Here is a 56647-nt window from a genome sequence, read left to right on the forward strand (position 1 = left end):
CCTCGTAGAAGACGGCGCGTTTGAACCACTCGGGGTCGCGGTCCTTCGCGGGAGTGTCCTCGAAGGTGTCCTGGACGGGCTCATTGACGATCATGACGTGGCCCCCACCCCGACCAGCACGTGCGCGCCGCCCGGGCCAAGACGCACATAGTTGGCCCTGCCCCAGTGATAGGTCTCGCCGGTGAGCTCGTCGCGCACCGGCACGATCTCGTGCCAGTGGAGGCCGAGTTCCGGCATGTCCAACGAGACCGTGGCCTCCTGGGGCTGATGAGGGTCGAGGTTGGCGACCACCAGAACCAAGTCCTGGCCATCGCGCTTGCTGTAGGCGATGAGCGCGTCGTTGTCGGTCCGGTGGAAACGGAGGTTCCTCAGCGAGTGCAGGGCGCGGTGGCGTCGCCGTATCCCGTTGAGCGTGGTGACGAGGGGCGCGATGGAACGGCCGGTACGCTCGGCCGACTCCCAGTCGCGCGGGCGCAGTTCGTACTTCTCCGAGTGCAAGTACTCCTCGCTGCACGCGCCGACCGCGGTGTTCTCGCACAGCTCGTACCCGGCGTAGATGCCCCAGCTCGGCGAGAGGGTCGCCGCAAGCACCGCCCGCACCTCGAACGCCGGGCGACCGCCCTCCTGGAGATATCCGGGAAGGATGTCCGGTGTGTTCGCGAACAGGTTGGGGCGCAGATAGGCGGCGCTCTCGACGCTGAGATCGGTCAGGCAATCGGTCAGTTCCTGCTTGGTGTTCCGCCAGGTGAAGTACGTGTAGGACTGCTGGAAACCGGCCTGGGCCAGGGCCCGCATGACCGCGGGGCGGGTGAAGGCCTCGGCGAGGAAGATGACGTCCGGGTCGGCGCCATTGATCCGGGCGATCACCTCCTCCCAGAAGACGACGGGTTTGGTGTGCGGGTTGTCGACGCGGAAGATACGCACGCCGTGGTCCATCCAGAACCGCAGCAGACGTACGGTCTCGGCGACCAGACCCGGCAGGTCGCGGTCGAACGCCAGCGGATAGATGTCCTGGTACTTCTTCGGCGGGTTCTCCGCGTACGCGATCGTGCCGTCGGCGCGGTGCGCGAACCACTCCGGATGCTTCTCCACCCAGGGATGGTCCGGAGAGCACTGCAACGCGAAGTCCAGCGCGACTTCGAGACCCAGATCGGCGGCCCGGCGTACGAAGGCGTCGAAGTCGTCGAGCGTGCCGAGGTCGGGATGGACCGCGTCGTGCCCGCCCTCTGGGGAGCCGATCGCCCAGGGCACGCCCACGTCGTGCGGGCCGGGAGAAAGGGAATTGTCCGGCCCCTTGCGGAAAGTGGCCCCGATGGGGTGGATGGGCGGCAGATACACGACGTCGAAGCCCATCTCCGCGATCGCGGGCAGCCGCTCGGCCGCCGTCCGGAAGGTCCCCGAGACCGGCGGAGCACCCTCGCGGACGACGGCACCCTCGGAGCGCGGGAAGAACTCGTACCAGGACCCGAAGAGCGCCCGCTGCCGCTCCACCAGCAGCGGCAATGCGTGCGAGCGAGTGACGCGCTCACGCAGCGGGTGCCGCGAGAGCGCTTCGTCCATCCGTGGAGCGAGCGTGGCCTCCAGGCGCGCCTCGGGCGACCTCAGCTCGTCCCGCAAAGTCTCCGCGGCGTCAAGGAGTGCCTGACGCTCCTCGCCGTCCGGCACTCCGCCCGCGGCCCGCTCGTACAACAGCGCGCCCTCTTCGAGCGTCACTTCGGCGTCGATGCCGGCCGGGACCTTGATCTTCGCGGAGCGACGCCATCCGGCCACCGGATCCGCCCAGGCTTCCACGGCGTACGTCCAGTGCCCCTCGGCGTCCGGTGTCACAACCGCGCCCCAGCGGTCGGTGCCCGGGGCCAGTTCGCGCATGGGGGCACACCACCGGGCCCGGCCGTCCGGGCCGATCAGCACGACCTCGGCACCGACCGGATCATCGCCCTCGCCGAAAACGGTGGCCGTCACCTGGAAGGCCTCCCCCGGGACCGCCTTCGCGGGACGGCGGCCGCAGTCGACCATCGGGGTGACATCCAGGATGGGCAGGGTGCAGGAGACAGGAGTCTCTTCCGGAGCTTGGCTCGTCGACGGGTCCGGAGCCACGCCCGTCGACGGATCCGGACCCGGGCTCTTCAACGGAGCAGAGGCCATCGACGCGGCGGGGCTCGTCCGCGGAGCTCGGGTCATCGCTCTCTCCTTTGCCACGCCCCGGTGCACGGGGCACGGGCCGTGGCCACGTGTGGCCGGTGGCCATGGACTGATGGCCGCCTGTTGCCGACGTGACGGCCGCAGGCCCAGGTAGCGCTCGGCGGCCTCTGCGGCGAGCCGCGCCGTGCGCTCTCCCATCAGGACGCACAGCGTGTAAGCGGTGTTCTCGAAGTGCTTTCGCACACCGAGGTCGGCGGGACCGGCCAGCAACAGCCGTTCCCAGGACCGGTACTGGTTCAGGTGCCGCGCGACCTCGGCTTTGTCAGGCAGCAGCATCACGCTGGTCACCTTCTCGGGCTCCCGGAGTGCCTCGCGGCGCATTTCCTGACCCATAGTGCACGCACGTGTGCGCAGCGTCCTGTTGGATCTTCAACGACCGGCACGATCTGCTCGTGTTGCACGAATGCAGCAGTACTCCCACTCTGAAATGACTCAGAAGCGATCAACTCCCACGCTTCGTGTTCGGGGCGGCGGCTCGAAGAGCCGACCGGTCGGAAGCTTCGGCTGAGAGGAGTCAAGAGCGATGAAGACCGCAGTCCCCCGCTACTACCACCTCGAGGTGGAGATCAGCCCCCAGACGGTCGAGCAGGTCAGGCGCATTCTTGCCGCGCACCTCCGGCACTGGGGCCTGGGGGTTCTCGTCGAAGCCGTGAGCCACTGCGCGGGCGTGCTGCTGCAGGCGATCGAGACGCATGCGACGGACAAGCACACCGTCGTCGAGATGTGGTGGAACGGACAGCACCTCATCACCGCCGTGTCCGACAACGAACGCGACCTTCCGCATCCGCACTACGGGCCGAAGGGTTACCTGGCGCAGATCGCCGCGCTGAGCGACGGCTGGGGCAACTGCCCGGCGACCAACGGCAAGATCATCTGGTTCTCGCACCGTGCCCGGTCCGCCGACGGCGCCCCGCTGGCTCCCGCTCCGCCCGCGCCGACGCTGCGCACGGGGCGCCGGGCGCCGCGCGAGCTGCCCGTCGCCGCACTCGCGGCCCCGGCGGAGGGGGAACCCGCGCAGGCCGAGCCCGAGCTCGTGCCCGTGGCCGCCGGGGAAGCCGCGGACCTCCCGCGTCGATGGGCGCTGCGCGCCTGACACACCGACGACCACGCTCATCCATACGGAGGCAGCGCGTGCGCACCTGGATCGGACGCCCCTTCCCGCTCGGCGCGACCTACGACGGCGAAGGCACGAACTTCGCCCTGTTCAGCGAGGTCGCCGACCGTGTCGACATCGTCCTCATCCACGAAGACGGCACGCACGACAGCGTCCCCATCACGGAGGTCGACGGCTTCGTCTGGCACTGCTACCTGCCGGGTGTCGGCCCGGGACAGCGCTACGGATACCGGGTGCACGGCCCCTGGGACCCCGCCGCCGGCCATCGGTGCAACCCCGCCAAGCTGCTCCTCGACCCCTACGCCAGGGCGTTCGAGGGGCAGGTGGACAACGACGCGGCACTCTACGAGCACGCGGCGCGGGGTCCCGAACCCGCCGACAGCGCCGCACACACGATGCTCTCGATGGTGACCGACCCCTCCTTCCCCTGGGAGGGCGATGTGCTGCCGAGGCGCCCCTACGCCCAGACCGTGATCTACGAGGCCCATGTGCGAGGTCTGACCCGCCGGCACCCCGGGGTCCCCGAGGAACTGCGGGGCACCTACGCGGGGTTGGCGACCGAGCCCGTGATCGACCACCTCCTCTCGCTGGGGGTGACCGCCGTCGAACTGATGCCGGTGCACCAGTACGTGCAGGACGGCTTTCTGCGCGACCGCGGCCTGTCCAACTACTGGGGGTACACCTCCATCGGCTTCTTCGCGCCCCACAACGCCTACGCGGCGCACAGCTCGCGCGGCGAGCAGGTCACCGAGTTCAAGTCGATGGTCAAGAAGCTGCACACGGCCGGGCTCGAGGTGATTCTGGACGTGGTCTACAACCACACCGCGGAGGGCAACGAGAACGGCCCGACCCTCGCCTTCCGCGGCATCGACAACGCCTCGTACTACCGCCTGGCGGAAGGCGATCCAGCGCACTACTTCGACACCACGGGCACGGGCAACAGCCTGCTGATGCGGCACCCCAACGTCCTGCAACTGGTCATGGACTCGCTGCGCTACTGGGTCACCGAGATGCACGTGGACGGGTTCCGTTTCGATCTGGCGGCCACGCTCGCCCGGCAGTTCCACGACGTGGACCGGCTGTCCGCGTTCTTCGACCTGGTCCAGCAGGACCCGGTGGTCGGACGCGTCAAACTCATCGCCGAACCCTGGGACGTCGGCGAGGGCGGCTACCAGGTCGGCAACTTCCCGCCTCTCTGGTCGGAGTGGAACGGCAAGTACCGTGACGCGGTACGGGACTTCTGGCGCGGCGAGGACAACTCGCTCGCCGAGTTCGCCTCCCGGCTGACCGGGTCCTCCGACCTCTACCAGCACGATCGTCGCCGCCCGCGCGCAAGCGTCAACTTCGTCACCGCGCATGACGGCTTCACGCTGCGTGATCTGGTCTCGTACGACGACAAGCACAACGAGGGCAACGGCGAGAACAACCGGGACGGCGAGAAAGCGAACCGCTCGTGGAACTGCGGCGTCGAGGGGCCGACGGCCGATGAGGGTGTCCTGGAACTCCGTGCGCGCCAGCAGCGCAACTTCCTCGCCACGCTCCTGCTGTCGCAGGGGATTCCGATGATCGCCCACGGCGACGAGGTGGGCCGCAGCCAACTGGGCAACAACAACGCCTACTGCCAGGACAGCGAGATCTCCTGGGTCGACTGGGATCTCGACGAGGACCAGCGTGATCTGCTCGACTTCACCCGGCGGGCGATCGCGCTGCGGGCGGCGCACCCGGTGCTGCGAAGACGCCGCTTCTTCCGTGGTGACACGGCGACCCGTGCGGGCCAACCGCTCCCGGACCTGGTGTGGTTGAGGCCCGACGCACACGAGATGACGCGGCAGGACTGGCAGCGGCCCGACGCCCACGCCATCGGCGTCTTCCTCAACGGTGACGCGATCACAGAACCCGACGCGTGCGGCAGACCTGTGGTGGACACGTCCTTCCTGTTGCTCCTGAACAGCTACCGGGAGCCGATCGTCTTCCATCTGCCGGACACCGCCTACGGCGAACGCTGGACCACACGGATCGACACCTCGGACCCGCGAGGCCATTCGGACGAGACCGAACACAAGGCGGACACCGAAATCGCCGTAGGAGCGCACAGCTTGCTGCTGCTGTCCCGGTCCGTCGGGGCGCCTCGGCCATCCGCGCACAACCAGGTCAGGGATTCCCGGTGAACCGTTCCACCGCCGACCGCCTCCTCTGGGGGGCGTACAGCGGTTGTGCCTGCCCCGGGGAGGGCGGATTCTGTAGGGAATGAACGGGGCTGGTGTGGCGCGATGACTGCATGGAACGCGGAGCAGAGCTCCGACTTTCGTGGTCCCCTCGACGTCACCAGGGCGGCCACGGCGGTCGTCGACGCCCAGGACACGGTCATCGGATGGAGCCCCGCGGCGGAGCGGCTCCTCGGTTACGAGCCGCAGGAGATCCTCGGCCGGCCCCTGGCCACTCTCCTGCCACCCGGCACATCAGCTTCCGTTCTCCCGCCCCCTCCCCGCTTCCGGGGAAACGAGATCCGCGTCGCGCGGCACCGTGACGGGCGTGAGCTGATCGTCGCCACCGCGGTGTGCCCCTTGGCGGGCGCCGACACGACGGTGCGCGTACTCGTCGCGACGGAGCTGCAGGTTCTCCGGATGTGGGAAGCCCGGCAGTCCCTGCTGCACGGACTGGCCACCCAGTCCCCCGTAGGCCTGGCCATCTACGACACCGACCTGCGCCTGACCTGGTGCAACGCTGCGTACGAACGAGAGATGGGCCAGCCGCTCGCCGAGTACCGGGGCTCTCGGCCCGAGGAGCTGTACTCCGAGGGAAGATTCGTGACCCGGGGGCATCCGCCCACTCTCGACGGGGTCATGCGTCACGTACTGGACACCGGAGAACCCTTTCTGGACCTGCACTTCGAGGGCAAGCCGCCCAGCGACCCGGAAACGGACCACCTCTGGTCCTGCGCCTACTACCGGCTCCAGGACGCCGACGGACACGTCTTCGGAGTGTGCGAGGACGCATTCGACATCTCCGATCGCTACAAGGCCCAGCGTCGGCTTGCCCTGCTCGTCGAGGCGGGGCGCGGAGTCGGAACCGCCCTCGATGTGCTGGTCACCGCCGAGAAGATCACCGAGGTGGCGGTACCGGAGTTCGCCGGCACGGTCACGGTCGACCTTGCGAGGGCGGTACTGGAGGGCGAGGTGCCGGCCACCAGCAGCTCGGCGGCGATGTCTCTGGTGCGGGTCGCCCGCTGCTCGGCCGAAGACGCGGGCCAGGAGGAGCCGGGGCTGCAGCCTCCTGCCCCTCCGCCCGTGAACCGCTCGCCCGTGGAGTACCCGTCCGGTTCGCCGCAGGACCGCAGCCTCTCATCGGGCGGGCTCGTGCTCGACGAAGCGGTCCTGGTCGTGCCGCTGCGGGCCGGGAACAGCACGCTGGGACTCGTCACCTTCATGCGCGGCACCGGGGCCACCTTCGACAGCGGCGAAGTGGCACTCGCCGACGAGCTGGTCGCCCGTACGGCCGTGTCCATCGACAACGCCCGCCGCTTCACCCGTGAGCGCACCGCATCGCTGGCCCTCCAGCGCCAGTTGCTGCCGCAACACGTGCCGGAGCAGTCAGCGGTCGACCTGGCCTACCGCTACCTGCCCACGGACGACGTGACGGGGGTCGGCGGTGACTGGTTCGATGTCATCCCGCTGTCCGGAACCCGGGTCGGACTCGTGGTCGGGGACGTGGTCGGCCACGGTCTGCAGGCGGCCGCCACCATGGGGCGGCTGCGGACGACCGTGCGCGCGTTCGCCCAGATGGACCTGGATCCCGTCGAGCTGCTTTCGCGGCTCGACGATCTGGTGGCGCAGTCGGCGGAGGAGCAGCGGGCCGAGCTGGGCATGCCCGACAGCACGTACGCCGATGTGACCACGGGGGCGACCTGTCTCTACGCGGTCTACGACCCGGTGTCGCGGCGCTGTGTCATGGCCAGGGCCGGGCATCTGCCGCCTGCGGTCGTCGCCCCGGACGGCCGGGTGTCCTTCCCGGACCTGCCGGCAGGTCCGCCGCTGGGCCTCGGTGGCCTGCCGTTCGAGTCGATGGAGATCGAGCTGCCGGTGGGCAGCCTGCTCGCGCTCTTCACCGACGGCCTGGTCGAGGCCCGGAACCGCGACATCGATCATGGGCTCGACACCCTGGGACGTGTACTGGGCGACCGGCACGCGTCGCTCGAAGAGCTGTGTGACCGGGCCGTGGCGGAACTCCTGCCGGGCGGCTCGACGGCCGACGACACCGCGCTGCTGCTCGTCCGTACCCGCGAACTCGACCCTTCGCAGGTCACCGAGTGGGAGCTGCCCGCGGAACCGGTCGCCGCGGGCCAGGCCCGGGACCTGGCCACCCAGCAGCTGCACCACTGGGGCCTCGAGGAGCTGTCGTTCGCGACCGAGCTCGTCGTCAGCGAGCTGGTGACCAACGCGGTCAGGTACGCCGAAGGGCCGATCCAAGTACGCCTCATCAGGGACCGCACCCTCCTGTGCGAGGTCGCGGACAGGGGCCACACCTCACCGCACCTGCGTCACAGCGGCGAGGACGACGAAGGCGGCCGCGGCCTGTTCATCGTCGCCCAACTCGTCCAGAGGTGGGGAACGCGCTACACCCGCTCCGGCAAGACCATCTGGACCGAGCAGGCCTTTCCTGCGACGGGCCCGTCGCCGCCCTGACGCGGCCTTGGCCGCGCGGGCGTCAGTCGATGCCGAAGTGCCGGGAGACCCCGTCGATCGTGAAGCGTGCGCGCAGTTTGCAGGCGGAGTTCTGGTTGGCGAAGAACCCCGTCCGCCAGAGCGCCTGACCTCGCGGCACGGCCTTGGTCCAGGTGACGGGCACGACCCACTCCCTGCGGTCCTCTGCGCCCGCGCCGTCCGCCGCGCCCGCTCCATCCACCGCGTCGGCGTCGTCGTCGCGATAGCTGCCCCGCAGCGGCAGGTCGGTCATCCGCCGGCTCTCACCGTCGACGTCGAGCACGGCTTCTTCGAACGGCAGCGGCTCGCCGGAGACGGTACCGACGCCCACGTATCCGGACTTGGGGATGTGGGTGAACACCCGCGCCTGGAGCGGCAGAGCACGCAGGGTGCGCGAGAACCACTCCCCGCCTCCCGCCGAGACAAATCCGTACCGCAGTGCGTCCTCCCAGCTCCGGCCGCGGGAGTCGTGATCGCCGGGGTCGTGGTCGCCGAAGGACACGTACCAGTCCGTCCCGTTCCACTGCTCCCGTTTCCCGCGGTCCTTCGGACCGGCGCTCGCCGACGAGGGCTCGATGTCCTCTCTGAGCCACGTCCGCGCCAGATAGGACCGGCCTTCGTCTTCGAAGTAGCGGAAGAACAGCACATTGATCGGCACCTCGTAGCCGGACGCCAGGTAGGTGATGATCCGTTCCGTCGCCGGGTCGATCTCGCTCGCCACGACCGTCAGCGTGTGGGCGCCGTTGAGTGCCTCCGGTGTGCTGCCGCCGAACCGGCGGGCGAATGCCTCGTCCAGTTCGGCGGGCAGCCCGCGGCCTGCCGCGAACGTCGTGTAGATGTCGCGTACCTGCTCGTTGGTGAGGTGCTGGATCCAGGAGCCGTAGTCGAGGACCTGCGCGACCACGTCCCTGGGCGTGCGGTCGCGCTTCAGTTCCAGGACGTGCAGGCCGCCCTCGGCGTCCAGGCCCAGGAGGTCGATGAACTTGCCGTGGTCAGTAGGCACTTGACGGCCTATCAGGAGAAGCGGTCTGCCCAGGATGTCCGGATCGGCCTCGATCAGCTCCTCCAGCCTCGACTCCAGCGGCATCTGCGGCGCCGCGACCCGCACCGGTTTGCCGTCCACCCGCCACAGCCCGAACTCCAGCGACATGTCCCTTCCCCCCTCTTCCAGTTCCAGGCCGACCTCACACGAGCCTGCCGGCTGGAGTCAACCAGAACGTCGCTAATCTTCCGCTCGCAGCGCGGCGATCATCCATTCGAACGCCGACCAGCTTCCCGCGCATGCGCCCTGGCCACATCGCGCACCGTCACCTGCCTGTCCAGCACCGCGCGTACCGCACGGAAAGCCCGGTACGCCGGGCAAGTTCGCCGATGGTCAGCAGCGAGGACGGCTTGGAGGCCTTCATCACGACACCGACGCCGGTGGTCACGTCGATGAACGGCGTCGAGACGACTGGGCAGCGCCCGATGGAGTTCGTGACCGAGGCCGACGTCGTACTGATCGGCAGTGGCGTGAAGACGCGGGACGTGGTTGCCGACGACCGGCTGATCTCCAGGCTGCCGCTGGACCCTTCGCGACGGCGGGCGGCTGCCTGGCCTCCCAGTATCTCGCCACGTGGGTGATCGCCCGAACGCTCGGCGATGACGCCGCGCGCGACGTCGTCGGCTACGTGGCTCCGGTCGGCGAGAACGAGGAGACGGTCGAACGCGCGATGCGTGCGGTCCGCGCCGGGGAGTTCGCGGTACGCCGCCTCAGCTCGCGCGGCGCGTGAGCGCGCGGCGTGCCACCTTGGCGAGCATGGCCGGACGGAACAGCAGCGTGGGCGGTGCCGTCATGTTCAGCACTCGTACGAACCGTGCCCATACGCCCGGGTCGTGTACTGCGAGGGCGAAGACGTGCTTGTTGTACCAGTGGGCGAAGCGTGCGGAGAGCGGTTGCCCGGCGGGTGCCCACATGAGGTCTGAGCTGGTGGCCATGGTCCAGGGGACCTGGATGACGCGGGCAGCGGCGCGCTGGTAGGCGCGGCTGAGGCCGTCGAGTCCGGACGCGTCGGCCCGGCGGCGGCGCAGCAGTCGGCCGAGCAGCTCCGCTTCGAGGGCGGCGACCGTGAGCCCTTGTCCGTACACCGGGTTGAACACGCAGAGCGAGTCGCCGACCGCGATCAGGCGTTCGGGCCAGCGGGCGTTCTTGTGGTGCAGGCGCCACTCGTTGCCGGGGTTGGTGTACCTGTGGATCTCTCCTTGCCGGGTGCCGCGCTTGATCTGTTCGGCGAGGCGGGGGTTGCCGAGGCTCTGGGCGAAGTCGAGGTAGCCCTCGTCGTCGGTGGGCGGCACGTGCTCGTCGACGCCGAGCAGCGAGCACATCCAGCGATGGTGCTCCACGGCAAGCACCACTCCGCCGCGCTGAACGCCGGGCGCGAAGGCCATCTGGTAGGCGACGTCGAAGTCCTGCCGGTCCTGCGGCGGGCGTTCGTAGCAGGCGGAGGTGTAGGTGATCTTCGCTTTGATGACGGTCTTGGCGGACGCCGGGAGCTGCGCGTCGGTGAGCCACCGGTCGAGGGACGTGGAGCGACCCGAGGCGTCAACGACCAAGTCCGCCGCGACTTCGGTGGTGTCGTCGGCGTCGTCGGTGCGGTATCGGACCCGGTCCAGGCGGCCGGGGGCACTGGCCGTCACCGTCTCGCAGCGGGTCGCCGGGAGCACTCGGACCGCCGGGAGCGCCAACACCCTTTGCCGCAGCCGCCGTTCGAGCTCGTCGCGGGTGAAGGTCTGGATGGGTACGCCCACCGGGTCGGTCGGCGCATAGCCGGTCGGCAGCAGGAAGCTGATCCGCTCGCCGTAGTCGAGGACGGGCGCACCCAGTTCCGCGAGCTCCGCCCGCAGCCCCGGAAAGAGGACCTCCAGCGCGTCGCCGCCCCGGGCGAGCAGTGCGTGCGCGTGGAAACCCTGCGGGACGTGGGGGTGCACCCCCGTGTCAGGCCGCACCGGGTCGCGCTCCAGGACGAGCACCTCGCTGAAGTGATCGGCCAGGACGCGAGCGGTCACGAGCCCGGCGTACCCGCCACCGACGACGACGGCACGCTCCCAGCGGTTGCCGGGCGACGAGCTGTGCTGGTTCTTGGTCATGACCGGTCCCGTTCCTCTCAGCCGCACTAATCGCAGTTTCGCCCCAGCGGTACCCCGCCCCGGAGGAGCCGTGTCGCGTTTCCGACGCCGTGACGCAGGGCGGCCCCGGCGCATACGGACGATGGCGGCGGTGTGCGGGCGCCTCGATGGCCCACGACGGCCTGGATGTACGGCACTTCGACGACCCCTCGACCGGTCGGCCCCGCATCGCGCAAGCCGTCCACCGCTCGCCGGAACGCGCCGCCGATCGGGGCTGAAAGCCGCCGGTACCTGCGCAAACATCGCGCGGGCTCGATCATCGTATCGAGTTAATGTCGGCGACTTTCCTTGCTCAGGGCCGCCAAGCGGCCGTTAGTGTTCCTCTGGATCTGGCCGGATTCCCGTTCGTATACCCCCTTTTCGCTCCTATTGCTCGGTGACGTCCGCATACGTGCGCCACCGCACCTGACCAAGGAGAGCTCGCCCGATGACTGTTGACTCGAGCCCGGAAGCGCAAGTGGAGCTGCCGCGGCAATCCAGCCTGGGCACGGCGGCCGCCCGCAACCTCGCCACCACGACCAAGTCCGCGCCGCAGATGCAGGAGATCACCTCCCGCTGGCTGCTGCGGATGCTCCCCTGGGTGGAGACCAAGGGCGGTGCCTACAGGGTGAACCGCCGGCTGACCTACACCGTCGGCGACGGCACCGTGGAGTTCGTCCAGGACGGCTCCGACGTACGGGTGATCCCCCGTGAACTCGGTGAACTGGCCCTGCTGCGCGGCTTCGACGACGAGGAGGTGCTGACCGCCATCGCCGATCGGTGCGTCCAGCGCGACTTCCGGATCGGCGAGACACTGGTCGAGCGAGGGACGCCCGCGGATCAACTGCATCTGATCGCCCACGGCCGCATCAGCCAGACCTCCATCGGCCCGTACGGCGACGAGGTCGCCCTGGACGTACTCGCCGACGGCGACCCGTTCGGGGAGAACGCCCTGCTCGACGAGGACGCCCGGTGGGAGCAGACCGCCACCGCCGAGACCTCGGGCACCCTGCTGACCCTGTCACGCGCCGACTTCGCGTCCGTCGTGGCCACGGCGCCGAGCCTCCGGGACCATCTCGCGGAGTTCGCATCGCTCTCCCGCCGTCGGCAGAACCATCGCGGCGAGGCCGAGATCGCGATGTCGGCCGGCCACACCGGCGAGCATGAGCTGCCGGGCGCGTTCGCCGACTACGAACTGAAGCCGCGCGAGTACGAACTCTCGGTCGCCCAGACCATTCTGCGGATCCACACGAGGGTCGCCGACCTCTACAACGGGCCGATGAACCAGACCGAGGAGCAACTCAGGCTCACTATCGAGGCGTTGCGCGAGCGCCAGGAGCACGAGCTCGTCAACAACCGGGAGTTCGGCCTGCTCCACAACGCCGCCTTCAAGCAGCGCATCCAGACGCACTCGGGGCCGCCGACACCGGACGACATGGACGAGCTGCTCTGCCGCCGTCGCGGGTCGAAGTTCTTCCTCGCACACCCCAAGACGATCGCCGCGATCGGGCGTGAGTTCAACGCGCGCGGGCTCTATCCGGACCATGTCGACCTCGGCGGCCAACAGGTCCCGGCCTGGCGCGGGGTCCCGATCCTGCCCTGCAACAAGATCCCGATCACCAAGGAGAAGACCAGCTCGATCCTCTGTATGCGTACCGGCGAGGAGAACCAGGGCGTCATCGGACTGCATCAGACCGGTCTGCCGGACGAGTACGAACCGGGTCTTTCGGTCCGCTTCATGGGCGTCGACGAGAAGGCCATCACGTCCTACCTCGTCAGCACCTACTACTCCGCCGCCATCCTCGTGCCGGACGCGGTCGGCGTGATGGAGAACGTGCAGATCGCCCGCTGGCCCAGGTAGCGGCCCCGGCCCGCGAGGCCGCCCACCCCACGAAGGAGCCATGGATGCACGTACTCGCCGACGCCGCGACCCGCGCCCGCGACATCACGGCCGCCACCGGCGGCCCGCCTCCCCGCGATGCCCCTGCAGCCGCGGCGCCTGCCCCGAGCGCCGGACTGGAGCGGATCCTGCGCGGCCCCAGCGGCCTGGGCACGGCGGGGCTGCGGCTGATGCTGCGGGAGGAGCCGCCGACACCTCCGGAACCGCCGACGGCTTCGGAACCGGTGGCTCCGGCGGAAGGCACGCCGATCCCGGGGCTCTACTTCCACCCGGTGCCCGAGCCCGACCCGGTGCGGGTCGAGGAGGTCAGCCGCAGGATCAAGTCCTGGGCGCTCGACGAGGTTTCCCTGTATCCCGATGACTGGGAGGAGCAGTTCGACGGCTTCTCCGTGGGCCGCTACATGGTCGCCTGCCATCCGGACGCGCCCACCGTAGACCACCTGATGATCGCCACTCGCCTGATGGTGGCCGAGAACGCGGTGGACGACTGCTACTGCGAGGACCACGGAGGCTCGCCCGTCGGTCTCGGCGAACGTCTTCTGCTCGCGCACACCGCCCTGGATCCCCTGTACACGACGCAGGAGTACCAGCCGCAGTGGGCGAAGTCGCTCCACGCGGACGCGCCCCGGCGTGCCTACAGCTCCGCCATGGAGTACTTCGTCCAGGCGGGCAGCCCCGCGCAGGCCGACCGGTTCCGGCACGACATGGCACGGCTGCACCTGGGCTACCTCGCCGAGGCCGCCTGGGCCCAGCTGGACCACGTACCCGAGGTGTGGGAGTACCTGGCGATGCGCCAGTTCAACAACTTCCGCCCCTGCCCCACCATCACCGACACCGTCGGCGGCTACGAACTGCCGACGGACCTGCACGCACAGCCCGCCATGCAGAAGGTCATCGCTCTCGCGGGGAACGCGACGACCATCGTGAACGACCTGTACTCGTACACCAAGGAACTCGACGCGCCGGGCGTGCACTTGAACCTGCCGGTCGTGATCGCCGAACGCGAGGGCCTCTCCGACCAGGACGCCTATCTGAAGGCGGTCGAGGTCCACAACGACCTCATGCACGAATTCGAGACCGAAGCCGCGGCCCTGGCCGCCGCCTGCCCCGTCCCGACGGTGCAGCGCTTCCTGCGGGGCGTGGCCGCCTGGCTCGACGGCAACCACTACTGGCATCAGACCAACACCTACCGCTACAGCCTGCCCGACTTCTGGTAAGAGAAGTTCCGGCAAGAGAAATGGACTCATCTGTGACCAGCACCGAACTCACCGCCACCTCCACCGGCACCCCTCTGCGCATCCCCGGCCCGGCGACGCCCTACCAGGGGGACATCGCCCGCTACTGGGACGGGGAGGCCAGGCCCGTGAATCTGCGTCTCGGCGATGTCGACGGTCTGTACCACCACCACTACGGCATCGGCGATGTCGACTACGCCGCGCTCGGTGACGCCGAGGACAGCGAGAGCGAGAAGAAGCTGATCGCCGAGCTCCACCGACTGGAGTCGGCGCAGGCCGAGTTCCTCCTCGGGCACCTCGGCGACATCGGGAGTGACGACACCCTGGTGGACGCCGGCTGTGGCCGCGGCGGCTCGATGGTGATGGCGCACCAGCGCTTCGGCTGCAAGGTCGAAGGGGTCACGTTGTCGGCCAAGCAGGCCGACTTCGCCAACAGGCGTGCGCGCGAGCTCCGCATCCAGGACCACGTACGCGCCCGCGTCTGCAACATGCTCAACACGCCCTTCGAGACCGGGCAGGCCGCGGCCTCGTGGAACAACGAGTCGACCATGTACGTCGACCTGCACGACCTCTTCGCCGAACACTCCCGCATCCTCGAGGTCGGTGGCCGCTATGTGACCATCACCGGCTGCTGGAACCCCCGCTACGGCCAGCCCTCCAAGTGGGTCTCCCAGATCAACGCGCACTTCGAGTGCAACATCCACTCGCGCCGCGAGTACTTGCGCGCCATGGCCGACAACCGCCTCGTCCCACAGGCCGTCGTCGATCTCACCCCCGACACCCTGCCGTACTGGGAGCTGCGGGCCACGTCCTCTCTGGTCACGGGAATCGAGGACGCGTTCATCAACTCGTACAAGGACGGGTCCTTCCAGTACCTCCTCATCGCGGCCGACCGTGTCTGACATCGGCTGATCGGTAGGGCCCGTTCCCGACGGAACGGGCCCTACCCCCATGTCACTTCCAGCCGTACGCGTACGCGGCGACCCAGGTGATCTCCAGTTGCGCGCTGCTGCCGGGCGCCGCTCCCGGCCCTTCAAGGGCGCTCTCGTTCTGCAGGACCCAGGACAGCGGGTCGTCGGGCACGCCCCGGGTGTCGTGTCCCGTCTCGCGTCCGTCGACGAAGAAACGGACGTGTCCGGGGGTCCATTCGGTCGACACCGTGTGCCACTCGGTCCAGTCGTCGGCGCCTCGGAAGGAGCCCTGCTCGCCACCGCCGCAGGGATGGTGGAAGGCGGTGAGGGAACCCGTCCAGTTGCCCTCGGGGTGGTCCATCTCGCAGCCCCCGCCGTAGTGCAGCCAGGCCGACTTGTATCCGGGGGCCGGGTCGGTGACCTTGATGCGGGCGCTGTACTTGCCGTACTTCATCTGCATGACGGCACGCGGTACGACCGCAGCGGCGTGCACGGGCCCTCCGTCGGCGGGCCGCCACATCCGGATGCGCATGCGGCCGTCGCCGTTCTCCGCAGGGCCCACGCTCACGGTGTCCTCCGGGTGGTAGACACCGACGACGTCGCGGTCGCGGTCGTTCGCCGTGTCCCGCCAACCGGTCGGGTACGCCCACCAGTTGTCGCGGTAGGAGCCCTTGAGGCCGCCGCAGTACGCGGCGGAGGTGTCGGCGTGATGGTCGCAGTCGCGGAACGAGCCGAGCGGCACCCGGTCGCCGTTGAAGTCCTCGGCGAGGACCTGCCAGAACGGCCCGCAGTCACCACTGGGCAGCTCGGTGCCTGAGGTGCCGGCGCAGGCGTCGGCCGAGCGTGGTGCTCCCCCTGCGCTCGGGATGGACAGCAGGGCGGCGAGCAGGGCGGCGCCGATCGCCGCGAGCACGACCGGCCTTCCTCGTCTCGCCGCCGCGTGTGATCCCATCGCGATGCCCTTCCTGGAAAGGGGTCATCCTCGCGGAGCGCGCGACGTCCCGCCATACCCATGCGTCGCCGTGGAAGAACTCACCTCCCGGCCCAGCGCCGCAGGGTGGCCGTGGCGTCGGCGGAGTCCTTCTCGGAAAGCGACGCGATGCGCGCCCGGTGGTTGGTGTCCGGTGCGACGTAGAGGTGTACGTCGCGGCTGCCCTGCCCGAGCCGGAAGCACTCGGCGGTCGCCACGTCGTTCTCGCCGTAGACGAAGAGGAGTCGGCTCCCGTCGTGCCGGGTGCTGTACTGCGGATAGCCGAGCTGGGTGCCCAGTTGGTAGAAGTACGGCGTCAGGGGCTTGAGCGTGGTGTCCGTGAGGTTCGCGAGGCCGGCTGTCGAGCCAGGTGTACAGCTCCCGCGTCGAGGCTGTGGGCTCGGGGACGTCGGTGCACTTGGCGTCGCCGTACTGCCAGTACATCGGTGCGGCCCGCAGCACGGCGAGTTCGTACGCCTTGTCGGCGCTGCCGATGATCCCGAACGTGTGCCCTGCCTCGGCCGCCCACGTCGTGTAGCGGGCCACCATCTCGTCCCGCCGCAGCAACACCTCGCGCTGCACGGCCTTCAGCCTGGCGCGGCAGTCCACGTCCCGGGGGTAGAAGCGCCGGTGGTAGACCGATGCCATGCCGCCCTTGCTGCCGCCCGTCGATATCCACCGGCCGTCGTAGAGCGGCTGGAGCACCTTGATCAGACGGTGGTAGTCGGCGGCGGCCTGCCGGATGTCCAGCTTCGACCAGTCGACAGGCTTCGGCCTGGACGCGTCGAAGTACCGCTGCTCGGTGACGATTTCGTTGCCGTCGACGAGCTCGACCAGGGCCATGCGGAGGCGGGTGCGGTGAACGTTTCTCATGCCGCGAGTCAAGCCGTCGGGGTGGCCTCGCGGGCCCCTGGCCGGGTGAGCGGCCTCCCCCGTGCGGGGGGGTGACTACGGGCGGCGCGGCCTCGGCATGAGAAAGGGCCGACCCGGCGCCGGGTCGGCCCTTCTGGTGGTTCCTCTCGGCGGGGCCGGTCAGTCCGTGCCGGACTCCATCGCGGCACGGTCCAGCATCGCGTCGTCCTCGGAGACCTCGCCGCGCGATGCAATGGCTTCCGCGCCGCCCTCCGGCATGGCGCCGATCAGGCCGGTCGCGGCCGCCTGGGCGGCACCGATGGCGGGGCTGCCGGTGCCGATCAGGCCGAGGCCCGCGTACTGCTCCAGCTTGGCGCGCGAGTCGGCGATGTCGAGGTTGCGCATGGTGAGCTGGCCGATCCGGTCCACCGGGCCGAACGCGGAGTCCTCGGTGCGCTCCATCGACAGCTTGTCCGGGTGGTAGCTGAACGCCGGGCCCGTGGTGTCGAGGATCGAGTAGTCCTCGCCGCGCCGCAGCCGCAGCGTGACCTCGCCGGTGACGGCCGTGCCGACCCAGCGCTGGATCGACTCGCGCACCATCAGCGCCTGCGGGTCGAGCCAGCGGCCCTCGTACATGAGACGGCCGAGGCGCCGGCCCTCGTTGTGGTACTGGGCGAGGGTGTCCTCGTTGTGGATCGCGTTGACCAGGCGCTCGTACGCGGCGTGCAGCAGGGCCATGCCGGGCGCCTCGTAGATGCCGCGGCTCTTGGCCTCGATGATCCGGTTCTCGATCTGGTCCGACATGCCCATGCCGTGGCGGCCGCCGATGGCGTTGGCCTCCATCACCAGGTCGACGGCGGAGGCAAACTCCTTGCCGTTGATCGTCACCGGACGGCCCTGCTCGAAGCCGATGGTGACGTCCTCGGTGGCGATCTCGACCGACGGGTCCCAGAACTTCACGCCCATGATCGGCTCGACGGTCTCGACGCCCGTGTCGAGGTGCTCGAGGATCTTGGCCTCGTGTGTGGCACCCCAGATGTTGGCGTCCGTGGAGTACGCCTTCTCCGTGCTGTCCCGGTAAGGCAGGTCGTGGGCGACCAGCCACTCCGACATCTCCTTGCGGCCGCCGAGCTCGGCCACGAAGCCGGCGTCGAGCCAGGGCTTGTAGATCCGCAGGTTCGGGTTGGCGAGGAGGCCATAGCGGTAGAACCGCTCGATGTCGTTGCCCTTGTACGTCGAGCCGTCGCCCCAGATCTGCACGTTGTCCTCGAGCATCGCCCGGACCAGGAGCGTGCCCGTGACGGCGCGGCCGAGCGGCGTCGTGTTGAAGTACGCACGGCCACCCGAGCGGATGTGGAACGCCCCGCAGGTGAGCGCGGCAAGGCCCTCCTCGACCAGCGCCGCGCGGCAGTCGACGAGGCGAGTGATCTCGGCACCGTAGGCCTTGGCACGACCGGGCACGGAGTCGATGTCGGGCTCGTCGTACTGGCCGATGTTCGCGGTGTAGGTGCACGGGACGGCGCCCTTGTCGCGCATCCACGCGACCGCGACCGAGGTGTCGAGGCCGCCCGAGAAGGCGATGCCGACGCGCTCGCCGGCGGGAAGGGAGGTGAGGACCTTAGACATGGGAAGAGTATGCATCATCGCGCATGGTCATGCAAAGCGGATGTCCTGCCCCGCTTCAGGGCACCATGTGCGGGCACCGCACCCCACTGGGCGGGAAGGCGGTCTCCGTCTCGTCCTCTATGGCGGCGAAGAAGCGCCGCCCTTCCGACGACTGCCGCGAAGTGGACCAGGAGTAGTCCGCGCAGCCGGCCAGGGCCGTGTGCAGCGCGTGGCGGCCGAGGCCCTGGCCCTGCCAGTGCGCGGCGACGGCGATGTTGCCGATGTATCCGAGCCGGCACGGATGGCAGATCTGGTAGTCGAGGCGGCCCACCGACCGGTCGGCGAGGTCCACCATGGCGACGGCCCTGCGGCCCGCGGGCAGGGGCCCCGCGACGCGCTCGAAGCGGGCGGCGGACGCTTTGGCCGGGCGGCTCACGAAGTTCTCGCAGTTCTCGCGGGACGTCTCGTCGACCGCAGCGTGTCACTCAAGATGCCTCCCGCAGACAACGCTGTCGCAGAACATTGCCCGCACCCTAGCGGCCCGACGGTCAGGCGGCGTAACCCTTCGGCGGGATCAAGGTGGCGAGCCGGCCGAAGGAGAGCCAGTAGATCTGGGTCCGGCAGAAGAACGAGGGCTGCAGGATGAGACCACGGCCGTCCAGGCGCAGCTGATGGTCCACGGGGTAGTCGACCCCCAACACCGGTGGATTCCAGCGGAGTTGAGGGCCGAGACCGCCCGGCAGGCCGTCCGTGCCGCCTTCGAGGAGACTGTGCAAACGCTCCCCCAGTCTCCGCAGGGCCTCGCCGTCGCCGTCGGCCAACGGCTCCGTCAAGGCCGGGAGTTGTCACAGTCGCTGTGGGTGGGGGTGAGGAAGTCCGGCGAGTTCCCGTACGGCGGCAGCAGGGGCGGCAGCAGTCGGCAGCTGTCCGAGAGAGGCGACCCGCACCCGCGCCAGGTCCTCGGACGTGAAGTACACCCGCAGCACGACCTGCCCCCTCTCCCGTGCCCGAGGCGGCTACTTCGGCGCGTCGAAGTTCCACACGGCGCCGAGCCCCGGGCCGACGACCAGGGTCGACCGGCCGATCCGCTCCTCGTGCCGGGACCCCACGGGCCCGTTGAGCGCGAACGTGACCTGCCGCAGGCCCGCCTGATCGCGCGGCGCGGCGTCGAGCCGGATCGTGACGCCGCCCCGCGTCGCGACGGCGCCTTCGCCCGCCTCACGGACGGCGAACCCGCCGGCTCGCAGCAGCGGCACCGTGTTGTCCACGTCGCGCGCGGATGCGGCGAGTCGGACCGAGGTGACGTCACGCATCTCATGGTCGCGATAGTCGTCGGGCAGATAGCGCTCGCGGCCCACGTCACCGGGGTAGTCGGGCGGTTCGGTCTTGCTGCGCGGGTCGGCGAAGTACTCCTGCCGGTACTCCATCCCCCAGGCCCCGAAGGAGTCGTACCGGTCCGTGGTCAGCACCGCGTCGTACCACGGCACCGGGACGCCGTCGCCGAAGTCACGCGTCTGCTGGAACTCGATCGGCTCGGTCACCCCAAGGTCCCGCAGCCGCTCGATGACCGTCGCCCCGTCGCCCGCCCGTTCGGTCGAAACGCCCATCCCCGCGGAGCCGAGGGCGCCGTCCTGGCCCGGCAGATCACCGACGCCGAACAGTTCGAGGTAGGTCTCGCGGCCCATCAGATAGCGCCCGGTCCAGGTCCGCCCGTCGGATCCGGTGGTCGTCCGGACCTGGAAGTCGGCGAAGTCCCGCAGATAGGCGGAGTGCTCGACGGCATCAGCGGTCTCCCGGTCGAACACTCCGTAGGCGTGGTTGTAGAAGAGCAACTGCCGCCCGGACGACGGCTTGCCCTCCTCGGCCCGCGCCGTGCTCGTGCCGCCCCCGACCGTTCCGACGAAGGCGGCGGCGAGGGCCACGGCAAAGACCATGACGGTCCGCAGCATTCGGTGAAGGGGCATGCGCTGAAGGAGCATGCGGGCGATCGTAGGGCGGACGCGGTCGCGGTCGCCGTCGATTCGATGGGGACGTCGCAAAACTGACGCCTGCCGGTCACCTTGCCCCTGTGCAGGGCCGCGCACCCGCCAAACCCTGTGCCCTTCATGCGATTACGTGTACGACGAGGCGGCCGAGGTCAGCGCGTCCAGGTGCCGGGAGACCGGACCGCAGCTGATCAGCCCGCTGCCTGCACCGGCCAGTTCGGCGGATGCCGGCTCCAGCTGCGTGCGGGCGCGGCGCATCACCGCGTGGTCGCCCACGAGGACGGCGGCCCGTGCCACGACGCACCAGAGCGCCTCGAACAGCAGGTCGCGCGGAGGTGCGGCGATGTGCCGGAGCGCGGTACGGGCGCCCGCATCGTCGCCGCGGGACGCGAGCAGGAGCGGGCGCACCCAGGGTTCGTAGGGGCCCCAGTCGAGCTCCCGGTCCATCGCGCCGATCTCGGACGTCGCGTCGTGGCGGACGTACAGACTCAGCCGGGCCAGCGGCAGCAGGCCGGCCCGCAGCCCCGGCATCCCCGCGCCTTCCAGGGTCGCGGCGGCCGCTTCGTACGCGGACTCCGCCGTCGGCAGCGGCTCTGTCAGGGACGTGCGCAGCGCCCGGTACCACGTCGTGAAGACGGCGACGAGGGGCAGTTCGTGCCGCTCGGCGAGCCGGTCCGCCGCCTCCGCGTGCCGGTCGGCCCCGGCGAAGTCGGCGAGCGCCGAGCGTGCCTGAAGGCGGATGAGGTGGCCGAGCACCTCGTAGGTCACGAGGTTGTTGTGTGCGGACAGGGACACCACCTCGGCGCCGATCGCATCGCGCCGTGCGGCGAGGCCCGCCCGCTGGAACGTCTGCATGAACACGCCGTTCAACGCGAAGGCGAGCAGTGACGCGTCGTTGAGGTCCCGTGCGATCCGCTCCGCCTGCCGGGCGGCCTGAAGGGCACGCGCGTGGGTGCCCGACGCGCTCTGCTCGCCGGGGAGCGTGCCGCGGGACTCGACGGCGATCGTGGCGAGCAGCCGTCCGCGTACCGCTTCGTGCCGCTCGGCCGGAAGGAGCCGCAGGGTGCGTTCGGCGGCACCCACCAGCCATGCGGCTTGTTCGGGGTCGTCCGACCGCGTCCAGATCGCGGGCACGTCGTAGATGCCGATGACGCGCGCCGTCAGTTCCGGGTCGCCCAGTTGCTCCGCGGCGGCCACGGCGGCGACCCGGTGACGCCGTGCGGCCTCGAGGCCGCCGCCTCCGGTCACCGCCAGGTCGCGCATCAGGCCGGCCGTGGACTCCAGGCGGTTCCGGGCCCGCAAGGGCACCGTGTTCTCGTACGCCGCTGCCGCCGAGGCCCACACCTGGGCCGCCGTCCCGCCGGGGCCCGGGTCCAGATGGTCCTCCTGGCGCAGCATGTCCGCTTCGAGGCGGCGCAGCCGCGGTCCTGGGTCCACGCCGAGGTGTTCGCCGAGCAGCTGCCGTGCGCGGCGGACCACGGACAGCGCGTCGGCCTGGCGTCCTGACCGGTACAGGGCCGTCGCGAGCAGGTGCCAGGCTTCTTCGCGCCACGGGTGGTCGGCGACATGGGCGTCGAGGTCCGGCACGGCCTCGGCGGCCGCGCCAAGGGCGATCTTGGCATCGGCGCGGCGCTCGACGGCGTGCAGGCGCAGTTCGGTGAGCCGGGAGCGCTCCGCGCGGGCCCACGGCTCGTCCGCGAAGTCGGCGTAGGCGGGACCGCGCCAGGTCGCGAGGGCGTCGGTGAGCCGGGCCACGAGCCGCGCCTGCGGGAGGTCGGCGCCGGACCCGACGTCCCTCTCGAACCGCCAGGCGTCGACGTCGTCGGGGGCGGCCCGCAGCGCGTAGCCCGGTCCCTCGGTGACGAGCAGGCGGGCCGGCGCCCGGGGCGGCCGGTCCGGCTCGATCGAGCGGCGCAGACCGGCGACGAACGTCCTGATCGTGCCGACCGCGTCCGCAGGGGGCTCCTCCCACAGGTCTTCCACCAGGCGTGCGACCGGGACGACGCGCCGGCGGGCCACGATGAGCCGCGCGAGGACCGCCCGGTGCCGGGGCCCTTTGAGCGGGACGGCGACACCGTCCTCGTCCCAGGCAGCGACGGGGCCGAGCACCCCGAAGTCCACGTGCACGTCGCCGCCCGCCCTTCCGTCCCTCGACCTTGGCCGCCCCGCCCCGCCGGCCTCAACGTACAGCGCGTTCATCGGCTGCTCATCGAGGCCCCGCAGGCTTGACGCATCGCGTGACCGGGACGCATCCGGGACACCGACCTGCGAGAACCCTCCCCATCGAAATGAGCGCAGCCATGGAACCCACCATCGACGGATTCGACCGCCACCGCGTGCCGGTGGCCGACGGCGTCACCCTCACCGCGGCCGTCGGCGGCTCGGGCCCGCCGGTCGTCCTGCTGCACGGCTTCCCCCAGACGCACCTGATGTGGCGCCATGTCGCCGCCGACCTCGCCGCCGACCACACCGTCGTCTGCCCCGACCTGCGCGGCTACGGCGACAGCGACAAGCCCGTGGAGGAGAGCCCCGACACCTACTCCAAGCGGACCATGGCAGGCGACATCGTCGCCCTGGCCAAGGCGCTGGGGCACGACCGCTTCGCGCTTGCCGGTCACGACCGGGGAGCACTGGTGGCCTTCCGTGCGGGTCTCGACCATCCGGACGCGATCACCCATCTGGCCTGCCTCGACGTACTGCCCACCCTCGACATGTGGGAGGCCCTGAACGGCACGGCCGCGGCCGTCGGCTTTCACCTGTACCTCATGGCCCAGCCGCCCGGACTGCCCGAGCAGATGATCGCCGCCGGCGCGGACGAGTTCTTCGGTCATTTCCTCGACGTGTGGGCCAAGGACCCTGAGGCCGTCCCGGGCGAGATCCGCGCCGCCTATCTGCGGGCCTGCCGCGAGGCCGTGCCCTCCATCGTCGCGGACTACCGCGCTTCCGCGGGCATCGACGTCGACCACGACCGTGCCGACCGCGCGGCGGGCACCCGGCTGACCATGCCCGTCACGGTCCTCCAGCAGGACTGGGGCGCCGCACTCGGCTTCGAGGCGGCCGCGCTGTGGGGAGCGTGGGCGGCCGACCTGCGCCACTCCACCGTCTCGTGCGGTCACTTCATGGCGGAGGAAGCTCCCGCCGACATCGCCAAGGCGCTGCGGGACCTGCTGGCGCGGTGACCGTCCGCTGCCTTCTCGCGGTGTGTGTCAGCTCGTCCGCTTCAATCCGCTCGCCAAGCCATCCTCATCCCACTCGACCTCCAGGATCCGCTCGACGGCGTCACGGTTGATGGGCCCGAACACATGGGGAAACAGGGTGCCTTGGGGGACACCGGGCGGCGGGGCGGGGGCCGCGGCCTCGCGTTCCACGCGGGCGGTGAGACGGTCCTCGTCGAGGCACAGCACCAGCAACGGCCTCGGCGCGGTGCGGTAGAAGGCGTTGACGACGGCCAGAGTTGTCGCGTCGTCAGGGGAGCAGTGGACGAACCCTTCCTCCGCGAGCGATGCGGGTGCGTACGGGCGGTCGGGCAGGGCGCTCCAGTCGCTGAGCGGCACGGCGTGGTAGATCATGCGCCGGTTATACAGGAGCGGTCATGACAAGGCAGTCCCTGGATGGGTCCGCCGACGACCGTCCTCATCCCCGCCCCGCCTCCGCCACGGACGTGGCCGCACGGACGAGTGCCGCCACGTCCGTCGAGCGGGACTGCTGCGGCCAGGCGATGGCGAGGACCGCGGGCGGTGCGTCCGTGACCGGCCGGTAGACGACGCCCGGCCGTGGGTAGCGGTCGGCCACGGAGGTGGGGAACAAGGGGGTGACGTCGCCGAGGCCGACAAGCGTGAGGAGTTGGGCCAGGTCGTGGCCCAGGCCGCGGGTCTCGTCGATGAAGCGGTGCACATCGCCGGGGCGCAGGCCGAGATCGGCGAGGGCCACCCGGTCCTTGCCGGCGAGGGGGTGCGTGGCGGCGAGGGCCACGACACGCGGTTCGGCGACCAGCGTCTCGCTGTCCAGGCCGGTGCGGTCGAAGGGCTCGTGCACCAGGGCCACATCGGCTTCGCCCTGGCGCAGGAGCCGCGGCTGTTCGTGCCAGGCGCACAACCGGACGGCGACGGGCACGGCCGCAGGATCGGACGCGTGCCGCGCCAGGATCGGCTCCAGGAGTCCCGCGTCCCCGTCGGCCTTGACGGCCAGGACCAGCTTCGGTTCCGGGAAGGCCGCGCGCTGGGCCCGCCGAGCGGCGGCCTGCAGGGCATCGAGGGCGATCCTCGCCTCGGTGAGCAGCACCGTTCCGGCCGGGGTCAGCGTCACGCTGTGGGTGGTCCGCTCGAAGAGGGTGACGCCAAGGTCCGCCTCCAAGCGGCGGATCGCGCGGGACAGGGGCGGCGGGGAGATGCCGAGGCGCTCTGCGGCGCGGGCGAAGTTGAGCTCCTCGGCGACGGCGACGAAATAGCTCAGCGGGCGGGACTCCACTCGCTCCCCCTCCGGTCGGTATTGCCCTGAGGGTAACAAGCGGGAGCGGATCGATCCTTCAGTTCGGGCGCGCGACGCAGCAGGCTCGACGACATCGGGGGGAAGCACCGCACCGGAGCCCCCTTACGTACCAACTCGAAGCACCTACTGAAGCACGTACCCGATGCGCCAACTTGCTGCGCCACTTTGGGAGTTATCCATGATCGTAGTCACCACCCCGACCGGGCAGATCGGCCGACAGGTCCTCGACCGTCTCCTCGACGCCCCCGACGGCGCCCCGCGGATCCGGGTGATCGCCCGCGACCCTGCCCGTCTCTCCGAGCGGGCGCGCGAACGCGTAGACGTCGTACGGGGATCGCATGCCGACCCCTCGGTCCTGAAGGAGGCATGCGCGGGCGCCGACCGCCTGTTCTGGCTCGTGCCTCCGACGCCTCAGGCCGCCAGCGTCGAGGGCCATTTCCGCGACTTCACCGAGCCGCTGCGCGAGGTGATCGGGCACGAGGGTGTCGCGCATGTCGTCGGTGTCTCGACCCTGGGCCGGGGCGTGGCGAAGAACGCCGGGCAGATCTCGGCGTCGCTCGCCGCGGACGAGGCGATCGCGGCCATGGGCGCGCACTACCGGGCGCTGTGCCCGCCGTTCCTGATGGAGAATCTGCTGGGCCAGGCCTCGTCGATCCGCGACACGGGAACGCTCCGCCTTGCGCTGGCGCGGGACCGCGTCCTGCGCACCTGCGCCACCCGCGACATCGCCGCCACGGCGGCCCGGCTGCTGCTCGACACCGCCTGGGCCGGGCAGGCCGACGTCCCTCTGGTCGGACCCGACGACTTGTCCCCCGAGGCCCTGGCACAGGTCGTCTCCGAGGTCATCGGCCGCCCGGTGCGCGCGCAGCAGACCACCGGCGCCGACTACAAGGCGGCGATGGTGGGCTTCGGGGCGAGCGAGGCCTGGGCGCAGGGCCTTGCCGACATGACGGATTCCCTGAACGACCAGGGCTACTACGGGGCCTCCGCGCCGAGCACGCCCGAGACGGCGCCCACGACCTTCCGTCAGTGGTGCGAGGACGTACTCAAGCCGGCAGTCGTCGATTGACCTTCCCCTCGGGGGCGATGGAGTCCTGCCCCGCCGTCGGTCAGCTCCGGGAGCTTGTTCGGGATGCCGATGTCCGACAGGAGGTTGTCGGCCGTCCCGCCGTCGTTGAAGACCGCCCGCCACACCAGGGCGATGGACATCGAGGCGCCGAGCAGTGAGGGAGCGGAGCGTAGAAGGCGGAACGGTAGAAGCCCTTGCCGCGCTTCATCGACTTCAGGGCCAGTGCGACGCCCAGCGCGAGTGCCAGTTGCAGCGGCACGGTGATGACGACGTACATCAGCACCTCGACTCCGGGATGTTCCTTCTCGAACAGCGCGACGGCTTCCTGGGTCCGCCGCGGCCGGTGAGCAGCGCGCTGAGCGTGAGCACCGCGACCGTCACGCAGGACCACTTTGTCCTGTTTCCGGGCATGCCGATGACGCCTCTCCTCTCTGGTTCCTGACGGGCGCTTCTGGTGACGGGGGCGGTTACTCGCCGTGGTACGGGAGCGTGGTGCCCGGCAGTTCGTACTCGTCGCGGCGGCCGCACATGCCGTATCCGCCGCGCCGCGAGGGAGCGGTGTCGTACGAGCCCGCTCCTGCGAGGTAGTCGGCGCTGCCCGCCTCCAGAGCGTCGAGCTGCGCGCCGGTGCGCTCGGCCGTGGCCAGCGCGCCCGCCCGCCACAGCTCCCGCCAGCGGGGCACCTTGTCCCGGACCAGGCGGGCCGCGGCCTGCTGGAACTCCAGGTAGGGGCCGTTGTCCTCGGCCCTGAGCGCATCGCGCAGCGGCAGATACCCCTCGACGGCCAGGTCGCGGCGTTTGCGTGCGGCGGCCTCCGCCTCCGGTCCCGTCTTGACGGGGAGCCGTGCCGCCGCGGCGTACCGTTCGGGGTCGGCGAGCACGTCGGGCGGGAAGGTGAAGACCGCGTCCCCGGCCTCGGGCAGGCCGCTGTTCTGCATCAGCACGGTGATCCGCAGATCCCCGCCCTGCACCATGCGGTGCACGGTGCCCGGCGTGAACCAGGCGATCGAGCCCGCCTCCAGGGGGACGTCGCGGTAGCCGTCGGGGCTGAGGGTCTGGACGGCGCCGCGGCCGCCGGTGACGACATAGGCCTCCGTGCACACCAGGTGCAGATGGGGGCTGCCGCCGCAGACGCCGTCGGCGGCCTCCCAGTCATAGGCGCTGAGGTGCGAGAGGCCGACGGCTCCGGGCAGCGGGTGCGGGAGGCTCACCATGGCAGTCCTTTCAGGTGCGTTGCGACGCGGTCGCGGTCCCAGGCGCCGTCCGCGACCACGACGCGGTAGCGGTAGGCGAAGGACGCGCCGGGGGCCAGCTCGAACTCCTCGAAGAATGCCCAGGAGAAGGCGACGGTGGGGATGGGTTCGGAGCGTACGAACCAATGCGATGCATGGACGGCGTCGACGTTCTCGGGAGCGTGCGCGAAGACGAGCGTGGAGTGCGCGTCGACGTCGTCGTGCTCGGCGGTGAAGGCGAGCCAGGGGCCCTGGGTGCCCATCAGCTCGCCCGCGCCCCGCGCGTCGCCGGGGCCGAAGACCGACCCGCCGGTGAAGTCGCGCGGTCCGCGCCACTGCAGGCCCGTGTATCCGGCCATCTCACGGCCGGCCGTGGTCGGCGAGCCGAAGTGCAGTGGTTCTCCTCGGGTGTTGGTCAGCCGGATCGACCAGTCGACCGCGTACGAGCCTGCTTCCTCGTCGACCGAGTGGACGGTGATGGCGCGCTGTTCCCTGGCCCATTCCCGGCCGCCGTTCTCGATCCAGGTGAGGTCCTCGGCAAGGCTTAGCCAGTCCTGCTCGACGTCGAGGACGGAGAAGCCGTCGTGCCGCATGGATCCGACCCGGTCCGGCAGCGCCAGGTAACCCTCGCCGTGGACATAGCAGTTGCCGCCCCAGAAGTTCTGCCCCGACAGATGGCTCGCGGTCATCTGGAGGCCCTTGTGCCAGCGGTGGTCGTTCGGCCGGTAGCCGGAGACCTGGTGCCCGGCGAGGGTGCGCAGGGGGTGGATGTAGGGCTTGCGGGCCTCGAAGGCGTCCGGGTCCGGCGCGTAGACGTAGCTGAGCAGTTCGACGCCGCAGGACCTGACCGTGATCCGCTCTCCGTGGGTGTGGGTGACCTGAATCGTCATCGCCGGGGGCTCCAGTCGGGGTGGCTGCCGTGCATGGCCGGGTAGTAGGGGTCGTCGGCGGCGATCTCGCCCGCGCGCACCGGCCGTCTGGTGAACGCCGACTTGTAGAGCGCGGCGGCGAATTCGAGGGTGCGGCGGGCGTCCGGGCCGCTGCCCGGCGGCCGTACGCCCCGCTCGTACGCGTCGAGGAGCGCACCCAGTTGGGCGGCGTGCGAGCTCGGCACATCGGCTGCGGGAGTGCGCCAGGCGGTAGCCCGCACGGCGTCCGCGTGCGGGGCCGGGGTGTAGACCCAGTCGTCGTTGGAGTACCCGTACAAATGGGTGAGTTCGACCGTCGCGTCGGCGCAGTCGACGCGGATGCGGCTGACCTCGTCCGGGGAGAGGACGCTGTTGACGACGGTGGCGAGCGCGCCGCTCTCGAACCGCACCAGGGCGGTCGAGACGTCCTCGCTCTCGGTGTCGTGGACCAGGCGGGCCGCCATGGCGCGTATCTCGGTCCAGTCGCCGAGGAGATGAAGGAGCAGGTCGAACTGGTGGATTCCGTGCCCCATGGTGGGGCCGCCGCCCTCGCTCTCCCAGCGGCCGCGCCACGGCACCGCGTAGTAGTCGCTGTCGCGGTGCCAGGTGGTCTGGCAGTGCGCGACCCGTGGTACGCCGAGCTCGCCGCTCGCGATCAACTGGCGGGCGTGGACGGCGCCCGAGCCGTAGCGGTGCTGGAAGACCACCGACGCGTACGTTCCCGATGCCTCCTCGGCGGCGGCGATCTTGTCGTACTCGGCGAGCGAGAGGCACAGCGGCTTCTCGCACAGCACCCAGGCGCCCGCCTTCAGGGAAGCCACGGTCTGCGCCCGGTGCAGCGACGGCGGCGTGCCGATCAGGACCAGGTCCGGGCGTACGCCGTCGAGCATCGCGCCGAGATCCGCGTACCCCTCGACGTCCATGCCCGACTCGCGGGCCCGGGTGCGGAACGCGTCGAGCCGGGCGGGGTCGACATCGACCGCAGCTCTCAGCTCGATCCGGTCGGAATGGGCCCGCAGGGCAGGCAGATGACTGCCGGTGACAATGCCGCCGGTACCGACGACGGCGGCCCGCAGGCGAGTGGGGGTGGAGGACATGGGTCTCCTCGTACGGCGGTGGACGGCGGTGGACGGCGGTGCACGGGGGCAGAAAGCGCTTGCTCCGATGGCGACCCTAGGCACGACGCGATTGTCAGGACAAGCCCCCCGGCGGCAAGAAATGAAACGAATCAAAACACTCGCCGGCCCCTACCCGGACCGGATCGACCTTGCCAGCTTCTCTGCGACGTCAACGCGCACCGCATGGCCGTCCACAACGACTGGATCGCGGCCGACCACCCCCGCCGCCCGCCCGTACCGGCGTACGCCGCCGAGGACTTCGAGGAGATGCTGCGCCGCGAACGGATCGACCTCGTCGTCTGCACCGTCGACCACCTCCACGATCACTACATCGTCCGCGCCCTCGAAGCGGGCTGCGACGTGGTCACGGAGAAGCCGATGACCACGAGCGCCGACCGCGCCCGCCGCATCCTCGACGCCGGGCACGGCCTGATGGTGCACATGGCCACCCACCACTTCGACCTGGTCAACTGGTGGCTCGGCACGGATCCCCACCGCCAGCGACGCGACCACTCGCCCGGTGCTTGCCGCACCACGGCGCCCGCGCCGGCGGGGGCAACCGCCCCGGGCGCCAAGGAGCCCGTGACGCCCGGTTCCGCCATCGACCCGCTTCCCCGCATACCAACCACCAACGGTGGCGCCGCATACCTGCTGCCCTGCGCATTCCCTGTCGCATGCGGCAGGGACTCAGGATCACGAGCGAGCGCTAAGGGCCTTGGGCTGTTGGGAGACCCTGACGTCCTCGTTCAGGCACGGTGGACGTGTCTGGGGCGTCCCTTCTGGCCGGCGCTGCGGCCTCGCGGCGGACCGGACCGGCGCGAGGCCGAACATCAAGCTAAGTCGGTGTCCCCCTGGCCCGCCCCGGTTCACACCGCCGCTCGTCGGCCAGCGCGTACAGCAGCTCGTAGGCGGTGCCGATCATCCGGCAGGTGCGGCCACGCCGGGTCGCCAGTGCGACAAGGCCGGTGTGCGTCGCCGGGTGGTAGCCGAGGAATGCTTGCTGCCCGAGCGTCGCTCCCACGTGGAAGATCAACGGGCCGCGCGGAGCGGGATGGTGATACCACGTCAGGGTGTGGGTGTGGCGGTGCCGCCAGCCGCGGCGCAGCAGCGGGATCTGGACGTCATGCAGCGGCCCGGACAGCGGTGTGTGCTCGGGGGCGAGGTGCGCTTCGAGGTAGCTGAGCAGATCGCCGGGGGTGGAACGGACCGCGCCGGCGGCGACGAAGGCGCCCATAGCGGTGCTGCCCACCGGCGTCACCCCGTTCGTACGGTGCCCGACGGCGTCGGTACCGGTGGCCCCGGGGCCCAGGGTGGTTTCGGCGAGCCCGAGCGGGTGCAGCACGTGGTTCCTGAGCAGGGCGGGGTAGCCGGCGCCCGCAGCGTGGGACATGGCCGGGCCGAGCAGCGCAAGACCGAAGTTGGAGTACCGCCAGCGGGTGCCCGGCTGGTACCGGGGCCGGGTGCGGGCGAAGGTGCGCAGCAGCCGCTCGGTGTCGTAGGCGGCGTACCCGTCATCGTACGGACGCAGCAGCGCACCGGCGACCAAGTCGGTGGGGATCCGGGGCAGCCCCGAGGTGTGGGTGGCCAGATGCCGCAGGGTGATCTGTCGCGAGTGCGGATGCGGCAGCGGCGGCAGGTCCGGCAGATGGGCGGCGAGCGGATCGTCCAGGGCGAGCACGCCGGCCCTGGCCAGCTCGGCCAGCAGCAGCACGGTGAAGGTCTTGGACACCGAGCCCAGTTCGTAGCGCAGCGCATGGCGCGGTGTCGGCGGCGACAGCGCGGACCCCCCGGTGAGCACGGTACGCACGCCGCGCCGGGTGACGGCGACCACGATGTCCGGGGCATCGATATGGGCGACCGCGTCCGCGAGGCGGTCGGCGAGCGCGGCGCCGTGTTCCGAGGTCATCAGGGAGCGGACATCGCCCGGGAGGTGGCCATCGCGGAGGCGAACGTGGCGACCAGGGTGGGGTGGTGGACCAGGTCGAAGACGCGCGCCGGATCGCCCTGCGGCATTCCGCCCTGGATGGGCATCGCACCGGAGTCCGTCTGCGCGGCGGCGTAGCGCTCCCACAGCCCCGCGTCCAGTGTGGACCGCGGCAGACAGGCGTCGACGACGAGGAGTTCACCCAGCAGATCCCAGTGTTCCAGCTCCGCCCAGTCATCCATCCAAGCCGGCAGATAGCACGTGAGGTAGTCGGCGATCCCAGGCGGGATCTGCTCCGGGAACTCGCCCCAGTTGGTGAGGTGGAAGACGCTGTGCGTGATGTCGTAGCCGATGGGCAGCTGCACCGTCCACGGCTCGGGCAACTGCCCCAGCCAGGTGCGGGCGACCGCCTCGTCGAAATCGGCACTGGGTACCAGGCCCAGCCTGCGCTCCGCGTTGAGGACACCGAGCCGCCGGTTGGGCATCATCTCCAGCGCCGTCCAGGTGAGGGTGCGTCGGCCGGCCCGCACCGCGGTCTCAAGACCCGGATGGTGGTGGCCCAGCTCGTGGAAGGTCGCATAGATCTCCAGCGGTACGGGCGACACCGGCTCGTCGTACTGGAGCCGGGCCAGCACATTGCCGCCGTCGAGCAGCTCCCTCCAGGCGAAGTCCAGCAACTTCCCGGCGCGGACCTGCTGCCGGGAGCCGGCCACCCCCTCCCGGAACAGCACCCGCATATTGAGTGCCAGCTCACCGACGGGCTTGAGCCGTTCGACGAGGGCGGCGTTGTCGACGAAGTCGTCGGGGGTCAGCCTGAAGTACTCACGGTGGTCGTCGAGCCAGGCCAGGGCCCGGTCGCCGACCCCGTGCAGCAGGGCGGGGGACGCGGCCATCACGGTCACAGGGCACTCTCGCTTTCGCAGGAGCCCGCCCGGCCACCTGCGCTCCTGGCGTCGTCGGAGGCGATTCGGGCGAGGGCGGCGGCAAACGCGGTCACCAGGGTGGAGTGGTAGCAGGCCGTGAAGAGCGCGCCAGGGTCGCCCGAGGCCGGTGCCGCGCCCCTCTGGGGCACGCTGCCGTCGGCCGCCTGCACGTCCGCAAGCCGCTGCCAGGCCGCCGGATCGTACGGGGCCTTCGGCAGACAGGCCGTCACGGCCAGCAGCTCGCCCGCCAGGTCCCACAGCTGCTCGTCCAGCCAGTTCTCAAGCCAGGCGGGGAGCCACAGCCGTAGATAGCCGGCGAGTTCGGGGGACAGTCGCTGCCGGTTGCGCCCCCAGTCGGTGAGGTGGAAGACGTCATGGGTCACCCCGTAGGCCGCCTTGCGATCCAGCGCCCAGGGCTCCGCCAGCCGGCCGAGACCGGTCAGCGCCAGTACGGCGGAGAAGTCGGCGTGCTGCCGCAGCCCGATCCGCCGCTCCGCGTTGAGCACGCCGAGCGTACGGGTATGGTCCTCGCGCGCCACCCGCCAGCCGCACAGCCGGGTGGTCGTCCGCAGCAGGCCGTCGACCTCGGCGTGGCGCAGCCCCGCCCGGGCGAAGACCCCGTAGAGCTCCACCGGATAGGTGGCGAACGGCTCTGCGCGGATCAGGTCGGCGAACAGCTCGCCGTCCCCGGTCTCGTTCCAGGCGAACGCGAACAGTCCGCGGGCGGTCAGCCGGATCTCGTCCAGCGGATGCAACACCCCGATCAGTTGGGTCAGTTCGGCGAGTTCGCCGAGCGGTTTGAGGGTCAGGTTGGGGTCGGCACTGGTCGTCACGTCCGGGGGCAGGCGGAAGGACTCGCGCTCCCTGTCCAGCCATCCCAGGCTGCCGCGGGCCAGGTGGTCCAGCAGCCCGAGGTCGCTGTGACCGGCGGTCACAAGCCCCGCCCGTGGAAACGCTGGGCGGCCACGACATGCAGCGTCACCTGCGGGTCGCCGCCGCCCATCTGGCGGACGAACGCAAGCCCGCTGTCCAGCCCCAGAGTCAGCGGTACGTCGGGCAGCCGGGCCAGCCAGCGGCCCAGGCCGGCCGCCTGCAGCCAGTCCCGGCGGCGGACCGCTCGGACAAAACCGCGCGAAAGGTCGTCGGTACGGGCGGCCAAGTGCTCGGCGAGACCGGGCGCAAGGCCCGGAAGCGCGAGTGCGGCGAGCTGTGACACCCGGTGCGACAGCTTCGGCCAGGCAACGCTCTCGGCCCAGCCGGTCTCGGCCTCGGGCACGGACGGCCACTGCCGTCCTCCTCCGGGCAGGAACGCCTGGGCGGCCTCTACCAGGCCCCGGTAGGTCCACACCGAGACCTCCGAGGCGTCGGCCCTCGGCGGAAAGGCCGCGAGAGCCTGCCGAACCACCGCTTCGTCGTCCGCACCGAAGGGCACCGCCAGGTGCTCCATGGCGTACGGCGCGAGCGCATCGGCACCGAGCACCCGGACCGCGGCCGGGGTCAGCGGGTCCCCCTGCCGCAGGATGCCGGACAACGCATAAGGGTCGCCCTCACCGCGCAGGGCGAGGGCGACCCCGGTTGCGGCATCGGCGATCACAGCGCTCAGCGGGACTGGTCCCTGCACCTGTTCAGCCAACGCCTTTCCCTTCAACGAGGGTCGGCCTTGGGCCTGGGCGCCGGCGGCGAGATCAGGAGCAGCCCAGCCAGCAGCAGCCCGCCTCCACACTCGCGGGTATCGCGGTAGGCGCCGTCCGGCTCAGCGGGTTGCAGCAGTTCGTCGACCTCGGCAGCCAGAGCCGCCGTCTCGACCTGCGCAGTGCGATCCGTAGCCATACGATCGACTCCCTTTGTCGATGGGATACACGATCCGCATCGGGGTGATCCCAAACAGACGAAGCTCCTTGCCGTTGCGCGGAGTGTCAACACCCTTTGCAGAGCAAAGGAGCTTGGATGGTCGTTTTCATCGTGGCACTCTCGATCGCCCCACGCGAGTTGGAGAACTGATGGTCGCCCGAAGTGGCGAAACGGGCGGCTCGTGATGGGGACGTCGGTGCGCAGAGGGCGAGTGAGGAATTCGCCGGCTCCGGAGCATGGGTGCCCATTGCCATTCGCCCTGCGTGACCTGGGCCCAGACGATCGCCTGAACGACGCCGGTCCGGTGCCCCGCCGCGCGGGACACCGGACCGGTCGTGCTCCGGGCCTTTCGGACCCTGTGGGCCTCTGGACCTTCTGGATCAGACGGATCAGACCTGCGGGACCGGGTACGTCGGGTACTCCACCCCGGAGACGGTCTGGACGACCCGGATGACCTGGCACGAGTAGCCGAACTCGTTGTCGTACCAGAGGTAGAGGATCGCGTTGTCGCCGTCGACCTTGGTGGCACCGGCGTCGACGATCGAGGCGTGACGCGAGCCGACGAAGTCCATGGAGACGGCGTCGGGGGCGGTGGTGAAGTCGATCTGACGCTTGAGCGGCGAGTGCAGCGAGACGTCGCGGAGGTACTCAAGGACCTCGTCGCGGCTGGTCTCGCGGCCCAGGCGCAGGCTCAGGATGGCGATCGAGACGTCCGGGACGGGGACGCGGATCGAGCTGCCGGTGATCGGCGCCTTGAGGTCCGGGAGCGCCTTGGCGACGGCCGAGGCGGCACCGGTCTCGGTGATGACCATGTTCAGCGGCGCGGAGCGGCCGCGACGGTCGGCCTTGTGGTAGTTGTCAAGCAGGTTCTGGTCGTTCGTGAACGAGTGGACGGTCTCCACGTGGCCGCGCAGCACGCCGTACTCGTCGTCCATGGCCTTCAGCGGCGGGACGATCGCGTTCGTGGTGCACGAGGCGCAGGACAGGATCTGCTCGTCGGGCTTGATCGTGTCGTGGTTGACGCCGTGCACGATGTTCGGGACGTCACCCTTGCCCGGGGCGGTCAGGACGACCTTGTCGATGCCGGGACGCAGGTGCTTGGAGAGACCCTCGCGGTCGCGCCACTTGCCCGTGTTGTCGATGAGGATGGCGTCCTTGATGCCGTACGCCGTGTAGTCGACCTCGGACGGGTCGTTGGCGTAGATCACCTTGATCGCGTTGCCGTTGGCGAGGATCGTGCTGGTCGCCTCGTCGACGGTGATGGTGCCCTGGAACTGGCCGTGGATCGAGTCGCGGCGCAGCAGCGAGGCGCGCTTGACCAGATCCTGGTCGCCTCCGCCGCGCACGACGATGGCGCGCAGCCGCAGTCCGTTGCCGGAACCGGCCTTCTCGATGAGCAGGCGGGCGACGAGGCGGCCGATACGGCCGAAGCCGTAGAGGACGACGTCGCGGCCCTCCTGGCACTCGATCTTGTTGGCACCCGTGGCACCGGCGACGGCCTCGGCGGTGAACTGCTCCACCGTGAGACCGCGGTCGTCGCTCTTGTACGTCGCGGCGAGCATGCCGATGTCGATCTGGGACGGGCCGAGATCGAGCGTGGTGAGAGCCTGCAGGAACGGCAGCGTCTCGGTGACCGAAAGTTCCTCACCGGCTATCTGCCGGGCGAAGCGGTGCGTCTTCAGGATGCTGACCACCGACTTGTTCACCAAGGAGCGGCTGTGCAGCAGGATCGTCACGTCCCGCTCACGGTGCAGCTTCCCGATGATCGGGATCATCGACTCCGCGATCTCCTCGCGGTTTTTCCAGTTGGTGAACGAGTCGTCATTGACAGTCACAGGTTTATCTTTCGAGCTAGGCGGCGCTCATATGGTAACCCCTGGTCACTTTGATCTTTCAATGGGGTGCGTCACAGCGCCGCCCCGCGCCCGCCCTACGGCTTGCGGCGCAGGTGTGCGGAGAGGTGGTGCTGCAAGGGCTGGCCGACCGCCGCGAGGTCGTGGAGGAAGGTGAGCGTGCCGTCACCGGCCAGCGTGTAGCGGCGGCGGGTGGCGTCGACCTTCTTGGCGGTAGGGGTGATCGCCACTTCGCTGGTCGAGAGATCGACCGCGCCGTCGGCCGCGTACCCGACCGCGATCTCCGCGATACCGGTGGGCTGGGTGATCAGCGCCTCCACCCGGCCGTCGGGCTGCAGCCGCCACCAGCCGCTCTCCCGGGCCGAAGGACACAGCGGCGCCCCGTCCGCGTCGAGCAGCCAGGCCCGCGCCTCGTAGTGCAGGAAGGGGCGGCCGTCGTGACTGAAGGTGACTTCCTGCGCGTATGTGAAGTCCCCGTCGATGGTCGGGTACTCGCCTTCGCCCCGGCCGTGCCAGGTCCCCAGGAACCCGAGCACGGGCGCGAGCAGAGCGTGCGGCGCGGGCTTCTCGTCCGACCGGTGGGCGTCGGGGTAGGGGTACTCGGGTGCGGGGTCGAACACGGGGTGCGCTCCTTGGGTCGGGGTCGGTGCCGGTGCCGGTGCCGGTGCCGGTGCCGGGGGAAGCCTAGGGCGGCGGCCCGCCCGGCGGCGGGAGGCACCGGCCCATTCCTCGACAGGCCGTCCACGATCTACGCTCCACGGGACCATGACTTCTGGCTCTCAGGGGGTACGCGGTGGAGTACGGCGACTACAGGGCTCACGACGCGGTCGGTCTCGCCGAGTTGGTGGCCCGGGGCGAGGTCACGCCGGGCGAACTCCTGGAGGCGGCCGTCAGCCGTTCCGAGGCCGTGAATGGGAAGATCAACGCGATCATCCGGCCGATGCACGACATCGCCCGCGAACGCGCCGCCCGGGAGCTCTCCGGGCCGCTCGCCGGAGTGCCGTTCCTGATCAAGGACTTGATGCAGGACTACGCGGGCCGGCCCACCGGACGCGGCTCCCGCGCCACCCAGGCGGATGTCGCCGCCGAGCACAGCGAGGTGGTGCGGCGCTGGCTCGAGGCGGGCCTGGTGATCTTCGGGCAGACCAATGTCCCCGAGTTCGGCATCAAGGGCATCACCGAGCCGGAGGTCACGGGCGCGACCCGCAACCCCTGGAACCTCGCCCACACGCCGGGCGGTTCGTCCGGCGGCTCCGCCGCGGCGGTGGCCGCGGGCATCGTCCCGGCGGCAGGGGCGAACGACGGCGGCGGCTCGATCCGCATCCCCGCAGCGTGCTGCGGCCTGTTCGGCCTCAAGCCGGGGCGCGGCCTGGTGCCCGCGGGTCCCGGCCACGCCGAGCTCCTGATGGGCGCCGCGAGCAACGGCGTCGTCTCCCGTACGGTCCGCGACAGCGCGGCCCTCCTGGACACGCTCACCACCCGACCCGATCCCGGCGGGCCGTTCCTGGCCGAGCGCCCCGACACCTCGTACGCGGAACTGGCCCGCCGCACGCCGGGCAGGCTCCGCATCGGTGTCAGCACCCGCTCCCCCATCGGCACTCCCGTGTCACGGGAGGCGGTGGAGGCCGTCGACCTCGCCGTCAAGGTGCTCACCGGGCTCGGTCACGACGTCGAGGAGGCCGAGCCGCACATCGACGGGGTGTGCCTTGCCGACGACTTCATGTCGATGTACGCGGTGGCGGAGGCCGCGACGATGGCGGAGATCCAGCACCGCACCGGCGCCGACGACGACCGCTTCGAACTCGACACCCGCCTCGTCGCCGCGGCGGGCAACGCGGTGAGCGCAACGGAGTACACCGTCAGGCACGCCCGCTGGAACACCTACAACCGCCGCCTTGCCGCCTTCCACGAGCGCTACGACCTGCTGCTCACCCCGACTCTGGGCCGTGCGCCGGTCCGCGTCGGCGAGCTGGACACGCCGTGGCTGACGCGGAAGGTCGGTGCGGGGCTGCTGAAGGCGGGCATGACGGGCCGGCTCAGCAAGACCCGGCTGTGGCGGCGGGCGGTGGTGGAGAACCTGGCCCCGAACCCCTTCACGCAGCTCGCCAACATCACCGGCCGTCCGGCCATGTCGGTGCCGCTCTACCGCACGCCGGAAGGTCTGCCCCTGGGCGTGCAGTTCGTGGGCCCGCTGGGCAGCGAGGGGCCACTCCTCGCCCTGGCCACCCAGCTCGAAGGGGCCGCGCCCTGGGCGCACTTGGAGCCGCGGCTGTGATCTGACGCGGCTCGGGGAACCGGGTGATCGACGGCGTCGGCCTCGGGCGGTTCGCGGCGGAGGGGGCATGGGCCCGATGACGACACTCCGCAGACGTCGGTGGTGACCCAGGAGGCGGTCGAAGAGAGCTCGGCCTCGCGGTCGGGGTCACCGTCACCGCACGCGTCAAGTCGACGAACGTACACGTCGATCGGTCCCCAGGAGGCGGCGGACTCGCGCTCCTGGCGGACTCCGCGCCCTTCGCCGGGGGCGCGTCGCGGCACAGCAACGACCGCCGCGTCAGCGTGAACCCATGCGGCGGATGCGCCAAGTAGCCCTGCAGCTCCTTCCGTTCACGTCTCGCACACGACACGGACGCGTTACCTCCGGGCAAGACTTCATACGCGGGACACACACTCTCCCTGCCTTGCTCCCGACCCCCTCACCACTGCCGTCCCTCACAACTGCCGCCTCTCTGCACCTCTCCGACATGAAGGAGTCCCCCACGTGGTCACGTCCAGCAGCGCCCGGTCGGCACGGCTCGCCCTCGTCACGGCGGTCGCGGCGCTCGCCGCCACCGCCGTGCCCTTCCAGGCCCTGGCCGCATCGCCGCTGCCCGCCGTCACGCCGCATTCCGAGACGCCCGCGCTGCACGACGACGAGGCGGGCGGTGATGCCGACGCGGACGATCCGGCGATCTGGCGCAACGCGGCCGATCCGGGGCGCAGTCTGGTGATCGCCACCGCCAAGCAGGGCGGTCTGCGCGCGTACGACCTGGACGCGCGCGAGGTGCAGTCGGTGCCCGCGCCCGCCGCTCCTGGGCCCGACCACGCGCCCGGCCGGTTCAACAACGTCGACCTCGTGCACGGTCTGCGGCTGACCTCGGGCCGGGCCGATCTCGCCGTCACCAGCGACCGCGGCAGCGACCGGCTGCGCTTCTACCGCATCGACCGCGACCGAGCCGGCGGCCCGCTCACCGATGTCACGGACCCGGCCGCGGCGCCGGTCTTCTCCTCCTCGCAGGCCGAGATCGACGAGCAGCGCACCGCGTACGGACTCGCCACCTGGACCGACAAGGCCACGAGCCGCTCCTACGCCCTGGTCAGCCGCCGCGAGCGCACCGGCATCGCACTCCTTGAGCTCACGCCCGGCGCCGGCGGCACGGTCGGCTACCGCAAGATCCGCACCCTGGACCTGCCGGCCGACTTCCGCCTGCCCAATGGGAGTTCGTGGTCCCCTTGTGGCGAGCCGGGTGAACTCCCGCAAGTGGAGGGCATGGTGGTCGACCCGGCCAACGGCACGCTGTATGCGGGCCAGGAGGACGTCGGCATCTGGCGGATGCCCGCCGACCTGACCGGCAAGCCGCAACTCGTCGACAAGGTCCGCGAGTTCGGCGTCCCGGGCACGTACGACGAGGAGACCGAGGAGTGCACCCCGGGCACCGACCCGGGCTACGGCGGCACCCGCATGTCCGCCGACGTCGAGGGCCTGACCCTGGTGAACGAGTCGGACGGCGACGGCTACCTCCTGGCTTCCAGCCAGGGCGACAACACCTTCGCCGCCTACGACCGCGAGGTGTCCGACGCCAACGAGTACGAGGGCGGATTCCGCGTCACCGCCGCCGCGTCCGGCGTCGACGGCTCGGAGGAGTGCGACGGCGCCGCCGCGCTGAACGCCCCGCTGGGGGCCAGGTATCCGAACGGGCTGCTCGTCGTGCAGGACGGGCACGATGCCCCCGGGGACGGTGAACGCCCCTCCACCAACTTCAAGTTCGTGGATCTCGGTGCCGTCCTTGACGCCGTCGACGACTGATCGCGCGCTATGACGTCGGCGGCGTCCAGCCGCCGAGCCAGCCGGCACTCTCGTACGCCGTCGCCTGATCGTCCGTCAGGTGCGGCCGGTCGGCGCCGGCCTTGCCCGAGCCGGGGCCGGTGTTGGCGTACTCGGCGAAACGGTCGTCCTTCCAGGAGAAGCCGCCCATGTCCGTCCAGGGCGCGGCCTTGACCGCGGCGCTCAGCTCGGTGTTCCTGACGACGGTCTGCGGGTCGAGCGACGCGTCACCGCCCGCGTGCCAGGGCCTGCCCAGGTGGAAGCTGCGGTCGGTGACATCGCCCGCGACCGTCGAACGGTTGATCAGGAAGCCCTTGGTGCCCGCAGCCGTGGACGGTGCGGTGACGTAGCCCGCCGACGTGCCGTCCGAGCGCTTCTTCAGGGTGAGGACCGACCGGTTGATGACGGCGGTGGCCCGGCCGAAGACGAAGTCGACGTTGCCGGTGACGTAGGAGCGGTCGACGTACACGCGCCCCTGCTTGCCCTTCGCGGCGGTGTCGAGGAGCAGGGTGTCCTGGTCGCCGTCGACGACGACGTGCTGGAGCACGACCTTGTCGGCCGCGGTGCGCAGGGCCACGGCCTGATGGCCTTCCTGGCCCTGGTGGGCGGCCTCGTCGAAGTCGTTGGCGACGGTCAGGTTGTGGGCCTGGAAGTCGTCCGCCTCCACGGCGAAGGTGGCGCTCCCGGAGGTGCCGTAGGTGCCGCCGCCGGGCTTCGGGGTGCCCGACGAGCGGCTCTCGACGATCTTCGCGTCCGCCGCGTGCTTGCCGGTGCCGCGGACGGTGATGTGCGGCTTGTCGGCCGGGATCTTCACCGCCTCGCGGTAGGTGCCGGGTGCGACGGCGATCTCGACCGGTGAGCTGTTGCCGGACGGCACGGCGTCCACCGCGGCCTGCACCGTGCGGTATTGCGCGCTGCCGTCCTTGGCGACGGTGAGGGTGGTCGCGGCCACCGCGGTACGGGTTCCGATCGAGGCGCGCGGTCCGGTACCGGTCGTGACGAGGGCGGGCACGTCGGCGGCCGCGTCCAGCTCGTAGGCGTAGTACTTCTTCGCGTCGAAGGCCGTCCCGCCGCTCTCGTTGCGGCCCTTGGTGTTCTTGAAGACGTTTCCGCGCTGCACGACGGAGGCGGTCGCGTCCTTGATGACGGGGTTGTTGAAGCCTTCGAAGTAGCTGTTCTCCAGGAGCATCTTCGTCTTGCCGCGGGAGTAGTTCCCGTACGAGGACGTGATGTCGGTGCCCGGCTCGTCCTGGAGGTAGTTGTTGTAGAGGTGCGCGTGCGCGGCGTTGTCCGTCGAAGGGTTGCGCTGCTCGGTCTCGCGGATCCAGTTGTGGTGGACGGTGAGATCGGCGGCGACGTTCTCCGTCCAGCCGATGCCGAACGCCTTGTTGTGGTTCTCAAGACGGTTCCAGGACACGGTGACGTAGGTGGTGTCCTTGCGGCTGTCGATGAGCCCGTCGGCCATGTGGCGCAGGTCGTTGTGGTCGATCCACACGTGGTGCGCGCCGTCCATCTGCACGGCGTCCCAGTCGTGGTCCTTGTCGTTCCACGTCCCCTCGTAGGAGTCACGGATCGTCAGATTGCGGATGATCACGTTGTGCACGCCCTGGCCGAGGAAGAAGCCGCCGCCGACGATCTCGCCGGAGGTCCCGGCTCCCACGATCGTCTTGTCGGATGCGACCTTGATCTCCTTGCCCTTGGGGTCCATCGTGATCGCGCCGTCGACGACGATGACGTACGGCTCGGTCGCGGTCGCGTACTTCTCCAGGTCGGCGAGGGTCTTCACCGTGACGGTCCGGCCTTCGCGCCCGCCGTAGGTGCCGTTCTGCCCGAGCGCGTCGACGGAGGCGAAGCCGTCGGCCGCTTCCTTGGCCCAGGTGGGTGCCGGGGCGGCGGACGCGTGGTCGGCGCCGTCGGTGCCGAACACCCCGAAGGCGCCGCCGTAGGCGAGCCCCGCCGCCGCGACGACGGCCAGCGGAACACCCACGCGAAGGGCCGCTCTGCGCCTGCCGTGCCGCGCGCCGTGTGTCCTGGTGTGTTGTGACGTCATGTGCCGTCTTCCGTCCCGAAGTTGATGAATGTCTTCGGGCTGCGGTCGCCGCCGGCGCGCGGAAGGTTGCCGCCACAACTGATCCGCTCCGTCATCACGAGGGGTCGTCGGGGACGGACGCCAGCAGGCTTCGCACGACGGGGCCCGCGGACCGTCCGCCGGTGACCCCCTTCTCGACGACGCAGGCGATGGCGACATTGCCCCGGCGGGCCACCAACCAGCCGTTGTTGGGGGTGCCTTCGGCGACCTCGGCCGTGCCGGTCTTGGCCCCGATGTCGCCGGGCAGGTCGGAGAGAAGCTCGGCCGTGCCGTCGGTGACGGTGGCGCGCATCATCGTCCGCAGGTCGCCGACCACCTTCTCGGGGGGGTCCGTTGTGGTCGTCGTGTCCTTGGAGCCGTGTACGAGCGTCGGCTGGCGGAACGTCCCGGAGGCGGCGGTCGCCGTCACCGACGCCATGATCAGCGGGTTGGCGAGGACCCGGCCCTGCCCGATCATCGAGGCGGCCTTCTCCGTCTCGTCACGCGGCTCGGGCACCGAGCCGTCGAACGACGGGACACCGGTGTGCCATTCCTGGCCGACGCCGAAGTACTTGCCCGCGACATCGCCCATCTCACGGTCACCGAGCTTGCCGCGCAGGCTGATGAAGGCGGTGTTGCACGACTCCGTGAAGTCCTCCAGGAAGGTGGCACCGCGGTGCTCGGAGGTCTCCACGTTGTGGAACTCCTTGCCGACGGTCAGGTACTTGGGACAGTCCACGGTGTCCTCCGGCGCGACGTCGCCCTTGAGCAGCAGCGCGCTGGTGGTCACGATCTTCCAGGTGGAGCCGGGCGCGTAGGTGCCGGAGACGGCACGGTTGAATCCCGACGGGGAGTTCGCCACGGCCAGGATCTCGCCGTTGTCGACCCGCAGGGCGACCAGCGCGGCGTCCTTGCCGTCGGTCGTGTCGGCGAGCGCCTTCTCGGCCGCGGCCTGCCAGGTGGGGTCGATCGTGGTCCGCACCGCCTCGTCGGTGGGGCGTGACGGCTTCTTGCCGAAGGTGGCCTCCGTCTTCCTGACGTCTCCGGAGGCCCGGTCGACGAGATGGATCGCGCCGTGCGGTCCGGCCCCGGACGCCACGGCGACTTCGGAGAGGACCGGGGCGAGGGACGGATGTGTGTCGGCCGACAGGGGATCGCCGTCGCGGTCGACGGCACCCGGTCCTTCGGTGTCGTCACGTTCGAGACGGAACTTCTCGCTGCCGCTCAGGTGCGGGTGCACGAGCGAAAGCCGCCAGTCCACCTGCCAGCGGCCGCCCCGCTCGCGCAGGGGCAGTTGTGATGTGTACGTCCAGGTGCCGAGGCCCTCCACGGGCATCTTGGCGGTGAAGGGGACGGTGACGACGCCGTCCTCGGCGGTCTTCGCCTCGGCCGCGGCAATTCTCAGGGTGGGCTTGCCGATGTCGAGCCCTGCGGTGAAGTTGCGGAGGACCTGCTGCGCCTCGCCCGGTTTGGTGGTGCGTTCCCCCGCTTCCGGCAGGCGGTCGCCCGCCCAGTCGGCGAGGAAGGCGCGGGCCTGGGTCAGGGCCGCGGGATCGGGGGCGTCAGGACCGGAGTCGAAGGGACCGAGGTCGGCGGCGTAGGCGCCGCCCGCGACGACGGCGAGCGCCACGGCGGCCGCGACGGCGGCTCGCACCGCCTTGCGCGGTCCGCGGCGGTAGGTGGTGACGGATGGCGTTGCGGAGGGCCGGTGGCCTGTGTCGGTCATGCGACGAAGGACAACAGCCGCTCGTCCCGCATGTCCAAGTTCATTATCAATCTCGTATTGATAAAGATGGGATATCGTTGCTGCTCATGGACCTGGTGCGGCACCTGGAGTGCTTTGTGGCTGTTGCAGAAGAGTCACACTTCGGCCGTGCCGCAGCCCGTCTCGGGATGGCCCAGCCTCCGCTGTCGCAGCGCATCCAGCGTCTGGAACGCGAGCTGGGGGTACGCCTCTTCGATCGCACCAGCCGCCAGGTGACCATCACCAAGGCCGGGGTGCTGCTCCTCGACGAGGCCCGTGCGCTCCTTGCCCGGTCCGATGCCCTGATGGCCACCGCCCGCCGCATCCGGGACGGGGAGAGCGGGCTGCTGCGGGCCGGTCTCTCGGCCGACATCGGCGGGGAGACCGTGGCCGCGATCATGGCGGACTTCCGGCAGCGGCACGTCGGCGTGGAGCTCGAACTGCACGAGCTGTCCACCGCCCAGCAGCTGGCCCGGTTCGCCTCGCGCGATCTGGACGTCGGGCTCATCCACCACCCGTGCGACATCACGGGGCTCGAACTGGGGCCTGTGCTGCGCCGGGAGCTCGGCGTGCTGCTGTCGCGCGCCGCACCGCAGGCCGCGCTCGGCGAGATTCCGCTGGCCTCCCTCAGCGGATACGACCTGGTCCTCTTCCCCCGCGCCGGGGCGCCCGCGCTGCACGACGACATCCTGACCACCTGCGCGCGGGGCGGCTACTCCCCCGCCACCGTCCGGCACGGCCAGGGGTCCAGCTTCGTGCGGGGTCTGGTCCTCTCGGCGAACGCGGTCGCCTTCAGCCCACGGGACGTCCACCCTTCCGGCGACCGGGACCCGGACGTCGTCTGGCGCCCCCTCACCGGTGCGCCGCTGGCCTGGCGGCACTCCGTCGCCTGGCCTGCGGGGCACCGGGATTCCGCCGTCAGCACCTTCGCGGACGCGGCGACACGCGCCCTGCGCGACACCGCGGGGGCGAGCGCCGACCCGCCGTCGCGACCTCTCCACCTGCGCCCCGCATCGGAGTTCTGGCTGTGAACGACACCCTCAACCGCATCCGCACGGCGTTCGCCGAAGCCGGCGTCACCGGCTGGCTGCACGCCTGCGACATCGACTCCGGCGCGGAGATCGACGCCGGCGGCGACCATCCGGTCGTCACCGCGAGCGTCCACAAGCTCTGTCTCCTTGTCGCCCTCCACCAGCGGGCCGCGGCCGGAGAACTGGACCTCACGGAGCAGGTGGAGTGCCCGCCGACGGACCGCGCCCCCGGCGGGACCGGCCTCGCCGCCATGCTCGATCCCGTCCGCATGTCCCTGCGCGATCTCGCGTACTCGATGATGGCGGTCAGCGACAACGCGGCCGCCGACCTGCTGCTCGACCGGGTCGGCATCGACGCCGTCAACCGCGCGACCGCGGACCTCGGTCTGAACCGCACCCGGGCGCTGCACACCTTCGGCGGGCTCCTGGCCACCCTCAGGGAGGACACGGGTCCCGGTGGCTCACAGGTCCTGACGGACCCTCATGTCATCGGCAGGCTACGGGCGTTGGACCCCGCCCGCTCCAACCGCAGCACCCCGCGCGAGATGACCCGGCTGCTCGGCGCGGTCTGGCGTGACGAGGCCTGCACGGCCGAGCACGGGGCGGCCATCCGCCGCGTCCTCGGCCTGCAGGTGTGGCCGCACCGGATGGCCTCCGGCTTCCCTTTCGACGACGTACACGTGGCGGGCAAGACCGGCAGCCTGCCGACGCTGCGCAACGAGGTCGGCGTCATCGAGTACCCCGACGGCGGCCGGTACGCGGTCGCCGTGTTCACCCGTGCCGCCGCCACGGCCGCCGTCCTGCCCGCCGCCGACGCGGTCATCGGCACGACGGCCCGGATCGCCGTCGACGCGATCCGCGCCGCGGGCGTCACCAGGACGGCATGATCGCCTCCGGGTAGCGGGATCCCGCTCCGCCGTGCGGCAGGATCTCCTGGACGCGGGCCAGGTCAGCCGGTGTGAGCGTGAGGTCCGCCGCCGCGACGTTCTGCTCGAGCCGCCGCGGATCACGCGTGCCCGGGATCGGCACGATGTCGTCGCCCTGGGCCAGGAGCCAGGCCAGCGCCAGTTGGGTGACGGCCGCGCCCTTGGCTTCGGCGAGGGCGGTCAAATCGCGGACCGCGGCCAGGTTCTGCTCGTAGTTGCCGGGCTGCCAGCGGTCGTCCCAGCTGCGCATGTCGTCCGCGGGATACTCGGCGGCGGGGCGCACGGCGCCGGTGAGGAAGCCGCGGCCCAGCGGCGAATACGGGACGAAGCCGATGCCGAGTTCCCGCACCACGGGCAGGACGTCCGCCTCCACGGCCCGCTCGAACACGGAGTACTCGGTCTGCAGCACGGACACCGGGTGGACGGCGTGGGCGCGCCGGATGATGTCCGGACCCGCCTCGCTGAGCCCGAGATGGCGCACCTTGCCTTCGGCGATCAGCTCGCCGATCGTGCCCGCGACGTCCTCGATCGGCACGTCCGGGTCGACGCGGTGCTGGTACAGCACGTCGATGCGGTCGGTGCCGAGGTGGCGCAGGCTGTTCTCGGTGACCTCGCGGATGTGCTCCGGCCTGCTGTTGAGCGCGTAACCCTCGGCGTTCTGCGGGGCGTTCATGTCGAAGCCGAACTTGGTGGCGAGCACGATGTCGTCGCGGAAGGCCTTGACCGCGCGGCCGAGCAGCCGCTCGTTGCTGCCGGTGCCCATGCCGTACAGCTCCGCGGTGTCGAAGAGCGTGACGCCCAGTTCGTACGCGCGGCGGACGGTGGCGATGCCGCCGGGTTCGTCGCCCGCGCCGTACGCCATCGTCATGCCCATCGTGCCGAGACCGATCGCCCCGACCTCCAGGCCCTGGGTGCCGAGCTTGCGCTCGGGGAGGTTCTTGTTGTGCCAGTCGTGCTTGCCGTGCTTGTCATCGGTCTGTGTCATGCCGTCGACGCTACGAGCGAACGCACCGCGCAGCATGGGGCGACGGCCGCATACTCTTGCCTGATCCTCTCAGTCGGGGAGCAGTCGGGGAGCAGTCGGGGAACAAGGGAGCCCGCATGCTGGACCAGCTCGCGGCGGCCATCGCCCGGCACACCGACGGCACATGGTCGGACAGCGCGGTGCCCCGCCTGACCGTGGTCGCGCTCGACGAGCCCGAAGCCGCCGCCGACCTCCTGTACGAGCCGATGATCTGTTTCACCGTCGAGGGCGCCAAGCGCGGTGTCGCGGGCGACCGGAGCTGGGTGACCGGGCGCGGGCAGATGTTCTTCAACTCCGTCGCGATGCCGGTCACCGCCACATTCGATGAGCTGCCCTACCGCTCCGCCGTCATGCGGCTCGACGCCCAGGTCATCGCCGATCTGCTCCTCGAACTGGACGGCGCCGCACCGGCTGCGCCCGCCGCTCCCGGCGGACAGCTGACCGCGCCTATGACCCCGGACATCGTCGACGCGGTCACCCGCTGGGTGCGGCTCCTCGACACCCCCGAGGACATCCGCCCGCTGGCGGCCCGTATCGAGGGCGAGATCCTCTACCGTCTGCTCGGCAGCCCGCTCGGCCCGCTGCTCCGTGATTTCACCCTGACGGACTCCAGCGGGGCCCGGGTGCGCGCGGCGGCCCGGTGGATCTGCGCCCACTACGCCGAGCCGCTCGCCGTCGACGCGATCGCGGCGGTGGCGCACATGAGCACCGCCACCCTGCACCGCCACTTCAAGGCCGCCACCGGGATGAGCCCGCTGCGGTTCCAGAAGCAGCTGCGGCTGCAGGAGGCGCGACGGCTGCTGGTCGCCGGCGACGCCACGGCCGTACAGGCCGCTCAGGCCGTCGGGTATGTGAGCGCGACACAGTTCAACCGCGAATACCGGCGGGCTTTCGGGCTGCCGCCCGCGCAGGACGCGACGCGTCTGCGTGCCTCGGATCGATGAGTCGGTCAACAGCACAGGACCGGGACGCGTTGCACGAGGTTGTTCCCGAAACCTCCCCGGTTCCACGGCTGTTCGAGGGGCTGGGTGTGGCCGTCGGCGTCGGATGCCCGGACGGTCAAGGGGTGGCATCCGGCCGCCGCGTGCCACGTGGTGTGCCAGGCCTGCCATGCCCAGCGGTGCGGGCCCCGTCCCGCCACCTCGGCGTCGGTCCAGGTGCGGCCGTCGTCGGCGCTGATCTCGACCCGTGTGACCGGCCCGTACCCCGACCAGGCACGCCCCTCAAGATCGACGGGGCCAGGGCTCACGACCCGTACGCGTGACATGAAGTCCGGGAAGCCGGGCGGGAGCAGCAGGGCGCGCGGGGCGATCCGGGTGACGGGCTCGCCGGGGTCGTCGGAGGACTGCCGGAACCGGTACGCCACGGCCTGCTGGAAGCCGGTGAACGGGGTGTCGGTCAGTTCGACGGCGCGGAGCCATTTGACGTGTGCCATGCCGTACCAGCCGGGGACGACGAGCCGCAGCGGGTAGCCGTGCTGGGGCGGCAGCGGGCCGCCGTTCATCGCGTACGCAAGCAGCACGTCCGCGTCCACGGGCAGCCGCAGGCTGCGCCGGTAGTCCTGCTCGACGCCGCGCTCGACTCCGTGGTCCGCGCCCGTGAAGACGGCTTCGACCGCGCCGTCCTCGGCCCCCGCCTGCGCGAGCACCGTCCGCAGCGGTACGCCCGTCCAGTCGGCGGTGCCCACCGCCTCCACCAGCCAGGGCTGGCTGACCGGGCGCGGGCTGAGCCGGGCGCGACCGTTGCCCGCGCACTCCATCGTGACCCGGTGGGTGACGGCGGGCAGCGCCCGCAGTTCCGTGAGGCTCAGCTCCATGGGCGTACGGACCTGGCCGCCGACGGAGAGCCGCCAGGTGTCCGCGTCGGCCGCGGGGATGTCGTAGTGGACCAGCACGTAGTGGAGGCCGGGCGGTGTGACGGCGTAGCGCAGCGCTTCCAGCGGCAGCCCGTGATTGCGTGCCGCGAGGCCCAGCTCTTCCTCGCTGATGCCCTCGTCGGCAGCGGCGACGCGTCCCGGTGTGCTGACATCACCGAGGGATGTCCGCTCCATACGTCCATCGTCGCCCGTGCGGGCCGGGCCCGCACGGCAAACGGCTCCGCGCGGCCTTCAGGTTCCGGGGATCCAGTAGTTGTGCACGGAGACCGTCTCGGGCTGTCCTCCGGGACCGGACATGCCGAGTCCTTCGGCGACGGGCATCAGCTTCCCGGTGAACGCCTGCATGTGCTGCTCGGACTCCCAGAGGTCGTAGATGTCCAGGCCGTCGCTGCTCGGAACACAGACGTGGGCGATACAGCCGTCGAAGATCTCGGGCGTTTCCTGGAGCTTCGCGTTGAGGGTGTCGTACTGGTCGGTGGTGACACCCGGGAGGGAGGCGTGCATGAAGATCGCCATGGCGGCTGCTCCTTGTGTGATGGCGAGGGTGCGATGCGGGGCGTGTGTGAAGGGGCCGCCGCGTGGCGGCCGCCGCCCCATGGCCAGCACAGCACGCCCGTCCGCCGGTGGCATCCGCAAGCGATCCGGGCGAGCGCGGCGGGGCCTGGGTTCGGCCTCCGCAGGTCAGCCGATGCCGCCAGCGAAGTCGGCGATGTCCCGCACCACCCGCTCCGGCCTCTCCCAGTACACGACGTGTCCCGCGCCCTCGTAGACGATCAGCCGGGAGCCGATGACGGTGTCGAGGATCGTCTGTTGCTCCGCGCGCGTCACGATCGGGTCCTGGTCGCCCCAGACGGCCAGTGTGGGGACGAGAATCCCGGCCAGCGTCGCGCGCAGATCGGTTTCAAGGAGGCCGCGCAGCGTCTCCCGCCACACACGGGCCGGTGCCTTCAGGTTCTCCTCGACGATGGTCTCCAGGAAGCCGGGGGCGACGGGTTCGGCCGTCATGCCGAGCGCGAACCGCTCCACGAAGTCACGGTCCACCGGGTCCTCCAGGTGCCGCACGGCTTCCCAGAGCTCACCGGCGGCGGGATTGTCGGCGAGGGTGACCGGGACACCCAGGAGTACGAGACCTGCCACCCGGTCGGGATAGCGGCCCGCGACGATGCGCGCCTGCACCCCTCCGCTCGATCCCCCGACGAGCACGGCGCGCTCGATCCCCACGCCGTCCATGAAGGCGACGAGGTCCGCGGCGAAGTCCTCGGGGAGATAGCCGTCCGGGGGCTTGTCGGCGTCTCCGTTGCCTCGCTGCGTGGGCGCGTAGGCATGCAGGGAGGCGGGCATGCGCCGCAGCAGCGGCTCGAACGTCCACCAGGAGTCGACATAGCCGTGGACCAGGACGACCGGCACACCCGCGGGGCCGCCCACCTCGGCGTACGGAAGGACGAGCCCCTCACGCAGTGCTGCCTTGTGCACGGCGATGGCCGGCATGACGGCCCTCCTCACCTCTGCTTCCAGCGTAAGGAAAGGCGGGCCGTGGGGCAGGTCGAGGCTCCTCCGTCAGGGGATGCGGGCGACTCCGACGTAGAAGCCGCTCAACTCCTCCTTCGGAGCGGGCGATTCCTGGTACCAGCGCGTCGCCGTCACCAGACCCGGGTCGACAAGCTCCAGGCCGTCGAAGAAGGGCTCGACCTCTTCGCGGCGCCGCATCCGCAGCGGCACCTGCCCCTCCCTGTAGGTGTTCTTGACGGACTCCACGAGCTCGGGATGCTCGTCGGTGGTGCCGTGCGAAAGGACCAGGTAGCTGCCGGACGGCAGGGCGTCCACGAGCGTGCGGGTGACGGCGTACGGGTCCTCGTCGTCGGTGATGAAGTGCAGCAGCGCGATGAGGGACAGGGCGACGGGCTTGCCGAAGTCCAGGAACTCGCGTGCGTGGTCGAGGATGGCCTCGGGCCTGCGCACATCCGCCTGGATGTAGTCCGTGGCGCCTTCCGGACTGCTGACAAGGAGGGCTTCGGCGTGGCGCAGCACGATGGGGTCGTTGTCGGCGTACACGATCCGGGAGGCGGGGGCGATCTCCTGGACGATCTGGTGCAGGTTCGGCGCGGTGGGGATGCCGGTGCCGATGTCGAGGAACTGGCGGACGCCGTTGTGCGCGAGCCAGGCGGCGGCACGGTGCATGAACGCCCGGTTCCGTGCCGCGTTGTCCCTCGCCTCGGGCGGCAGCTTCTCGCCCATCTCCTGATCGACCAGGTAGTTGTCCTTGCCGCCGAGCAGCCAGTCGTAGACGCGGGCCGGGTGCGGCTTGCTGGTGTCGATGAGGAGGCTGGCGTCTTCTGCGTTCATTGCCCGAGCGTACAGGTCAACCGTTCGAGCGGGGAGCGGAGTTGACCGGCGCGTATGAGGTGACCCATCCCCGTCGTACGTCCCAGATGGCGCCGTCCGCGCTCGCACCGCGCAGCCCGTCAAGGACGCCAGGACCGGCGAGCGCGGGCAGCCGTGAGTCCGCGAGGGACCCGAAGGCGTACGTGCGGGCGGGGTCCCATGCGGTGGAGTGCCGCAGGCGTCGGGAGAGCTGGGCGAAGCCGAGGGGCGCGGCCGCCATCACCCAGGCGTGCGGCAGTTCGGCGGTCAGGCGGTTCGCGGGACGCAGCCAGGAGGCGGCCGTCTCGGGCCAGTGCACCGTCGCGATGACCGTGCCGCCGCGTGCCGTCCAGGCGGCGGCAAAGGCCCCGGCGGTTCTTCGGGAGGCCGGATCTCGGCTGTGCCCGATGACGACGGTCTCGATCCGTGCCTTGGGGAGGCTCAACAGGCGGATGAGGGCTGCGAGTTCGGCTTCGGTGTGCGCGAGGGGGACGGGCAGGTCCGGGTGGGCGGCCAGTTCCGCGGCGGCGATGAGGGGCGACCGGGAGGCTTCCCTTTGCTGGAGGATGCTCATGGTGCGGTGGCACCGCCTTCCGTGTGGGCTTTCCATCGGGCGTACGCGTCCGTGTGGGCTTTCCAACGGGCGTACGCGGCGGGCAGGCACACCGCACACGGCCGGTGTCCGGCGGCGATCGCGGTGGCCTCGTCGGCGAAGAACACCCGGTGGGCGACGTAGTGGCCGCGGGCGATGGCCCGCAGCGCGGAGGGGCAGTCCAGGCGTCCGTACAGGCGCCCGCGCCGGTGTCCGCCCAGCGTGCCGGGTGCGCTGCTGCGATACGGCTTTCCGTCCGGTCCGCAGAGTGTGTACATGCCGGGGACCTCACGCCGCGTCGTGGAAGACCAGGCCGAGCGTGCGCCGCCGCCCGGAACGGACGGTGCTCACGCCGTGCCGCATGGGGGCGGTCGACCAGCCGCGCTTGGAGGCCACGGGCCGGTCGCGGGTGGTGAAGATCAGGCCGTGTCCCCGCGGCAGGGTCGTGGCCGATCCGCGTGACTGGGCGCGTGCGCGCTGCTCGGTCATGATGAACTCGCCGCCGGTGAAGTCGGTTCCGGGGGTGTCGAGGCCGATGACGACCTGGAGCGGGAAGAGCATGTCGCCGAACACGTCGCGGTGCAGGGCGTTCCAGTCGCCGGGGCCGTAACGCAGCAGGATCTGGGCGGACTTGGACTGCCCTGCCGCGTGGCACATCGCCACCCACTCCTCCAGGCTGTCCGGCCAGGGCGCGGGCTTCCCGAGCTTTTCGGCCCAGTCGCGGGCGATGGGCAGCAGCCGGGGGTAGAACGCCTCCCTCAACTCCCGGACCGTATCGGGCAGTTCGTGGGTGAAGTAGCGGTACTGGCCGGAGCCGAAGCGGTGCCGGGCCATGTCGACGGTGGTGCGGAAACGGTCGGCGTCGTCGTACAGGGCGGCGAGCTCACGGCACTCCCCCGCGCTCAGGAGCCGGCCGGTGAGTGCGTGGCCGTGTGCGTCGAGCTCGGCGGTCAGCGCGGACCAGTCCCCTGCGTCGACGCGTGACATGACGCGGCTCGTGGGGTGCGTGGTGTCGGTCATGGTTCGGTCCTTCGAGTTGCGGGGAGGGGCCGTCCCCGGCTCCGGCCGGGGCCGGGGCCGGGGCGCGTCAGACGAGGGTGGGCTGCAGGGCGCCCTCATGGGTGAGGAGCTGAACCTTGCGCTCCACACCGCCGGCGTAGCCGCGCAGCGAGCCGTCCGCGCCGATGACGCGGTGGCAGGGCCGCACGATCAGGAGGGGGTTCGCACCGATCGCGGCGCCCAGGGCCTGGACGCGCCCGCGATCCACACCGAGCCGCTGGGCGACAGCGCCGTACGTGGTCGATGTGCCGTACGGGATGTCCTCCAGGGCGCGCCACACCCGCCGCTGGAACTCCGTGCCGCTCGGGGTGAACTCGATGTCGAACTCCGTGAGTTCACCGGCGAAGTACGCGGCAAGCTGCCGGGCGACGCCCGCGAACCGCTCGGGTGCGTGCCGCCAGTCGGTGCGCACGGCAGGGGCGTTCTTCTGCCCGGGCACGGAGAGCGACGTCAGGGTCATGCCGTCGCGCGTCTCCTCACCCACCAGCAGGAGTTCGCCCAACGGGCTGGTGATGGTCGTGTAGACGGTCATCGTCGCCACCCTTCCCTTCGCTTTCGCTCGCTTTCGTTCCACCTCCACAGTGGGGTGCCGGGATCACGGATGCTGGCGGGATTCGGACATCGCACTTGTCGTACGTCGCCGCTGGTCGACGGCGGTTTGGGGCGCCCGGCGGACACCCGGACCTCACGTCCGGACCAGCCGCCCCACCTGGTCCCGCACGCGCAGGCCAGTACGCGTTCCACTACGCGTTCAGTCGCGCGCGGAACGCCGTCGTCGCGTCGCCCGTGATCGAGACCAGGAGTTCCCCGCCCTGCCGGGAGCCGGACCCTGTGTCGACCCGCACCCCGACCTCACCGGGTCGCCCCATCGCCACCCCTTGGCGGCCGGTGAATTCGAGCCTGCCACCCGGTGCGGGCACGATCCCGTGGTGCACCAGATAGGCGCCGAGCGGGCCGTGCCCGTTGCCGGTCACCGGGTCCTCGGCGATGCCGATCGCGGGGGCGAACATCCGGGCCCAGGTGAGCAGTTCGGCCTCCCCGGTGGCCCGGGTGAAGACGAACCAGCCGTTGCTGCCGATCTCGCGGCTGAGCGCCGTCAACGCGGCCGGGTCGGGTCGCAGACCGTCCACGACGGCGCGGTCGCGGAGTTCCACGACGACCTTGGAGTGCCCGGTCGAGACGATCTGGACGGGCACGATGTCCGCGAGATCGCCGCTCTTCGCGCCCAGTGCCCGCAGCAGCCTGTCCATCTGGCTGCCGTCCAGTTCGGGCCCGAAGTCGACCGCGCCCTGGTGCATGCCGATGCGTACGCGGTCACCGTCGCCGTCGCCGTCGCCGTCACGGAGGATCTCCACCCGCTGGCGAAGGCCGCCGCCCGTCTTCTGCACCAGCGAGCCCGACGGCAGCCCGTACCCGACGGCCCGCGCGAAGTGCGCACCCACGGTGGCGTGCCCGCAGGTGGGCACTTCCGTCGTCGGGGTGAAGAAGCGGACGCGTACGTCGTGATCGGCGCCGTCAGGGGGCATCACGAAAGCCGTCTCGGAGTTGTTGAGCTCGCGCGCGACCGCGAGCATGTCGGCGTCCGTCATGCCGTCCGCGTCGAGGACCACCCCGGCGGGATTGCCCGTGAACGGGGTCCGGGTGAACGAGTCGACCTGGTGAAGGATCCTCATCGCCGCCCGTCCGATCGCTCGGTGCGCCCGCAAGAGCGGGCATCGGCGAGCTCCTCCGCGAGCCGAATCAGGGTCCTGACCGCTGTTCCCGTGCCGCCCTGGGGCGTGTAGCCGTACGGAGCGCCCTCGTGGAAGGCCGGTCCCGCGATGTCGAGATGCGCCCAGCGGGTGCCGGCCGGCACGAACTCCTTGAGGAACAGGCCCGCGACGAGTCCGCCTCCCATGCGCTCCCCCTGGTTGGCGATGTCGGCCACCGGGGAGTCGAGGCCCTCCCGCAACTGGGCGGGCAGCGGCATCGGCCAGGCCTGCCGCATGGCGCTGGTCAGGGTCGCCACGTCGAGCCGTGCCGCGGCCGTCACGGCGGCGAACACGGCGGCCCCGCCGGACATGTCGCGCTTCATGATCTCGTTGAAGCCGACGGGCTTGAGCGAGATGCCGCCCGAGTCGTAGGTGATGCCCTTGCCCACAAAGGCGATGCTCGTCCGCGCCCGGGGGTGCGTGTGGGCGATCCGCACAAGGCGCGGCGGGTTCACCGAGCCCTGGCCGACGCCGAGGATGCCGCCGAACTCCGCCCCGACCGCCCGCACGGTGGCGGCGAAGCTCTCCGGATACAGGTCGTTGGCCGGTGTGTTGATGAGGTCACGGGCACGGTTCAGCTCCTGGCCGATCACCGTGGCGCGGCGCAGCGCGGCCTCGGCGTTCTCGTGCCCGGTGAGGATCGACAACTCGCCCACGGGAGGCTTGTCATCGCCGGTGGTCCGGTACGCGGTGAAGGCGTACGCACCGAGCAGTCCGCCGAGCGCCACCGCCTCCACGGCATCGGCCGTGGCGGCTGGGAGGGCAAGCACGGCCTTCGTGGCACCGGCCAGGGTCCGGGCCGCGACGCCCGCGGCGCGGCGCAGCGCCTCGGTGTCGTGCCCGCCTTCGGCGTCGGGCTCGCCCAGGCCGACGGCGAGCACAAGGCGTGCCTCGGTCCTTTGGGTCCTTGGGCGACACCGATCACGATGGCGTCCACGGGCAGCGACTCCGTGAGGGAGTTCGTCACCGTCACTTCGGTCATTTCACCGCGTCCTGTTCTGCTTCAGCTTGCTGTGCCGCTTCTGCGTGCTGTGCTTCGACTTCTGCGTGCTGCACTTTGACCACGGCGCTCTGACGTCGCGTCATGCCGACTCCGACGAGTACGACGACCATGCCCGCGGCCACGCGGAAGCTGAAGGCCTCGTCGAGCACGACGGCGCCGAGCCCCACGGAGACCACCGGCAGCAGATAGCCGACCGTCGCGGCGTTGGTCGCGCCCTCGTCGGCGATGATCCGGTAGGTGAGGTGGAAGGTGATGCCGGTGGCGAAGATCCCCAGGACGACGACGGCCATCAGGGCCTTGGGCTGGACATGGACCGTTCCGAGGCCGCCGACCGGCACCATCAGCGTCGTCAGGCCTGTCGCGGCGAGGAGTTGGGCCGTGGAGAGGGAAATGGTGGGGATGCCATTGCCGACCAGATGGTGTCCCATATACGCGAATCCGATGGCGTAGCTGGCCGCCGCGCCGACGATGGCGAGGGCGCCCCAGCTCGCGAGCCCCGACTGCTGCCACGGGGCGAAGATCAGCAGCACTCCCGCGAAGCCGAGCAGGAGCCCGGCCAGGCGGACGGGGCGCAGTCCGCGTTCCGTGCCGATGGCGAGGCCGATGAGCACCGACCACACGGGGACGCCGCTCACACTTGTTCTCCTTGTCCGGGCCGTGGTCCGTGCACCGTTCGGGCCGTTGCCCCTTGAACGATGCCGTCGACGATCTGAAAGGACAAGCAAAGAGAATTGCACCTTCGTTAAGCTGAGCTACATCCGCGATCGACGCCCGTTCGCCGCGCCGGAACCGGCCGCCTGATCACGTACGCTCGGCGGATGGCGAAGTACTTCGACGTGCACCCCGAGAATCCGCAGCAGCGCACCATCGGCAAGGTGGTGGACGACATCCGGTCCGGCGCGCTCGTCGCGTACCCGACGGATTCCTGTTTCGCGCTGGGCTGCCAGCTGGGCAACCGCGACGGCCTCGACCGGATCCGCACGATCCGGAACCTCGACGATCGTCACCACTTCACACTCGTCTGCCAGAACTTCGCGCAGCTCGGGCAGTTCGTGCACGTCGACAACGACGTGTTCCGGGCGATCAAGGCGGCCACGCCGGGCAGTTACACCTTCATCCTGCCCGCGACGAAGGAGGTACCGCG

The 56647-nt window shown here is 70.6% G+C and carries 48 protein-coding genes and 7 pseudogenes (1 of these 55 cut by a window edge); 17 read left to right on the forward strand and 38 right to left on the reverse strand.

The features are described 5' to 3' along the window. Positions 1-90 precede the first annotated feature (90 nt). Complete coding sequence (locus tag AB0O76_RS38995; RefSeq protein ID WP_365501718.1) at positions 91-2478, reverse strand: maltotransferase domain-containing protein; 2388 nt, start codon at positions 2476-2478, stop codon at positions 91-93. A 247-nt stretch (positions 2479-2725) separates the two neighbouring features. On the opposite strand from AB0O76_RS38995, the gene AB0O76_RS39000 reads away from it, so the two are divergent. The 3 genes from AB0O76_RS39000 (at position 2726) to AB0O76_RS39010 (ending at position 7998) form a co-directional block, all read left to right on the forward strand. Further along, on the forward strand, positions 2726-3295 hold the full coding sequence (locus AB0O76_RS39000) for a pep a2 (protein ID WP_365501600.1): 570 nt from the start codon (positions 2726-2728) through the stop codon (positions 3293-3295). Positions 3296-3333: 38 nt separating this feature from the next. Further along, positions 3334-5484 carry a glycogen debranching protein GlgX gene (gene glgX / locus AB0O76_RS39005; protein WP_365501602.1) on the forward strand — a complete coding sequence of 717 codons (2151 nt, stop codon included), beginning with the start codon at positions 3334-3336 and terminating at the stop codon, positions 5482-5484. A gap of 102 nt (positions 5485-5586) precedes the next feature. Then, the gene (locus AB0O76_RS39010) at positions 5587-7998 is read left to right on the forward strand and encodes a SpoIIE family protein phosphatase (RefSeq protein WP_365501604.1); all 2412 of its coding nucleotides are present in this window, start codon (positions 5587-5589) and stop codon (positions 7996-7998) included. A 22-nt stretch (positions 7999-8020) separates the two neighbouring features. On the opposite strand, the gene AB0O76_RS39015 is transcribed toward AB0O76_RS39010, so the two are convergent. After that, positions 8021-9166: an endonuclease NucS domain-containing protein gene (locus tag AB0O76_RS39015; protein ID WP_365501606.1), complete on the reverse strand. Its 1146-nt coding sequence runs from the start codon at positions 9164-9166 to the stop codon at positions 8021-8023. Between the two features lie 233 nt (positions 9167-9399). On the opposite strand from AB0O76_RS39015, the pseudogene AB0O76_RS39020 reads away from it, so the two are divergent. Next, positions 9400-9788, forward strand: a pseudogene (locus AB0O76_RS39020) (AraC family transcriptional regulator); the annotation flags it as partial. Here the strand turns inward: AB0O76_RS39020 and AB0O76_RS39025 are convergent. After that, complete coding sequence (locus AB0O76_RS39025; protein ID WP_365501608.1) at positions 9769-11142, reverse strand: FAD-dependent monooxygenase; 1374 nt, start codon at positions 11140-11142, stop codon at positions 9769-9771. The pseudogene AB0O76_RS39020 and the gene AB0O76_RS39025 sit on opposite strands and share 20 nt — an antisense overlap. A 466-nt stretch (positions 11143-11608) precedes the next feature. On the opposite strand from AB0O76_RS39025, the gene AB0O76_RS39030 reads away from it, so the two are divergent. The 3 genes from AB0O76_RS39030 to AB0O76_RS39040 are packed head-to-tail and all read left to right on the forward strand — an operon-like array spanning position 11609 to position 15197. Then, entirely contained in the window at positions 11609-13021 is a 1413-nt protein-coding gene (locus AB0O76_RS39030) for a family 2B encapsulin nanocompartment shell protein (protein WP_365501610.1), read from the forward strand. A gap of 44 nt (positions 13022-13065) precedes the next feature. After that, positions 13066-14277, forward strand: coding sequence for a family 2 encapsulin nanocompartment cargo protein terpene cyclase (locus AB0O76_RS39035; protein ID WP_365501612.1), 1212 nt, complete (start codon positions 13066-13068; stop codon positions 14275-14277). A gap of 20 nt (positions 14278-14297) precedes the next feature. Beyond that, positions 14298-15197 carry a geranyl diphosphate 2-C-methyltransferase gene (locus AB0O76_RS39040; protein WP_365501614.1) on the forward strand — a complete coding sequence of 300 codons (900 nt, stop codon included), beginning with the start codon at positions 14298-14300 and terminating at the stop codon, positions 15195-15197. 52 nt (positions 15198-15249) lie between these two features. On the opposite strand, the gene AB0O76_RS39045 is transcribed toward AB0O76_RS39040, so the two are convergent. The 8 genes and pseudogenes from AB0O76_RS39045 to AB0O76_RS39080 all read right to left on the reverse strand — a co-directional run bounded on the left by AB0O76_RS39045 (position 15250) and on the right by AB0O76_RS39080 (position 22745). Further along, a complete protein-coding gene (locus AB0O76_RS39045; RefSeq protein WP_365501616.1) occupies positions 15250-16119 on the reverse strand; it encodes a glycoside hydrolase family 16 protein in 870 nt (289 codons plus the stop codon). A 119-nt stretch (positions 16120-16238) separates the two neighbouring features. After that, a complete protein-coding gene (locus AB0O76_RS39050) occupies positions 16239-16394 on the reverse strand; it encodes a hypothetical protein (RefSeq protein ID WP_365501720.1) in 156 nt (51 codons plus the stop codon). 187 nt (positions 16395-16581) lie between these two features. Next, a pseudogene (locus tag AB0O76_RS39055) lies at positions 16582-17049 on the reverse strand (aminopeptidase); the annotation flags it as partial. A gap of 159 nt (positions 17050-17208) precedes the next feature. Continuing rightward, the gene (argG, locus tag AB0O76_RS39060; RefSeq protein ID WP_365501618.1) at positions 17209-18654 is read right to left on the reverse strand and encodes an argininosuccinate synthase; all 1446 of its coding nucleotides are present in this window, start codon (positions 18652-18654) and stop codon (positions 17209-17211) included. A 55-nt stretch (positions 18655-18709) separates the two neighbouring features. Beyond that, complete coding sequence (locus tag AB0O76_RS39065; protein WP_365501620.1) at positions 18710-19069, reverse strand: GNAT family N-acetyltransferase; 360 nt, start codon at positions 19067-19069, stop codon at positions 18710-18712. A 184-nt stretch (positions 19070-19253) separates the two neighbouring features. After that, positions 19254-19619: pseudogene (locus AB0O76_RS39070) on the reverse strand (transcriptional regulator); the annotation flags it as partial. 30 nt (positions 19620-19649) lie between these two features. After that, on the reverse strand, positions 19650-20567 hold the full coding sequence (locus AB0O76_RS39075; protein ID WP_365501722.1) for a DUF5829 family protein: 918 nt from the start codon (positions 20565-20567) through the stop codon (positions 19650-19652). A 177-nt stretch (positions 20568-20744) separates the two neighbouring features. Then, positions 20745-22745, reverse strand: a complete 2001-nt coding sequence (locus tag AB0O76_RS39080; protein ID WP_365501724.1) for an AfsR/SARP family transcriptional regulator — start codon at positions 22743-22745, stop codon at positions 20745-20747. A gap of 173 nt (positions 22746-22918) precedes the next feature. Here AB0O76_RS39080 and AB0O76_RS39085 point away from each other — a divergent pair, with 173 nt between their 5' ends. After that, entirely contained in the window at positions 22919-23797 is an 879-nt protein-coding gene (locus AB0O76_RS39085) for an alpha/beta hydrolase (RefSeq protein ID WP_365501622.1), read from the forward strand. Between the two features lie 27 nt (positions 23798-23824). Here the strand turns inward: AB0O76_RS39085 and AB0O76_RS39090 are convergent, their stop codons facing one another. Both AB0O76_RS39090 and AB0O76_RS39095 read right to left on the reverse strand, forming a co-directional pair. Then, a complete protein-coding gene (locus AB0O76_RS39090; protein ID WP_365501624.1) occupies positions 23825-24187 on the reverse strand; it encodes a DUF952 domain-containing protein in 363 nt (120 codons plus the stop codon). 64 nt (positions 24188-24251) lie between these two features. Beyond that, positions 24252-25085 (reverse strand): LysR family transcriptional regulator, encoded by an 834-nt coding sequence (locus tag AB0O76_RS39095; RefSeq protein ID WP_365501626.1) that lies wholly within the window; start codon positions 25083-25085, stop codon positions 24252-24254. A 199-nt stretch (positions 25086-25284) separates the two neighbouring features. Between AB0O76_RS39095 and AB0O76_RS39100 the strand changes: the two genes are divergently transcribed. After that, positions 25285-26175, forward strand: coding sequence for an NAD(P)H-binding protein (locus tag AB0O76_RS39100; protein WP_365501628.1), 891 nt, complete (start codon positions 25285-25287; stop codon positions 26173-26175). Between the two features lie 77 nt (positions 26176-26252). Here the strand turns inward: AB0O76_RS39100 and AB0O76_RS39105 are convergent. The 4 genes and pseudogenes from AB0O76_RS39105 to AB0O76_RS39120 form a co-directional block, all read right to left on the reverse strand. Further along, positions 26253-26449 (reverse strand): annotated as a pseudogene (locus AB0O76_RS39105) (ABC transporter permease); the annotation flags it as partial. Positions 26450-26642: 193 nt separating this feature from the next. Next, positions 26643-27389, reverse strand: coding sequence for a cupin (locus tag AB0O76_RS39110; protein ID WP_365501630.1), 747 nt, complete (start codon positions 27387-27389; stop codon positions 26643-26645). Then, complete coding sequence (locus tag AB0O76_RS39115) at positions 27383-28297, reverse strand: PmoA family protein (RefSeq protein WP_365501632.1); 915 nt, start codon at positions 28295-28297, stop codon at positions 27383-27385. The genes AB0O76_RS39110 and AB0O76_RS39115 overlap by 7 nt, the downstream gene beginning before the upstream one ends. Beyond that, the gene (locus AB0O76_RS39120) at positions 28294-29412 is read right to left on the reverse strand and encodes a Gfo/Idh/MocA family oxidoreductase (protein WP_365501634.1); all 1119 of its coding nucleotides are present in this window, start codon (positions 29410-29412) and stop codon (positions 28294-28296) included. Before AB0O76_RS39120 ends, AB0O76_RS39115 begins: the two co-directional genes overlap by 4 nt. Before the next feature lie 288 nt (positions 29413-29700). On the opposite strand from AB0O76_RS39120, the pseudogene AB0O76_RS39125 reads away from it, so the two are divergent. Beyond that, positions 29701-29793: pseudogene (locus AB0O76_RS39125) on the forward strand (hypothetical protein); the annotation flags it as partial. A 475-nt stretch (positions 29794-30268) separates the two neighbouring features. Here AB0O76_RS39125 and AB0O76_RS39130 read toward each other — a convergent pair. From AB0O76_RS39130 to AB0O76_RS39160, 7 genes are all read right to left on the reverse strand, one after another. Beyond that, entirely contained in the window at positions 30269-31339 is a 1071-nt protein-coding gene (locus AB0O76_RS39130) for a serine hydrolase domain-containing protein (RefSeq protein WP_365501636.1), read from the reverse strand. Beyond that, on the reverse strand, positions 31339-32250 hold the full coding sequence (locus tag AB0O76_RS39135; RefSeq protein WP_365501726.1) for a hypothetical protein: 912 nt from the start codon (positions 32248-32250) through the stop codon (positions 31339-31341). Before AB0O76_RS39135 ends, AB0O76_RS39130 begins: the two co-directional genes overlap by 1 nt. A 5-nt stretch (positions 32251-32255) precedes the next feature. Further along, positions 32256-33215 carry a hypothetical protein gene (locus AB0O76_RS39140; RefSeq protein ID WP_365501638.1) on the reverse strand — a complete coding sequence of 320 codons (960 nt, stop codon included), beginning with the start codon at positions 33213-33215 and terminating at the stop codon, positions 32256-32258. After that, positions 33212-33901, reverse strand: a complete 690-nt coding sequence (locus AB0O76_RS39145) for a hypothetical protein (protein WP_365501640.1) — start codon at positions 33899-33901, stop codon at positions 33212-33214. Before AB0O76_RS39145 ends, AB0O76_RS39140 begins: the two co-directional genes overlap by 4 nt. Positions 33902-33924: 23 nt before the next feature. Beyond that, complete coding sequence (locus AB0O76_RS39150) at positions 33925-34110, reverse strand: hypothetical protein (protein WP_365501642.1); 186 nt, start codon at positions 34108-34110, stop codon at positions 33925-33927. 410 nt (positions 34111-34520) lie between these two features. Then, complete coding sequence (locus AB0O76_RS39155; protein ID WP_365501644.1) at positions 34521-35966, reverse strand: glyceraldehyde-3-phosphate dehydrogenase; 1446 nt, start codon at positions 35964-35966, stop codon at positions 34521-34523. Between the two features lie 95 nt (positions 35967-36061). After that, positions 36062-36604 carry an FABP family protein gene (locus AB0O76_RS39160; protein WP_365501646.1) on the reverse strand — a complete coding sequence of 181 codons (543 nt, stop codon included), beginning with the start codon at positions 36602-36604 and terminating at the stop codon, positions 36062-36064. Between the two features lie 173 nt (positions 36605-36777). On the opposite strand from AB0O76_RS39160, the gene AB0O76_RS39165 reads away from it, so the two are divergent. From AB0O76_RS39165 to AB0O76_RS39175, 3 genes and pseudogenes are all read left to right on the forward strand, one after another. Next, entirely contained in the window at positions 36778-38259 is a 1482-nt protein-coding gene (locus AB0O76_RS39165) for an amidase family protein (RefSeq protein ID WP_365501648.1), read from the forward strand. Between the two features lie 125 nt (positions 38260-38384). Further along, positions 38385-38456 (forward strand): annotated as a pseudogene (locus AB0O76_RS39170) (MerR family transcriptional regulator); the annotation flags it as partial. 289 nt (positions 38457-38745) lie between these two features. Continuing rightward, on the forward strand, positions 38746-40050 hold the full coding sequence (locus tag AB0O76_RS39175; protein WP_365501650.1) for a phytase: 1305 nt from the start codon (positions 38746-38748) through the stop codon (positions 40048-40050). Positions 40051-40057: 7 nt separating this feature from the next. Here the strand turns inward: AB0O76_RS39175 and AB0O76_RS39180 are convergent, their stop codons facing one another. Then, the gene (locus AB0O76_RS39180; RefSeq protein ID WP_365501652.1) at positions 40058-42118 is read right to left on the reverse strand and encodes a pectinesterase family protein; all 2061 of its coding nucleotides are present in this window, start codon (positions 42116-42118) and stop codon (positions 40058-40060) included. A 94-nt stretch (positions 42119-42212) separates the two neighbouring features. Further along, complete coding sequence (locus AB0O76_RS39185) at positions 42213-43862, reverse strand: penicillin-binding transpeptidase domain-containing protein (RefSeq protein ID WP_365501654.1); 1650 nt, start codon at positions 43860-43862, stop codon at positions 42213-42215. 86 nt (positions 43863-43948) lie between these two features. Here AB0O76_RS39185 and AB0O76_RS39190 point away from each other — a divergent pair, with 86 nt between their 5' ends. Further along, a complete protein-coding gene (locus tag AB0O76_RS39190; RefSeq protein ID WP_365501656.1) occupies positions 43949-44911 on the forward strand; it encodes a LysR substrate-binding domain-containing protein in 963 nt (320 codons plus the stop codon). Then, positions 44908-45798 carry a serine hydrolase gene (locus tag AB0O76_RS39195; protein ID WP_365501658.1) on the forward strand — a complete coding sequence of 297 codons (891 nt, stop codon included), beginning with the start codon at positions 44908-44910 and terminating at the stop codon, positions 45796-45798. Before AB0O76_RS39190 ends, AB0O76_RS39195 begins: the two co-directional genes overlap by 4 nt. Here the strand turns inward: AB0O76_RS39195 and AB0O76_RS39200 are convergent. Then, positions 45782-46822, reverse strand: coding sequence for an aldo/keto reductase (locus AB0O76_RS39200; RefSeq protein ID WP_365501660.1), 1041 nt, complete (start codon positions 46820-46822; stop codon positions 45782-45784). The genes AB0O76_RS39195 and AB0O76_RS39200 overlap by 17 nt on opposite strands. Before the next feature lie 116 nt (positions 46823-46938). Between AB0O76_RS39200 and AB0O76_RS39205 the strand changes: the two genes are divergently transcribed. Then, entirely contained in the window at positions 46939-47805 is an 867-nt protein-coding gene (locus AB0O76_RS39205; RefSeq protein ID WP_365501662.1) for an AraC family transcriptional regulator, read from the forward strand. A 5-nt stretch (positions 47806-47810) separates the two neighbouring features. Here the strand turns inward: AB0O76_RS39205 and AB0O76_RS39210 are convergent, their stop codons facing one another. The 11 genes and pseudogenes from AB0O76_RS39210 to AB0O76_RS39260 form a co-directional block, all read right to left on the reverse strand. Continuing rightward, entirely contained in the window at positions 47811-48911 is a 1101-nt protein-coding gene (locus AB0O76_RS39210; RefSeq protein WP_365501664.1) for a sulfite oxidase, read from the reverse strand. Between the two features lie 57 nt (positions 48912-48968). Then, complete coding sequence (locus tag AB0O76_RS39215; RefSeq protein ID WP_365501666.1) at positions 48969-49253, reverse strand: hypothetical protein; 285 nt, start codon at positions 49251-49253, stop codon at positions 48969-48971. Between the two features lie 165 nt (positions 49254-49418). Continuing rightward, a complete protein-coding gene (locus tag AB0O76_RS39220) occupies positions 49419-50225 on the reverse strand; it encodes an alpha/beta hydrolase (protein ID WP_365501668.1) in 807 nt (268 codons plus the stop codon). Between the two features lie 69 nt (positions 50226-50294). Beyond that, positions 50295-51080, reverse strand: coding sequence for an SAM-dependent methyltransferase (locus tag AB0O76_RS39225; RefSeq protein WP_365501670.1), 786 nt, complete (start codon positions 51078-51080; stop codon positions 50295-50297). Between the two features lie 16 nt (positions 51081-51096). Further along, the gene (locus AB0O76_RS39230) at positions 51097-51672 is read right to left on the reverse strand and encodes a hypothetical protein (RefSeq protein WP_365501672.1); all 576 of its coding nucleotides are present in this window, start codon (positions 51670-51672) and stop codon (positions 51097-51099) included. After that, on the reverse strand, positions 51669-51968 hold the full coding sequence (locus AB0O76_RS39235) for a metal-binding protein (protein WP_365501674.1): 300 nt from the start codon (positions 51966-51968) through the stop codon (positions 51669-51671). The genes AB0O76_RS39230 and AB0O76_RS39235 overlap by 4 nt, the downstream gene beginning before the upstream one ends. Positions 51969-51978: 10 nt before the next feature. Further along, the gene (locus tag AB0O76_RS39240; RefSeq protein WP_365501676.1) at positions 51979-52710 is read right to left on the reverse strand and encodes a 2OG-Fe(II) oxygenase; all 732 of its coding nucleotides are present in this window, start codon (positions 52708-52710) and stop codon (positions 51979-51981) included. Between the two features lie 67 nt (positions 52711-52777). Then, entirely contained in the window at positions 52778-53281 is a 504-nt protein-coding gene (locus AB0O76_RS39245) for a methylated-DNA--[protein]-cysteine S-methyltransferase (RefSeq protein ID WP_365501678.1), read from the reverse strand. Positions 53282-53492: 211 nt separating this feature from the next. Continuing rightward, positions 53493-54422, reverse strand: a complete 930-nt coding sequence (locus AB0O76_RS39250) for a PhzF family phenazine biosynthesis isomerase (RefSeq protein WP_365501680.1) — start codon at positions 54420-54422, stop codon at positions 53493-53495. After that, positions 54419-55482 (reverse strand): annotated as a pseudogene (locus AB0O76_RS39255) (M17 family peptidase N-terminal domain-containing protein). The gene AB0O76_RS39250 and the pseudogene AB0O76_RS39255 overlap by 4 nt, the downstream one beginning before the upstream one ends. Continuing rightward, positions 55479-56138, reverse strand: a complete 660-nt coding sequence (locus tag AB0O76_RS39260; RefSeq protein ID WP_365501682.1) for a DMT family transporter — start codon at positions 56136-56138, stop codon at positions 55479-55481. Before AB0O76_RS39260 ends, AB0O76_RS39255 begins: the two are co-directional and overlap by 4 nt. A 183-nt stretch (positions 56139-56321) precedes the next feature. On the opposite strand from AB0O76_RS39260, the gene AB0O76_RS39265 reads away from it, so the two are divergent. Next, positions 56322-56647 carry the 5' portion of an L-threonylcarbamoyladenylate synthase gene (locus AB0O76_RS39265; protein ID WP_365501684.1) on the forward strand. Its footprint extends 295 nt past the window's final position, so only the first 326 of its 621 coding nucleotides appear in the window; it begins with the start codon at positions 56322-56324; its stop codon lies beyond the right edge, outside the window.

Origin of the sequence: Streptomyces sp. NPDC086554, from assembly GCF_040686095.1 — a bacterium.
GTDB lineage: Bacteria > Actinomycetota > Actinomycetes > Streptomycetales > Streptomycetaceae > Streptomyces.

Excerpts from the sequence above, each read along its gene's own strand:
- AB0O76_RS38995 (WP_365501718.1), bottom strand. The coding sequence starts at position 2,478 with ATGCTGCTGCCTGACAAAGCCGAGGTCGCGCGGCACCTGAACCAGTAC.
- AB0O76_RS39000 (WP_365501600.1), top strand. The coding sequence starts at position 2,726 with ATGAAGACCGCAGTCCCCCGCTACTACCACCTCGAGGTGGAGATCAGC.
- AB0O76_RS39010 (WP_365501604.1), top strand. The coding sequence starts at position 5,587 with ATGACTGCATGGAACGCGGAGCAGAGCTCCGACTTTCGTGGTCCCCTC.
- AB0O76_RS39015 (WP_365501606.1), bottom strand. The coding sequence starts at position 9,166 with ATGTCGCTGGAGTTCGGGCTGTGGCGGGTGGACGGCAAACCGGTGCGG.
- AB0O76_RS39025 (WP_365501608.1), bottom strand. The coding sequence starts at position 11,142 with ATGACCAAGAACCAGCACAGCTCGTCGCCCGGCAACCGCTGGGAGCGT.
- AB0O76_RS39030 (WP_365501610.1), top strand. The coding sequence starts at position 11,609 with ATGACTGTTGACTCGAGCCCGGAAGCGCAAGTGGAGCTGCCGCGGCAA.
- AB0O76_RS39035 (WP_365501612.1), top strand. The coding sequence starts at position 13,066 with ATGCACGTACTCGCCGACGCCGCGACCCGCGCCCGCGACATCACGGCC.
- AB0O76_RS39040 (WP_365501614.1), top strand. The coding sequence starts at position 14,298 with ATGGACTCATCTGTGACCAGCACCGAACTCACCGCCACCTCCACCGGC.
- argG (WP_365501618.1), bottom strand. The coding sequence starts at position 18,654 with ATGTCTAAGGTCCTCACCTCCCTTCCCGCCGGCGAGCGCGTCGGCATC.
- AB0O76_RS39075 (WP_365501722.1), bottom strand. The coding sequence starts at position 20,567 with ATGGTCTTTGCCGTGGCCCTCGCCGCCGCCTTCGTCGGAACGGTCGGG.
- AB0O76_RS39085 (WP_365501622.1), top strand. The coding sequence starts at position 22,919 with ATGGAACCCACCATCGACGGATTCGACCGCCACCGCGTGCCGGTGGCC.
- AB0O76_RS39090 (WP_365501624.1), bottom strand. The coding sequence starts at position 24,187 with ATGATCTACCACGCCGTGCCGCTCAGCGACTGGAGCGCCCTGCCCGAC.
- AB0O76_RS39100 (WP_365501628.1), top strand. The coding sequence starts at position 25,285 with ATGATCGTAGTCACCACCCCGACCGGGCAGATCGGCCGACAGGTCCTC.
- AB0O76_RS39110 (WP_365501630.1), bottom strand. The coding sequence starts at position 27,389 with ATGGTGAGCCTCCCGCACCCGCTGCCCGGAGCCGTCGGCCTCTCGCAC.
- AB0O76_RS39115 (WP_365501632.1), bottom strand. The coding sequence starts at position 28,297 with ATGACGATTCAGGTCACCCACACCCACGGAGAGCGGATCACGGTCAGG.
- AB0O76_RS39120 (WP_365501634.1), bottom strand. The coding sequence starts at position 29,412 with ATGTCCTCCACCCCCACTCGCCTGCGGGCCGCCGTCGTCGGTACCGGC.
- AB0O76_RS39130 (WP_365501636.1), bottom strand. The coding sequence starts at position 31,339 with ATGACCTCGGAACACGGCGCCGCGCTCGCCGACCGCCTCGCGGACGCG.
- AB0O76_RS39135 (WP_365501726.1), bottom strand. The coding sequence starts at position 32,250 with ATGGCCGCGTCCCCCGCCCTGCTGCACGGGGTCGGCGACCGGGCCCTG.
- AB0O76_RS39150 (WP_365501642.1), bottom strand. The coding sequence starts at position 34,110 with ATGGCTACGGATCGCACTGCGCAGGTCGAGACGGCGGCTCTGGCTGCC.
- AB0O76_RS39180 (WP_365501652.1), bottom strand. The coding sequence starts at position 42,118 with ATGACGTCACAACACACCAGGACACACGGCGCGCGGCACGGCAGGCGC.
- AB0O76_RS39185 (WP_365501654.1), bottom strand. The coding sequence starts at position 43,862 with ATGACCGACACAGGCCACCGGCCCTCCGCAACGCCATCCGTCACCACC.
- AB0O76_RS39190 (WP_365501656.1), top strand. The coding sequence starts at position 43,949 with ATGGACCTGGTGCGGCACCTGGAGTGCTTTGTGGCTGTTGCAGAAGAG.
- AB0O76_RS39200 (WP_365501660.1), bottom strand. The coding sequence starts at position 46,822 with ATGACACAGACCGATGACAAGCACGGCAAGCACGACTGGCACAACAAG.
- AB0O76_RS39205 (WP_365501662.1), top strand. The coding sequence starts at position 46,939 with ATGCTGGACCAGCTCGCGGCGGCCATCGCCCGGCACACCGACGGCACA.
- AB0O76_RS39210 (WP_365501664.1), bottom strand. The coding sequence starts at position 48,911 with ATGGAGCGGACATCCCTCGGTGATGTCAGCACACCGGGACGCGTCGCC.
- AB0O76_RS39215 (WP_365501666.1), bottom strand. The coding sequence starts at position 49,253 with ATGGCGATCTTCATGCACGCCTCCCTCCCGGGTGTCACCACCGACCAG.
- AB0O76_RS39220 (WP_365501668.1), bottom strand. The coding sequence starts at position 50,225 with ATGCCGGCCATCGCCGTGCACAAGGCAGCACTGCGTGAGGGGCTCGTC.
- AB0O76_RS39225 (WP_365501670.1), bottom strand. The coding sequence starts at position 51,080 with ATGAACGCAGAAGACGCCAGCCTCCTCATCGACACCAGCAAGCCGCAC.
- AB0O76_RS39230 (WP_365501672.1), bottom strand. The coding sequence starts at position 51,672 with ATGAGCATCCTCCAGCAAAGGGAAGCCTCCCGGTCGCCCCTCATCGCC.
- AB0O76_RS39235 (WP_365501674.1), bottom strand. The coding sequence starts at position 51,968 with ATGTACACACTCTGCGGACCGGACGGAAAGCCGTATCGCAGCAGCGCA.
- AB0O76_RS39240 (WP_365501676.1), bottom strand. The coding sequence starts at position 52,710 with ATGACCGACACCACGCACCCCACGAGCCGCGTCATGTCACGCGTCGAC.
- AB0O76_RS39245 (WP_365501678.1), bottom strand. The coding sequence starts at position 53,281 with ATGACCGTCTACACGACCATCACCAGCCCGTTGGGCGAACTCCTGCTG.
- AB0O76_RS39250 (WP_365501680.1), bottom strand. The coding sequence starts at position 54,422 with ATGAGGATCCTTCACCAGGTCGACTCGTTCACCCGGACCCCGTTCACG.